57 protein-coding genes, 1 pseudogene and 1 riboswitch (1 of these 59 running past the window's edge) are annotated in these 57671 nt (G+C 63.3%); of the genes and pseudogenes, 23 read left to right on the top strand and 35 right to left on the bottom strand.

Annotated features, from left to right (window positions below; translation table 11 throughout):
* Both ABWI03_RS24325 and ABWI03_RS24320 read right to left on the bottom strand, forming a co-directional pair.
* Nucleotides 1-948: the 5' portion of a deoxyguanosinetriphosphate triphosphohydrolase gene (locus tag ABWI03_RS24325; RefSeq protein WP_298781057.1), read on the bottom strand. 351 nt of this gene lie to the left of the window's left edge; the window shows 948 of its 1299 coding nt (coding positions 1-948); it begins with the start codon at nt 946-948; its stop codon lies beyond the left edge, outside the window.
* 5 nt (nt 949-953) lie between these two features.
* Nucleotides 954-1643: a YdcF family protein gene (locus tag ABWI03_RS24320; RefSeq protein WP_007731109.1), complete on the bottom strand. Its 690-nt coding sequence runs from the start codon at nt 1641-1643 to the stop codon at nt 954-956.
* A gap of 69 nt (nt 1644-1712) precedes the next feature.
* Here ABWI03_RS24320 and ABWI03_RS24315 point away from each other — a divergent pair, with 69 nt between their 5' ends.
* Both ABWI03_RS24315 and ABWI03_RS24310 read left to right on the top strand, forming a co-directional pair.
* Entirely contained in the window at nt 1713-3779 is a 2067-nt protein-coding gene (locus ABWI03_RS24315; RefSeq protein ID WP_298781062.1) for a TPM domain-containing protein, read from the top strand.
* Between the two features lie 99 nt (nt 3780-3878).
* Entirely contained in the window at nt 3879-4616 is a 738-nt protein-coding gene (locus ABWI03_RS24310; protein WP_003944487.1) for a polyprenol monophosphomannose synthase, read from the top strand.
* On the opposite strand, the gene ABWI03_RS24305 is transcribed toward ABWI03_RS24310, so the two are convergent.
* Entirely contained in the window at nt 4591-5397 is an 807-nt protein-coding gene (locus ABWI03_RS24305; protein WP_298781067.1) for a helix-turn-helix domain-containing protein, read from the bottom strand. The two genes, ABWI03_RS24310 and ABWI03_RS24305, sit on opposite strands and share 26 nt — an antisense overlap.
* 138 nt (nt 5398-5535) lie before the next feature.
* Between ABWI03_RS24305 and ABWI03_RS24300 the strand changes: the two genes are divergently transcribed.
* The gene (locus ABWI03_RS24300; RefSeq protein WP_095969781.1) at nt 5536-5901 is read left to right on the top strand and encodes a nuclear transport factor 2 family protein; all 366 of its coding nucleotides are present in this window, start codon (nt 5536-5538) and stop codon (nt 5899-5901) included.
* Between the two features lie 66 nt (nt 5902-5967).
* Nucleotides 5968-6309: pseudogene (locus ABWI03_RS24295) on the top strand (MepB family protein); the annotation flags it as partial.
* A gap of 114 nt (nt 6310-6423) precedes the next feature.
* On the opposite strand, the gene ABWI03_RS24290 reads toward ABWI03_RS24295, so the two are convergent.
* Nucleotides 6424-7017 (bottom strand): dihydrofolate reductase family protein, encoded by a 594-nt coding sequence (locus ABWI03_RS24290; protein ID WP_298781071.1) that lies wholly within the window; start codon nt 7015-7017, stop codon nt 6424-6426.
* A 92-nt stretch (nt 7018-7109) separates the two neighbouring features.
* Nucleotides 7110-8501 carry a glycine--tRNA ligase gene (locus ABWI03_RS24285; protein ID WP_095969985.1) on the bottom strand — a complete coding sequence of 464 codons (1392 nt, stop codon included), beginning with the start codon at nt 8499-8501 and terminating at the stop codon, nt 7110-7112.
* A 198-nt stretch (nt 8502-8699) separates the two neighbouring features.
* On the opposite strand from ABWI03_RS24285, the gene ABWI03_RS24280 reads away from it, so the two are divergent.
* Both ABWI03_RS24280 and ABWI03_RS24275 read left to right on the top strand, forming a co-directional pair.
* Nucleotides 8700-9083 carry an ArsR/SmtB family transcription factor gene (locus ABWI03_RS24280; RefSeq protein ID WP_003944457.1) on the top strand — a complete coding sequence of 128 codons (384 nt, stop codon included), beginning with the start codon at nt 8700-8702 and terminating at the stop codon, nt 9081-9083.
* An 11-nt stretch (nt 9084-9094) separates the two neighbouring features.
* Complete coding sequence (locus ABWI03_RS24275) at nt 9095-9526, top strand: Fur family transcriptional regulator (RefSeq protein WP_095969984.1); 432 nt, start codon at nt 9095-9097, stop codon at nt 9524-9526.
* A 33-nt stretch (nt 9527-9559) separates the two neighbouring features.
* Here the strand turns inward: ABWI03_RS24275 and ABWI03_RS24270 are convergent, their stop codons facing one another.
* The 3 genes from ABWI03_RS24270 to recO are packed head-to-tail and all read right to left on the bottom strand — an operon-like array spanning nt 9560 to nt 11569.
* Nucleotides 9560-9982, bottom strand: a complete 423-nt coding sequence (locus ABWI03_RS24270) for a YbjN domain-containing protein (RefSeq protein ID WP_019749000.1) — start codon at nt 9980-9982, stop codon at nt 9560-9562.
* The gene (locus ABWI03_RS24265; RefSeq protein WP_003944543.1) at nt 9979-10797 is read right to left on the bottom strand and encodes an isoprenyl transferase; all 819 of its coding nucleotides are present in this window, start codon (nt 10795-10797) and stop codon (nt 9979-9981) included. Before ABWI03_RS24265 ends, ABWI03_RS24270 begins: the two co-directional genes overlap by 4 nt.
* Complete coding sequence (gene recO, locus ABWI03_RS24260; protein WP_298781080.1) at nt 10754-11569, bottom strand: DNA repair protein RecO; 816 nt, start codon at nt 11567-11569, stop codon at nt 10754-10756. Before recO ends, ABWI03_RS24265 begins: the two co-directional genes overlap by 44 nt.
* Before the next feature lie 86 nt (nt 11570-11655).
* Here recO and ABWI03_RS24255 point away from each other — a divergent pair, with 86 nt between their 5' ends.
* Entirely contained in the window at nt 11656-12402 is a 747-nt protein-coding gene (locus tag ABWI03_RS24255) for a TetR/AcrR family transcriptional regulator (RefSeq protein ID WP_095969778.1), read from the top strand.
* Here ABWI03_RS24255 and ABWI03_RS24250 read toward each other — a convergent pair.
* Both ABWI03_RS24250 and ABWI03_RS24245 read right to left on the bottom strand, forming a co-directional pair.
* On the bottom strand, nt 12399-13388 hold the full coding sequence (locus ABWI03_RS24250) for an AurF N-oxygenase family protein (RefSeq protein WP_298781084.1): 990 nt from the start codon (nt 13386-13388) through the stop codon (nt 12399-12401). The genes ABWI03_RS24255 and ABWI03_RS24250 overlap by 4 nt on opposite strands.
* A gap of 104 nt (nt 13389-13492) precedes the next feature.
* Nucleotides 13493-13930, bottom strand: a complete 438-nt coding sequence (locus ABWI03_RS24245; RefSeq protein ID WP_298781087.1) for a DoxX family protein — start codon at nt 13928-13930, stop codon at nt 13493-13495.
* 137 nt (nt 13931-14067) lie between these two features.
* Nucleotides 14068-14161: riboswitch (TPP riboswitch) on the top strand.
* 17 nt (nt 14162-14178) lie between these two features.
* Between ABWI03_RS24245 and ABWI03_RS24240 the strand changes: the two genes are divergently transcribed.
* Nucleotides 14179-14943 carry a 3-oxoacyl-ACP reductase gene (locus ABWI03_RS24240; RefSeq protein WP_435054150.1) on the top strand — a complete coding sequence of 255 codons (765 nt, stop codon included), beginning with the start codon at nt 14179-14181 and terminating at the stop codon, nt 14941-14943.
* Nucleotides 14943-16223, top strand: coding sequence for an LLM class flavin-dependent oxidoreductase (locus ABWI03_RS24235; RefSeq protein WP_298781093.1), 1281 nt, complete (start codon nt 14943-14945; stop codon nt 16221-16223). Before ABWI03_RS24240 ends, ABWI03_RS24235 begins: the two co-directional genes overlap by 1 nt.
* On the opposite strand, the gene dinB is transcribed toward ABWI03_RS24235, so the two are convergent.
* Nucleotides 16220-17503 (bottom strand): DNA polymerase IV, encoded by a 1284-nt coding sequence (gene dinB, locus ABWI03_RS24230; RefSeq protein ID WP_298781096.1) that lies wholly within the window; start codon nt 17501-17503, stop codon nt 16220-16222. The genes ABWI03_RS24235 and dinB overlap by 4 nt on opposite strands.
* 122 nt (nt 17504-17625) lie before the next feature.
* On the opposite strand from dinB, the gene ABWI03_RS24225 reads away from it, so the two are divergent.
* Nucleotides 17626-18087 carry a MarR family winged helix-turn-helix transcriptional regulator gene (locus ABWI03_RS24225; RefSeq protein WP_095969774.1) on the top strand — a complete coding sequence of 154 codons (462 nt, stop codon included), beginning with the start codon at nt 17626-17628 and terminating at the stop codon, nt 18085-18087.
* A complete protein-coding gene (locus ABWI03_RS24220) occupies nt 18084-19064 on the top strand; it encodes a zinc-binding alcohol dehydrogenase family protein (RefSeq protein WP_298781101.1) in 981 nt (326 codons plus the stop codon). Before ABWI03_RS24225 ends, ABWI03_RS24220 begins: the two co-directional genes overlap by 4 nt.
* Nucleotides 19065-19087: 23 nt before the next feature.
* Here the strand turns inward: ABWI03_RS24220 and ABWI03_RS24215 are convergent, their stop codons facing one another.
* The 6 genes from ABWI03_RS24215 to kdpF are packed head-to-tail and all read right to left on the bottom strand — an operon-like array spanning nt 19088 to nt 26855.
* Nucleotides 19088-19768 (bottom strand): response regulator, encoded by a 681-nt coding sequence (locus ABWI03_RS24215; protein WP_003944545.1) that lies wholly within the window; start codon nt 19766-19768, stop codon nt 19088-19090.
* The gene (locus tag ABWI03_RS24210; protein ID WP_095969772.1) at nt 19765-22305 is read right to left on the bottom strand and encodes a sensor histidine kinase; all 2541 of its coding nucleotides are present in this window, start codon (nt 22303-22305) and stop codon (nt 19765-19767) included. Before ABWI03_RS24210 ends, ABWI03_RS24215 begins: the two co-directional genes overlap by 4 nt.
* 7 nt (nt 22306-22312) lie before the next feature.
* Nucleotides 22313-22963 (bottom strand): potassium-transporting ATPase subunit C, encoded by a 651-nt coding sequence (locus ABWI03_RS24205; protein WP_298781106.1) that lies wholly within the window; start codon nt 22961-22963, stop codon nt 22313-22315.
* Nucleotides 22964-22969: 6 nt separating this feature from the next.
* Nucleotides 22970-25075: a potassium-transporting ATPase subunit KdpB gene (gene kdpB, locus ABWI03_RS24200; protein ID WP_095969770.1), complete on the bottom strand. Its 2106-nt coding sequence runs from the start codon at nt 25073-25075 to the stop codon at nt 22970-22972.
* The gene (gene kdpA / locus ABWI03_RS24195; protein WP_298781111.1) at nt 25072-26757 is read right to left on the bottom strand and encodes a potassium-transporting ATPase subunit KdpA; all 1686 of its coding nucleotides are present in this window, start codon (nt 26755-26757) and stop codon (nt 25072-25074) included. Before kdpA ends, kdpB begins: the two co-directional genes overlap by 4 nt.
* Nucleotides 26757-26855 (bottom strand): K(+)-transporting ATPase subunit F, encoded by a 99-nt coding sequence (gene kdpF, locus ABWI03_RS24190; RefSeq protein WP_007731078.1) that lies wholly within the window; start codon nt 26853-26855, stop codon nt 26757-26759. Before kdpF ends, kdpA begins: the two co-directional genes overlap by 1 nt.
* Nucleotides 26856-27184: 329 nt before the next feature.
* On the opposite strand from kdpF, the gene ABWI03_RS24185 reads away from it, so the two are divergent.
* The gene (locus tag ABWI03_RS24185; protein WP_235169697.1) at nt 27185-28603 is read left to right on the top strand and encodes an amidase; all 1419 of its coding nucleotides are present in this window, start codon (nt 27185-27187) and stop codon (nt 28601-28603) included.
* Between the two features lie 4 nt (nt 28604-28607).
* Nucleotides 28608-29162, top strand: coding sequence for a TetR/AcrR family transcriptional regulator (locus ABWI03_RS24180; RefSeq protein ID WP_298781118.1), 555 nt, complete (start codon nt 28608-28610; stop codon nt 29160-29162).
* Between the two features lie 49 nt (nt 29163-29211).
* Here ABWI03_RS24180 and era read toward each other — a convergent pair whose 3' ends face one another.
* From era to ABWI03_RS24155, 5 genes are all read right to left on the bottom strand, one after another.
* Entirely contained in the window at nt 29212-30129 is a 918-nt protein-coding gene (era, locus tag ABWI03_RS24175) for a GTPase Era (RefSeq protein ID WP_003944451.1), read from the bottom strand.
* Between the two features lie 24 nt (nt 30130-30153).
* Nucleotides 30154-31458 carry a hemolysin family protein gene (locus ABWI03_RS24170; RefSeq protein ID WP_019749019.1) on the bottom strand — a complete coding sequence of 435 codons (1305 nt, stop codon included), beginning with the start codon at nt 31456-31458 and terminating at the stop codon, nt 30154-30156.
* A gap of 21 nt (nt 31459-31479) precedes the next feature.
* Nucleotides 31480-32022 (bottom strand): rRNA maturation RNase YbeY, encoded by a 543-nt coding sequence (ybeY, locus tag ABWI03_RS24165; protein WP_003944525.1) that lies wholly within the window; start codon nt 32020-32022, stop codon nt 31480-31482.
* A gap of 48 nt (nt 32023-32070) precedes the next feature.
* Nucleotides 32071-33159 carry a PhoH family protein gene (locus tag ABWI03_RS24160; protein ID WP_435054149.1) on the bottom strand — a complete coding sequence of 363 codons (1089 nt, stop codon included), beginning with the start codon at nt 33157-33159 and terminating at the stop codon, nt 32071-32073.
* 112 nt (nt 33160-33271) lie between these two features.
* Nucleotides 33272-33967, bottom strand: a complete 696-nt coding sequence (locus ABWI03_RS24155; RefSeq protein ID WP_019749021.1) for a TetR/AcrR family transcriptional regulator — start codon at nt 33965-33967, stop codon at nt 33272-33274.
* 128 nt (nt 33968-34095) lie between these two features.
* On the opposite strand from ABWI03_RS24155, the gene ABWI03_RS24150 reads away from it, so the two are divergent.
* On the top strand, nt 34096-35700 hold the full coding sequence (locus ABWI03_RS24150; protein ID WP_298781127.1) for an MFS transporter: 1605 nt from the start codon (nt 34096-34098) through the stop codon (nt 35698-35700).
* Here the strand turns inward: ABWI03_RS24150 and ABWI03_RS24145 are convergent.
* The 5 genes from ABWI03_RS24145 to hrcA form a co-directional block, all read right to left on the bottom strand.
* On the bottom strand, nt 35692-36468 hold the full coding sequence (locus tag ABWI03_RS24145) for an alpha/beta hydrolase family protein (RefSeq protein WP_298781130.1): 777 nt from the start codon (nt 36466-36468) through the stop codon (nt 35692-35694). The genes ABWI03_RS24150 and ABWI03_RS24145 overlap by 9 nt on opposite strands.
* A gap of 14 nt (nt 36469-36482) precedes the next feature.
* Entirely contained in the window at nt 36483-37721 is a 1239-nt protein-coding gene (locus ABWI03_RS24140) for a L,D-transpeptidase (RefSeq protein WP_095969765.1), read from the bottom strand.
* Nucleotides 37722-37844: 123 nt separating this feature from the next.
* Nucleotides 37845-38606, bottom strand: coding sequence for a 16S rRNA (uracil(1498)-N(3))-methyltransferase (locus ABWI03_RS24135; protein WP_095969764.1), 762 nt, complete (start codon nt 38604-38606; stop codon nt 37845-37847).
* Nucleotides 38607-38608: 2 nt separating this feature from the next.
* Nucleotides 38609-39760 carry a molecular chaperone DnaJ gene (dnaJ, locus tag ABWI03_RS24130; protein WP_003944460.1) on the bottom strand — a complete coding sequence of 384 codons (1152 nt, stop codon included), beginning with the start codon at nt 39758-39760 and terminating at the stop codon, nt 38609-38611.
* An 80-nt stretch (nt 39761-39840) separates the two neighbouring features.
* Nucleotides 39841-40884 carry a heat-inducible transcriptional repressor HrcA gene (gene hrcA, locus ABWI03_RS24125; protein ID WP_003944583.1) on the bottom strand — a complete coding sequence of 348 codons (1044 nt, stop codon included), beginning with the start codon at nt 40882-40884 and terminating at the stop codon, nt 39841-39843.
* Nucleotides 40885-41041: 157 nt separating this feature from the next.
* Between hrcA and ABWI03_RS24120 the strand changes: the two genes are divergently transcribed.
* Entirely contained in the window at nt 41042-41365 is a 324-nt protein-coding gene (locus tag ABWI03_RS24120; RefSeq protein ID WP_003944521.1) for a type II toxin-antitoxin system VapB family antitoxin, read from the top strand.
* Nucleotides 41366-41391: 26 nt separating this feature from the next.
* Here the strand turns inward: ABWI03_RS24120 and ABWI03_RS24115 are convergent, their stop codons facing one another.
* Both ABWI03_RS24115 and hemW read right to left on the bottom strand, forming a co-directional pair.
* Complete coding sequence (locus ABWI03_RS24115; protein ID WP_298781137.1) at nt 41392-42012, bottom strand: CG0192-related protein; 621 nt, start codon at nt 42010-42012, stop codon at nt 41392-41394.
* Nucleotides 42013-42047: 35 nt separating this feature from the next.
* Complete coding sequence (gene hemW / locus ABWI03_RS24110) at nt 42048-43274, bottom strand: radical SAM family heme chaperone HemW (protein ID WP_298781140.1); 1227 nt, start codon at nt 43272-43274, stop codon at nt 42048-42050.
* 518 nt (nt 43275-43792) lie between these two features.
* On the opposite strand from hemW, the gene ABWI03_RS24105 reads away from it, so the two are divergent.
* From ABWI03_RS24105 to ABWI03_RS24075, 7 genes are all read left to right on the top strand, one after another.
* On the top strand, nt 43793-45523 hold the full coding sequence (locus tag ABWI03_RS24105) for a nitrite/sulfite reductase (RefSeq protein WP_298781143.1): 1731 nt from the start codon (nt 43793-43795) through the stop codon (nt 45521-45523).
* Complete coding sequence (locus tag ABWI03_RS24100; RefSeq protein WP_042924073.1) at nt 45520-46233, top strand: phosphoadenylyl-sulfate reductase; 714 nt, start codon at nt 45520-45522, stop codon at nt 46231-46233. The genes ABWI03_RS24105 and ABWI03_RS24100 overlap by 4 nt, the downstream gene beginning before the upstream one ends.
* Nucleotides 46230-47165 (top strand): sulfate adenylyltransferase subunit CysD, encoded by a 936-nt coding sequence (gene cysD, locus ABWI03_RS24095; protein ID WP_020908199.1) that lies wholly within the window; start codon nt 46230-46232, stop codon nt 47163-47165. The genes ABWI03_RS24100 and cysD overlap by 4 nt, the downstream gene beginning before the upstream one ends.
* Complete coding sequence (locus ABWI03_RS24090; protein ID WP_095969758.1) at nt 47165-48451, top strand: sulfate adenylyltransferase subunit 1; 1287 nt, start codon at nt 47165-47167, stop codon at nt 48449-48451. The genes cysD and ABWI03_RS24090 overlap by 1 nt, the downstream gene beginning before the upstream one ends.
* Before the next feature lie 4 nt (nt 48452-48455).
* On the top strand, nt 48456-49211 hold the full coding sequence (locus ABWI03_RS24085) for a sirohydrochlorin chelatase (RefSeq protein ID WP_095969757.1): 756 nt from the start codon (nt 48456-48458) through the stop codon (nt 49209-49211).
* A gap of 94 nt (nt 49212-49305) precedes the next feature.
* Nucleotides 49306-50082, top strand: a complete 777-nt coding sequence (locus ABWI03_RS24080) for a DUF998 domain-containing protein (protein ID WP_095969756.1) — start codon at nt 49306-49308, stop codon at nt 50080-50082.
* 55 nt (nt 50083-50137) lie between these two features.
* Entirely contained in the window at nt 50138-51034 is an 897-nt protein-coding gene (locus ABWI03_RS24075; protein ID WP_298781152.1) for a universal stress protein, read from the top strand.
* Nucleotides 51035-51159: 125 nt separating this feature from the next.
* Here the strand turns inward: ABWI03_RS24075 and ABWI03_RS24070 are convergent, their stop codons facing one another.
* The 6 genes from ABWI03_RS24070 to ABWI03_RS24045 form a co-directional block, all read right to left on the bottom strand.
* A complete protein-coding gene (locus ABWI03_RS24070; RefSeq protein WP_007731046.1) occupies nt 51160-52209 on the bottom strand; it encodes a sulfate/molybdate ABC transporter ATP-binding protein in 1050 nt (349 codons plus the stop codon).
* Entirely contained in the window at nt 52206-53012 is an 807-nt protein-coding gene (gene cysW / locus ABWI03_RS24065; RefSeq protein ID WP_003944503.1) for a sulfate ABC transporter permease subunit CysW, read from the bottom strand. Before cysW ends, ABWI03_RS24070 begins: the two co-directional genes overlap by 4 nt.
* Entirely contained in the window at nt 53009-53857 is an 849-nt protein-coding gene (gene cysT, locus ABWI03_RS24060; protein ID WP_124569250.1) for a sulfate ABC transporter permease subunit CysT, read from the bottom strand. Before cysT ends, cysW begins: the two co-directional genes overlap by 4 nt.
* Before the next feature lie 7 nt (nt 53858-53864).
* Nucleotides 53865-54896 carry a sulfate ABC transporter substrate-binding protein gene (locus ABWI03_RS24055; RefSeq protein ID WP_003944569.1) on the bottom strand — a complete coding sequence of 344 codons (1032 nt, stop codon included), beginning with the start codon at nt 54894-54896 and terminating at the stop codon, nt 53865-53867.
* Nucleotides 54897-55093: 197 nt separating this feature from the next.
* Complete coding sequence (locus ABWI03_RS24050; protein ID WP_309599318.1) at nt 55094-55183, bottom strand: Ms4533A family Cys-rich leader peptide; 90 nt, start codon at nt 55181-55183, stop codon at nt 55094-55096.
* Nucleotides 55184-55306: 123 nt separating this feature from the next.
* The gene (locus ABWI03_RS24045) at nt 55307-55513 is read right to left on the bottom strand and encodes a hypothetical protein (protein ID WP_095969753.1); all 207 of its coding nucleotides are present in this window, start codon (nt 55511-55513) and stop codon (nt 55307-55309) included.
* A gap of 82 nt (nt 55514-55595) precedes the next feature.
* On the opposite strand from ABWI03_RS24045, the gene ABWI03_RS24040 reads away from it, so the two are divergent.
* Nucleotides 55596-57554: a glycoside hydrolase family 15 protein gene (locus ABWI03_RS24040; RefSeq protein WP_003944557.1), complete on the top strand. Its 1959-nt coding sequence runs from the start codon at nt 55596-55598 to the stop codon at nt 57552-57554.
* Nucleotides 57555-57671 lie beyond the last annotated feature (117 nt).

The following is a 57671-nucleotide window of genomic DNA, read 5'->3' as shown; positions in this document are numbered from 1 at the left end:
CCGGGTGCTGGCGATCGCCGCGGTGGCGAAGCGACCCACCAATTCACTCGTGAGATTCTTCAACGCGACGGAACTTCCGAGTGTTCCGTCGAAACTTCCGACCCCGCGTACGACGGGGAGTTCGGACAACCGTTGAGCGGCGTCGATCAGATCGTCGACTACCAATCCGCGAAACTCGGAGGCCCCCAGTTCTGCCAGTGCGCGCTGCTCGCACGGATCGGCAAGCGAGCGAAGGTCGATGCGGCCTGCGATCACCCCGTCCTCCACGTCGTGCACGGAATAGGCGATGTCATCGGCCCAGTCCATGACCTGAGCTTCCAGGCATTGCCGACGCTCGGGCGCTCCCTCGCGAACCCAGGCGAGCACCTCTGCGTCGTCGTCGTATGCCCCGAACTTCGCGCCGGGCTCAGGGCGGGTCCAGGGATACTTGATGGCTGCGTCGAGTGACGCCCTGGTGAGATTGAGGCCTGCGCTCAGACCGTCGGGGCGCAGGATCTTGGGTTCGAGGCTGGTCAAGATCCGCAGATTCTGCGCATTGCCCTCGAAACCTCCGCAGTCCTTGGCGACTTCGTCGAGGGCCTTCTCGCCGTTGTGACCGTACGGTGGGTGCCCGATGTCGTGCGCGAGACCGGCGAGGTCCACCAGGTCCGGATCGCAACCGAGTCCGTCGGCGATCCCTCGCCCGATCTGTGCGACCTCCATCGAGTGCGTCAACCGCGTGCGAGGTGTGTCACCGTCGCGCGGGCCGACAACCTGGGTCTTGTCGGCCAAGCGCCGCAAAGCCGCGGAGTGTTGGACACGCGCCCGATCTCGCGAGAAGTCCGAACGATGCTGCGCCGCTGCGATCTGCGAACCCGGCAACCCCGCTCGCTTCGGCGCCTCGACGACACGACGTTCGAGGTCGTGTTCGGAGTAGGTGCCGCCTCCGTAGGTGGTGTGAGCTGTCATGGTCTCTATTGCCCTGCCGTGTAGGGGAAGTCTGCCGAGAAGTGCGTGAGCTGATACCAGAGCAGCGCGCCGGTTTCGCGAGCGATTCCGTGCAACTGGGATTCGCGGGTGAAGACAGCCGGGCCCTGACGAGTAGGTGCGGTCCACGCCTGGAGTCCTGTGTCGCGGGCCATCGTCCGCGTTCGCAAGGAGTGCCACGGGTCACTGACCAGGACAGCGGAATTGATTCCCTGCGAGGACATCTCGGCACTGACTGCGTCGATGCTGAGCAGTGTGTCCGAACCGGTCTCCACCGCGGTGATCGCACTCGAAGGAATTCCGCGATCGGTCAGATACATCTTTCCCGACGCCGCTTCGGTGTACTCGTCACCTTCTTGTTTACCGCCGACGGTGATGATCTGCGGAGCCACTCCGCGCTTGTACAGCTTGTACGCCTGCTCGAGTCGGGCCTCGAACACGGACGACGGAGTGCCGGAATACTGAGCCGCGCCCAGAACGACTATCGCGTCGGCCGGCCGCGTGTCGTCGATGCGCGCCACCTGCCACACCCGGAACGCAGTACCCCCGACCAGAACCACGGCCATCAACACGGCACCGGCGATCAGTCGGCGCGTCCAGCGAGCCAATCCTGCCCCGAAGCCGCCCGCCCGTGAGGGTGATGGGTCGTGGGGGCGGTTACCGAAAGCAGGTTTCACTCCCGCAATTCTGCCAGTTCGCGGCGATCACCTCCGATGCCGACGCGCCACAACGGATAGATTTGCGTCATGGCCCTCGCACCACACTTCGCGCAGTTGTCCTCGGTAGAGCAGAGTCGGACAATCACCCGACCCGTTCGCCGTCGGGGAAGCGCCGCCGCCGCCGCTGCGATTTTCGCTCTGCTGGCGCTCGTCTTCAGTCCTGCGCTCGCCTCGGCAGACGCCCCGATGGTGTTGCCGAATCACGTCACCGACACCTCCGGGGTTCTCGACGCCGGGCAACGCAGCGACATACAAGCCGCGATCGATCAACTCGGCGAGGACCACCAGATCGATCTGTGGGTCGCGTTCGTCCCCGATTTCAACAACCTGGGTGGCCAGGCGTGGGCACAGCAGACAGCCACGAAGTCGACGCTGAGTACCAAGTCCGTCCTGCTTGCCGTTGCCACGGCGGAGCGTGCTTACTACCTCGACGTCCCGGCCGAGCTGAGCAACATCACGGATTCCGACATCGAATCGATCAATTCCGACGCGGTGGAACCGGCTCTTGCCGAGGATGATTGGACCGGCGCGGCAATCGCCGCGGCTGGAGCACTCGGCGACGCGAACAACACGAGCGGCGGAATGGGAGTCGGAACACTCCTCATCGCGGGCGGCGCTGTGGTGGTCGGGACGGGCGGCGTGGTCCTGTACTCACGTAAGCGCAAGAACGACAAGAACAAGGCAAGCGTCGAAGCCGCGAAGAACATCGCCCCCGACGACATCGCCAGCCTCAACGCACTCCCGCTGCCGACGCTCGACGAACGCGCGAAGGAGATCCTCGTCGAGACGGACAACGCGATCGCCGGCAGCCAGGAGGAGCTCGATCTGGCCCGCAGCGAGTTCGGAGATTCCGCCGTCGCACCCTTCTCGGCAGCATTCGACAAGGCCAAGGCCACCCTCGCCGAAGCCTTCGCGATCAGGCAGCGACTCGACGACGCCATCCCGGAAACTCCCGATCAACGCCGGCAGATGTTGATCGACATCATTTCCTCGTGCGGTCGAGCCGACCAAGAACTCGAAGCTCGCGTCGAGGAGTTCGACGGGCTTCGTGACCTTCTCATCAACGCCCCCGCACGTCTCGATGCGTTGACGCAGAGTGTTGTTTCTCTCAGCGTGCGCTTGCCCGAATCCGAGGCGATTCTGACCAAATTGAAGGATCAGTTCCCCGCGCCGACGCTGGCATCTGTCGTGAACAACGTCACGATGGCCAGCGAACGCCTGACGCTCGCCGAGAAGTCGATCGAGGAAGGCCGAGACGCGACGGCGCTGCCGGCCGGTAAGCAAGGCGCTGCCGTCACCGCGATTCGCACTGCCGAAGCGGCTCTCGATCAGGCACGCAAACTACTCGACGGGGTCGATCACGCCGCCGACGACATCCGAAACGCCATAGCGACGCTTCCGTCCGCGATGGACGACGTCCAGCAGGGCATCACCACTGCGGATGCTTACCTGGCGCAGGGCGGGCAGAAGTTGGCGGACGCGAAGTCCGCGGCCCAGGCCGCGTTGGCGAATGCCCAGACGTCGAAGGACAGTGATCCGCTGACAGCCTTCAACCAGATCGTCGCGGCCGACGCCCAACTCGACGCGCTGCTTGCCGACGCTCAGGAGCAGAAGCAGCAGCTCGAACGTGCACAGCAGCGCCTCGCCCAGGACATTCTGGCCGCGCAGGCTCAGGTGACCGCTGCAGGTGACTTCCTCGGAACCCGGCGCGGCGCGATCGGGGCCGAGGCCCGCACTCGCTACGCAGAAGCTCAGCGGCACCTGCAGGCCGCCCAGCAATTGCAGGCTTCGGATCCGTCGAAAGCACTGCAACACGCCCAGGCCGCGACCACCCTGGCGACGCATTCGCTTCGCGCAGCGCAGAACGACGTCAACACGTGGGAAGCAAACCAACGACCCCGCGGTGGCGGAGGCGATGCGACAGGAGCGATCCTCGGCGGCATCCTGATCAACAGCATTCTGCGAGGTGGCGGAGGGCCCCGTTCGTACGGCGGACCGAGCAGCAGCGGACGCTCCGGTCGCGGTGGCGGCGGCGGTGGTTTCGGCGGTGGTGGCGGCGGCCGCACCAGTCGAGGCGGCGGCGGCCGGTTCTGACGGATCCCGTCGAGGTAGTAAAATCCCTACTTTGTTCACGACCGCACTCGTCGTACGCTTCATCCGGCAAGTCGGGATCACAGATCATACGAAGGTGTTATGGAAAGCGTCGCCCCGCAGATAACCGTCGTTGTACCTACATACAACGAGCGTGAGAACCTGCCAAAGCTCGTCGATCGCCTCGCCGCGTTGAAGATCCCGAACCTGCACGTCCTCGTGGTGGATGACAACTCCCCCGACGGCACAGGCGAGGTTGCCGACAAGTTGGGTATCGATGGTCCCATCCCGGTCGGAGTGCTTCACCGCACGGTCAAGGACGGACTCGGCCGTGCGTACGTCGCGGGCATGAGCCGTGCTCTGGCGGAGAACGCCGACATCGTCATTCAGATGGACGCGGATCTCTCGCATCCGTCCGAAGCGATCCCCGCCATGATCGAGATCCTCACCACGACCGATGCCGCAGTCGTTCTCGGCTCCCGTTACGTCGAAGGTGGCGCAGTGGCCGGTGACTGGCCGTGGCATCGCAAGGCTTTGTCCGCCTGGGCGAACTTCTACGTCAACGCAATTCTGCGACTGCACGTCAAGGACGCAACTGCCGGCTTCAAGGCGTGGCATGCAAAGACCTTGCGCGACATCGACGTCGAATCGGTGCAGAGCAACGGCTACGCATTCCAGGTCGAGATGAACTACCGAGTTGTTCAGCGTGGCATGAAGATCGCCGAAACTCCCATCCGCTTCGAGGAGCGCACCGAAGGTGTCTCCAAGATGAGTCTCTCGGTTCAGTTGGAGTCGGCGCTGGTGCCGTGGAAGCTCAAGTTCGGCAAGAAGTCTCTGTGACCTGTGCGGCCGATCGGAAGTAGTCGGCCGTCTGCATGTCCGACGGGTAGAACGATTCGATCGCGATCTCTGCGAGCGTGACGTCGCGCGGCGTACCGAACACGGTGGTGGTGCTGAACATCGCCAGTTCGGTGTCGCCGGCGCGGACCCGCAACGGAACCAGCAGGGAATTCGCGCGGTCGTCGTGCCACTCCCCTCCACTCGGATACGTGCGCAACTCGTCGAGCAGCGACGACAATTGTTCGTCGGCACTGACTTCCACTTCCCGAGCCAGCCGTGCGAGCAGGTGGGCACGCCACTGCGCGAGGTTCACGATCCGCGGCGCCATGCCCTCGGGATGCAGGCTCAGTCGCAATACGTTGACCGGTGGTTCCAGGAGGAATGCAGCGACGCCCTCGGTCAGGATCCCCACGGCGCGGTTCCCGGCGACCATCTCCCACTGCTGATCGACCACCACGGCCGGATACGGATCATGAGCTTCGATGATGCGATCGATGGCCTCACTCACCGCTGACATCGGCGCTTCCGCCAACGACTTCTGCGAGTACTCCGGCGCATGACCACTTGCCAGCAGAAGCGTGTTCTGTTGTCGTAGAGGAACATCCAGACATTCGGACAGGTGAAGAATCATGTCCCGGCTGGGTTTGGAGCGGCCGGTTTCGATGAAGCTCAGATGCCTTGTCGACACTCCTGCCGCTGCCGAGAGACTTAGCTGAGTGAGCCTTCGCCGCTCCCGCCATCTTTTGAGTTCGGTGCCCACGTCCATCGTCTCGAAGGTCATTCTCTCGAGTTAGCGACCCGAGGTAGCCGAGGCCATGACCTCCGAGGCAATCGACCCGAAACAGTTTCGGAGGAACAGTGGTCTCAGCCGGCGCGACCGCCGGATCTTCACCACTGGACACTGATCAAGGGAGCGACCATGAGCGACTTCGACGCAATCGCCGACGCCTATATCGACATGTGGAACGAAACCGATACCACCGCCCGTAAAGCACGGATCGAGCAACTGTTCGCACCCGACGGTCGCTACACCGATCCGCTCGCGGACGTCACCGGACACGATCAGATCGACGCGATGATCAACGCTGTGCAGCAACAATTTCCGGGCATGCACTTCACCCTCGTCGGACCGGTGGACGCGCATCACCGACAGGCTCGATTCGGCTGGGCTCTCGGCCCGGCGGGGGCCGGGTCACTGATCGACGGGTTCGACGTACTCGAACGCGACGACGACGGCCGGGTGACGCTCGTCCTCGGGTTTCTCGACAAGGTGCCTACGGTCTGAAGCGGGACTACCACCGACAGCGATCGTCACGAAGGTTGTCGGTGGTCCGTGGCATCATCGGCCCCGATGAACGCCGACGGATTTACCTGGTCCACACCGATTCCCGAGCCCGAGGGTGCGGAATACAGCGCTCACACGCTGACCGTCAACGGCCTCCCCACCGTCTATCGAACCGCCAAGACGACGCCGACCAAGCTCGGTCAGTTCGTCACCCTGTGGCGCCGTTCCGAGGCCGGGCCCATCCGCCCCTTCGACACCAGCGACGGCGTCGCGCTGTTTGTGGTGAAGGTCTACGACGAAGAACATCTGGGTCACTTCGTCTTTCCCACCGAAACCCTCGTCGAACACGACATCGTGTCGACGAACTTCTCGGGCGGCAAGCGCGCTATCCGGATCTATCCGCCCTGGGTCACGCCGACCAGTGTGCAAGCCGTCAGAACCCAGCGCTGGCAGAAGCAGCATTTCGGCGAGTTTCCCGATGTGTTCAGCTCAGCTGCTGTTCAGCTCAACTGCTGTTCCAGCTCAACTGCTGTTCCAGCTCAACTGATACGTCGCGATGATGACGCCTGTTGTCGTAGGGGCACTTTCGGTGAGGGTGAACTGAGCGAGCGAAGCTCCGTCGGGGAACAATCTGCGCCCGGTTCCGAGAACCAGCGGATGAATCAGCAGAGTGTAGGTGTCGACGAGACGCCGTTCGGCCAAAGACGTGATCAAGTCGCCGCTGCCCAGAATCACCAGATCCGGGCCCTCGCTTTCCTTGAGCGTGGCGACCGCGTCGGCGGCATCACCTTTCAACAAGGTCGAGTTCTTCCACGGCAGCGGTTCACCCAAAGTTCTTGACGCTACGTACTTCTGCGTGTTGTCGAGCACCTCGGTGAACGGATTGTCGGTCTGAAACGGCCAGTAGGAGGCGAAGTTCTCGTAGGTTCGACGTCCGAAGAGCAACTCCGATTTCTTCGCCATCCCCTCCCCCATTTTCTGTGCCATGACGGAATCGTTGAAGGGCGCCGCCCATCCACCGTGCTCGAATCCGCCACGACGGTCTTCGTCCGGCCCACCAGGTGCCTGCATGACACCGTCGAGAGTCACGCTGTTGGTCACGCTGAGTTTTCTCATAGCTTCGATCCTGCGCCTGAAGATCCGTCAAGGATAGAGAAAACGGGCGGTCCTTCTCGATTGAGAAGGACCGCCCGTCAGCTTCGAACGAATCAGGAACCGATCAGCCGTGCAGCCAGGTAGCTTTCCACCTGATCGAGGGCGACGCGTTCCTGCGCCATCGAGTCACGCTCACGCACCGTCACAGCCTGATCTTCGAGAGTGTCGAAGTCGACCGTGATGCAGAACGGCGTACCGATCTCGTCCTGGCGACGGTAACGACGACCGATGGCGCCGGCGTCGTCGAACTCGACGTTCCAGTTCTGACGCAGCTGCGCTGCAAGATCTTTTGCCTTCGGCGTCAGGTCCGCGTTACGCGAGAGCGGCAGAACTGCGGCCTTGACGGGTGCGAGGCGACGATCCAGGCGCAGCACCGTGCGCTTGTCGACGCCGCCCTTGGAGTTGGGTGCCTCGTCCTCGGTGTACGCGTCGACCAGGAAGGCCATCAGCGAACGCGTGAGACCGGCCGCCGGTTCGATGACGTACGGCGTGTACCGCTCGCCCGTCGTCTGGTCGTAGTAGTTCAGCTCGGTGCCCGAGTGCTTGGAGTGCGTCGAGAGATCGAAGTCGGTACGGTTCGCGATGCCTTCGAGCTCGCCCCATTCGCTGCCCTGGAAGTGGAAGCGGTACTCGATGTCGGTCGTGCCCTTCGAGTAGTGCGAAAGCTTTTCCGGGGCATGCTCGTAGAGACGCAGGTTGTCCTTGTTGATGCCGAGGCCCGTGTACCAGTCGAGGCGGTAGTCGATCCAGTACTGATGCCACTGCTCGTCCTCACCCGGCTTGACGAAGAATTCCATCTCCATCTGCTCGAACTCGCGGGTGCGGAAGATGAAGTTGCCGGGGGTGATCTCGTTGCGGAAGCTCTTGCCGATCTGGCCGATGCCGAACGGCGGCTTCTTACGCGAGGTGGTCAGCACGTTGGCGAAGTTCACGAAGATGCCCTGGGCGGTCTCGGGGCGAAGGTAGTGCATACCCTCTTCGCTCTCGACGGGGCCGAGGTACGTCTTGAGCATCATGTTGAAGTCGCGCGGCTCGGTCCACTGGCCGATGGTGCCGCAATCGGGGCAACCGATGACATCCATCGAGACGTCGTCCGGGTTGTCGAGCTTCTTCTTCTCCGCGTACGCCTCCTGCAGGTGATCCTGACGGTGACGCTTGTGGCAGTTGAGGCACTCGACGAGCGGGTCGTTGAAGACACCGACGTGACCGGATGCGACCCACACCTCGCGGGGCAGGATCACCGAGGAGTCGAGGCCGACGACATCCTCGCGGCTGGTGACCATGTTGCGCCACCACTGACGCTTGATGTTCTCCTTGAGCTCGACACCCAATGGGCCGTAGTCCCATGCGGACTTGGTACCGCCGTAGATCTCACCGCAGGGGTAGACCAGGCCTCGCCGCTTGGCGAGATTGACAACGGCTTCGATCTTGGACTTGGGTGCCACTCGATTGCTCTCCATCTGGGTAATAGATGCATGATTTTCGTGCGCTTTTCGCACCATCAGCCTATCTGGCGGCTGCCACGCACTTCCGTCCAAGGTTGACATGCATACTTGTGCATATCAAAATGAAAGTGATTTGCAATAATGTGGTGAGATGGCTATGCCCGGACATCATGATCTACCCCTCGAAGGAGCCTCGCTGTGAGCATTGCGGATACCGGCGATCTCCACAAAAGCCATGATCATTCCGACCTCGGACACACGCACGATCCGTTCGAAGCCGCACCTCCCGCGCCCGTGCCGCCCAAGGAAACCCTGGCGGCAGCCGGCGAAATTCTGCGGGCACTGGCTGCACCCGTTCGCATCGCGATCGTGCTCCAGTTGCACGAGTCGGAGCGTTGCGTTCACGAACTCGTCGGCGCCCTCGGTGTCACTCAGCCACTCATCAGCCAGCATCTGCGCGTACTCAAAGCAGCGGGCGTCGTCCGCGGCGAGCGCAACGGACGAGAAGTTCTCTATCGACTCGTCGACGATCACCTCGCACACATCGTCGTCGACGCTGTCGCCCACGCCGAAGAAGGATGAGATTCCACCGCATGAACACTCCGGGCAGTACAACCTCGAAACGTGGACCGGCCACCGTCGGCGTTCGTTCCACGAAACAGCGCAGCGCCATTTCCGCCCTGCTCGACGACATCGACGAATTCAAATCGGCACAGGAACTGCACGACGAACTCCGCAAGCGCGGTGAAGGCATCGGCCTTACCACCGTCTACCGCACGCTGCAGGCACTCTCCGACGCCGGAACCATCGACGTCCTCCGCACCGACACGGGTGAGTCCGTCTACCGACGCTGCTCCTCCGGGCACCACCATCACCTGGTGTGCCGCAACTGCGGATTCACCGTCGAGGTGGAGGGTCCGACGGTCGAGCAGTGGTCACAGACGATCGCCGAGGACAACGGTTTCACCGAAGTGAGTCACACCGTCGAGATCTTCGGCACCTGCCGCGATTGCGCCGGCAACTGAGCGCGTCGAGGAATGGAACCCCACTCGAGCGCGTCAGGGAATCAAACCCTGACGCGCGGTATCGGCGCCGGTGAGCGCGAGTAGCAACATCGTGGTCAGTGCCTCGTCGTCCAGTCCGGCTGCCGGGAACGTGTACCGCAGAATGACGTCCGCCAGACTGCCGTGGCCGAATACCGCGATCGAACCGAATTGGATGGTCCGGTTCCGCTCGGCCACCTTGCGGTGCAATGCCGCGCTGACCGGTCGGTCCCACGCGAGAACACACGTCATGGACAGCACGTCCAGACCCTCGGACAGGTTCATCGCCTGGATCGAGCACAGCGCGCCGGAGTACTGGAAACCCAGCGAGCCGTCCGCAGCCACATCGACCGTCACGAAATGCGCCAGCGAGGCGGCCGCGCGTTCTTGAAGGCGGGCTGCTTCGTCGGTGGTGTCGGTCATGTTCTCCCCTGTCATTTGACGCCACCGAATCTACGGTCGCGTGAGGCGTATTCGACGCAGGCGGCCCACAGGTCGCGGCGGTCGAAATCGGGAAACAGCTTCTCCTGGTACACCATTTCGGCGTAAGCGGATTGCCAGATCAAGAAATTGGACGTTCGCTGCTCCCCCGACGGACGCAGAAAGAGATCGACGTCGGGCATGTCGGGCTCGTCGAGGTACTTCGCCACCGTCGCCTCGGTGATCTTGTCCGGGTTGATCTCACCGGCCGCGACACGCTTCGCGATTTCCTTTACCGCATCGGCAATTTCGGCCCGGCCACCGTAATTCACGCACATGGTCAAGTTCATGACTGTGTTGTTCTTGGTCAGTTCTTCGGCGATCTCGAGTTCCTTGATCACGCTGGCCCACAGGCGCGGCTTACGACCGGCCCAGCGAACCCGCACACCCATTTCGTTCATCTCGTCGCGTCGGCGGCGGATGACGTCACGGTTGAAGCCCATCAGGAATCGAACCTCGTCGGGACTGCGCTTCCAGTTCTCGGTGGAGAAGGCGTAGGCGGATAGCCACTCGACACCCATCTCGATGCACCCGCACACCGTGTCCATCAAGACCGCTTCACCGCGTTCGTGCCCGGCGGTTCGCGGCAGACCGCGCTCCTGCGCCCACCGTCCGTTGCCGTCCATCACCAGCGCGACGTGGCGCGGAATGAGTTCGGTTTGCAGGATCGGCGGGGTCGCTCCGGACGGATGTGGGTCCGGTGGCCGGATCACCCGATCAGCAGCAGAGTCAAGCGGAGTTCGCGGTTCGCGTCGTCGAATCACGTGTTCCATCCTGCCTCACGGGCAAGTCGACCTCGACGGCTGCATGCGGCCTCGAACGCTCGATCAGCGGCAACGTCCGCAATTGACGCTCGAGATGCCACTGCAGATGCGCCGCGACCAGTCCGCTGGCTTGCGTCCGCAGCGTCGCGGGCGCCGAATCGGTGCCCTCCCACTCCCCTCGGAGCAGCGCTTCCATCAAGTCGAGCACTCCGGGCGACGGCGTCGCAGCACCTGCCGGGCGACAGTAGGTACACACGGCTCCGCCGGCGGCGACATGAAATGCACGGTGCGGTCCCGGAGCGCTGCAGCGGGCGCACTCTTCGAGGGCCGGCGCCCAACCCGCATAGCCCATGGCTCGCAACAAGAACGCGTCGAGCACGAACTCGACCGGCCGCGCCTGCTCGGCGATCGCGCGCAGTGCTCCCACCGTCAATCGCTGAAGCTGCGAGGCCGGCGCGCGTTCCTCACCGGCCAACCGCTCGGCAGTTTCGAGTACGGCGCAGGCCGTGGTGTACCGGCTGTAGTCGTCGACTATGTCGGTGGCGAAAGCATCGACCGTCTGCACCTGGGTGATGATGTCGAGATTCTTGCCCGGAAGTAGTTGCACGTCGATGTGAGCAAACGGTTCGAGTCTGGCACCGAACTTGGAGGTGGTTCGGCGGACACCCTTGGCCACGGCACGGACCAACCCGAACTGGCGGGTGAGCAACGTGACGATGTGGTCGGCCTCGCCCAGTTTGTGCAGGCGCAGCACCACCGCCGTGTCTCGATACAACCTCACTGGTCCAGTGTCCCACGTTGTACCGACGTGAACGCTCGATGCCGCGCCCGATCCCGAGCTGGATGGTGTCCGGATAGACTGACCCGATGCCGAGCGACGCAATTGCGCAACCTGCCACTGCAGAGTTGACCGGTCGCGAAGCTCGGTGGGAGCGGCACAACTCCGAGCGCCAGAAACGGATACTCACCTCGGCAGTCGAACTGATCGAAGAGCGGGCGGCAGGCGCCGAAGTATCCGTTCAGCAGATCGCCGACCGTGCCGGCCTCGCCAAGTCGGTGGTGTACCGGCAATTCAGCGGACGAGACGACCTCGATCGACGAGTCCGCGCGTTTGTGCTCGGCCAATTCGCGGCTGCCCTGGATGCGTCGATGAGCATTTCGGTCGGCACTCTCGACGAGATCCTGACTCGCACCATCAGTGCCGTAGCGGAGTGGATCACCGAACATCCTCGGATTCACGAGTTCATGGGTACCGGCCCCACCGACTACGACGACGAGAGCATCGACGCGATCAGCAGCCTGAAGGCCACGATCGCCGACTCGGCCCGCGCCACCATCACCGAAGTCGGTCGATCCGTGGGGATCGATTCCTCGCCCTTCGATTCACTGCCCTTTGCCGTGGTGACGATGGTCGAGGGCACCCTCACCCACTGGGTCCGAAGCGCCGATCCGAAACCGAGCCGCGACGAGATCGTCGCCGATCTCGCGAAGTACACCTGGTACATGTTCGACGGCGTGGCCCGCTCGAGCGGACTCACGATAGATCCTCATGTCGAATTGTCCACGCTCATCGCTGAACTGGTGTCCTCCGACGCACAGTCGCGGCCCGACTAGTTCCGGGACTTGTCGGAGCGCTTGGGCTCGCCACGATAGCGTGCATAGTCGCCGTCGATGCGTAGCTTTCGCCACGCGCGCTTCGACACCGGGTTCATCAATCCGAGTTCGTCTGCCAGGGCTCGCATTTCACCGAAGTAGTTACCCAGGATGCGGCGTGAATGCGGGCTTCCCCAGAAGGCACTTTTCATCACCTCGTCCGGAATGCCGAACTCTTCGGCGAATTCCTTTGGCGGTGACATGATTTCGCCCGCGAGCCAACGCATCGTAGCGGGGAAGGCCACCGACGTAACCGCCCGACTCGTACGACTGAGCCTCGGGACGTGATTGCGCAAGAACTCGTGCGCAAACGAAATATGCCTCGCTTCTTCGGCGATGTGGATCTCCATCGTGCGGAGCATCGCCGGCGGAGTGTCCTTGCCTTCGCGGATCAAGTCCTTCTGGAAATGGTCGATCGGTTCTTCACCAGCCAGAATGCCGATGAAGAAGATGACCGGGAACTTGGCACCCAGCACTCCGATGACGGGCGAGAGTCGCCGGAACATCGGACGCATACCCGGCACGTCGATGTCCATGCGATTGACGAGTTCCTGGAACATCTGGATGTGATTGCACTCTTCGGTCATCTCGTGCAAGCAGTAGCGGAACTCCGGCGACTGGTTAGGCAGCGCCATGATGTACTGCAGCATTCCCCGGATCAAAATGCTCTCGAAGGCCGAACCCACCTTGGTCACGTTCGCCTGACGCCACATTCCCATGGCGATTCGACGCTCCAACGACTGATCCTGGTACCACTGCGTCGCTCCGAGTGGGTCCGAGACGGACGAGAGTACCCACCTCGGATCATGTGGATCGATCGCGAACTCTGCTGAATCCCAGTCGATGTCGAGATAGGGATCGAAACTGCGGGCAACTGAGCCCTCGGACAAAGTCTGCAGTACCTCGTGGTACGGCTTTTCCGCTTCGATCGACGCTGACCGAGCCATCGGTGTCTCCTCACGGCCAGTCCGTCGATTGCAGTCGACGGACTTGAATGAGGTCAAACATAATGGGACACCGCGTCCCACGCAACCCTTTCGGAGGTCTGATTTCAGGCCCGCCGCACCGGGATGATCTCGCGAACCTTCTCATCTCGGAGATACAGTCCCGCCCACATGACGATCCCGGTGTAGACGGCGAACAAGGTTGTGCTCAGCAGAGGCTGTTCAGCTCGAAGGTTGGTCAGCACAGCGCCACCCAGATAACCGGTGAGCAGAATCGCGCCGAGTATCGACGTTCGCGGAATCACGTACAGCGCAAGGCAGATCAGCTGCACAACTCCGGCCGTCAATGCCAGCGAGTTCGGCAGCCCCAATTCGGCCGAGGCGTCCTTGACGGTCTGAAGGTTGAGAATGTGGATGATGCCGTCGAAAAGCATGAAAAGGACGAACAGGCCACTGAGCACGTATCCGACCTTGCGAGCCGTGGCCGAAGGCGTCGTCGTGCCGTTACCGGAAAGGGTGTCGTGGTGGGCAGGCTGGGTGGTCATCGGAATCTCCCGGGGCGAAGGCGAGCGGCCGGTTGCCACTTCGCTTGCAATTACGACTCCCGAGCGATCGAAAACTCATCGCGCCGTCGTTACTACGCACCCGGCGTTCAGGACGATTCACCTCTCGTGGTCTGATGGACGGCGACACGGGGTGCCGAAAAAGTCGGCTGAGATCAGACCCGATGAACCTGACCAGTTAGCACTGGCGGAGGGATGTCGACATGACCGAACAGCAATTTCAGCGCGCATTGAACCTGGACGAGCAGATCGTTCTGATCACCGGTGGCGCCCGCGGGCTCGGCGCCGCACTGAGCCGAGCATTCTCCCGCTCGGGGGCCCGGGTGATCGTGAACTACAACAAGAGCCGTGATGCCGCCCAGGCCCTGGTCACCGAACTGGGCGAGGATCGCGCCTACGCAATCCAGGCGGACGTGACGGACCGCAGTTCCGTCGACCAGTTGTTCACCGCCGCGCGCGAGCGATTCGACGCACCGATCTCGACCGTGGTCGACAATGCACTCGTCGACTTCTCGTTCAACGGCGATGCCCGGCCGAACGCGGACACGATCACCTGGGCCGACTTCGACTCTCAACTACGCGGAGCCGTTGCCGGCGCACTCAACACCACTCAGGCGGCACTCTCCGGCATGCGCGAACTCGGCTTCGGCCGAATCATCACTGTCGGAACCAATCTGGTCCAGAATCCGGTAGTTCCGTACCACGACTACACCGCCGCCAAGGCTGCACTGTTGGCACTGACACGGACACTGTCCGCCGACCTCGGTCCGGACGGGATCACAGTCAACATGGTCTCCGGCGGCTTGCTCCGTACCACCGATGCGAGTGCCGCGACACCGGAAGCCGTCTTCGACATGATCGCGGCGAGCACTCCCCTGCGCCGAGTCACCACACCGGACGAATTTGCCGACGCCGCACTCTTTTTCGCCTCACCATGGTCGCGGGCCGTGACCGGCCAGAACCTGGTTGTCGACGGCGGACTCGTCAAGAACTGATGGGCGCACAACTACGGATAGGTGCGTTCCTGCTCGGTTGCGGACACCACAGTGCGGCGTGGCGACACCGCGACTCACCTGTCGAAAGTCTCGGCGACATCACGTATTACGAGTCGCTTGCCCAGATCGCCGAACGCGGGAAGCTGGACGCCGTTTTCTTCGCGGACGGTCACAGTGTTCGAGAACCCGAGTCTGGTGCGTCGTGGTTTCTCGAACCGATCACCGCATTGACTGCCATGGCACGAGCGACGGCGAACGTCGGCCTGGTCACCACCATCTCCACGACCTTTTACACGCCATTTCACGCAGCACGAATGCTGGCGTCGCTCGACCACATCAGCGGCGGACGGGCCGGTTGGAACGTCGTGACCTCGATGTTCGACCAGGAAGCGCGCAACCACGGCCTCGAGGCGATGCCCGATCATGCGTCCCGATACGAACGAGCCGACGAATTCGTCGACGTGGCCCTCGCATTGTGGGATTCATGGTCGGAAGACGCGCTGATTCTCGACCGGTCGGGGCGTTTTGCCGACGCAAGCAGGATTTCTCGAATCGATCACGACGGCAAACATTTTCGGGTGGACGGGCCGTTGACGGTTCCGCGCTCCCCACAAGGTAGGCCGGTGTTGTTCCAGGCAGGGGCGTCCGAGCAGGGTCGCGATCTGGCGGCGCGACGCGCCGAGGCAGTCTATTCGGTTGCCTACGACCTACCCAGCGCACAGAGCTACTACGCGGACGTGAAATCGAGAATCGAGCGCGCCGGCCGGGATTCGAACTCGGTCGCCGTCATGCCGGGATTGGTCACCTACGTCGGCAGCACCGTCGCCGAGGCACGGGCGAAGAAGGCCGAACTTGATCTCCTGCTGCCCACCGAACAATCGATACGCCAACTCTCGTTGTTCACCGGGCAGGATTGCGAGAACTGGGATCTCGACGGGCCCGTGCCTCCGTTGCCTCCACTCGAAGCATTCACCGGGCCGCAGGGACGCTACGCAACTATTCTGCGGATCGTCGAGAAGGACGCACCGACTGTGAGGGAACTCCTCGGAACGCTGGCTGCAGGTGGTGGTCACGCAACGATGATCGGCACACCGGAGTCGATTGCCGACGAGATGGAATCCTGGTTGCGCGGTCGCGGCGCCGACGGCTTCAACCTGATGCCACCGACCTATCCCCAGGGACTGGAAGATTTTGTCGACCACGTTATTCCGGTATTGCAGGCTCGTGGGTTGTTCCGACGCGAATACGAGGGAGCGACTCTGCGAGCAAACCTCACCTAGTCCGGAAGTAGCGGCACCGACAGATCCGGGTCACGCCCCAGAAGCACTCCCCTCGTGAGGGCCGCGGAGCCGAACTTCTTCCGGACACTGTCCATCGCCGAGTCGAGGGCCGCAGTGTCCGGGCTCGCGAATCCTGGACCGTCGAAGGGCAATTCGAGCTGCTGGGCACCGTCACGATCCAGGTTGGAGACTGCTACCCCGATCAACGTGATGCCTTTGTCCGAGATTGTCGGTATCGCTTCGTCCAGCAGCACCATCGAGGCGTTCAGCAGCTCCGCTGTGTCATCCGTGGATCGGCGCAGCGTGTGCGAACGAGTGGCCCGCGTGAAATCGGCGAAGCGGAGCCGGAGCGTGATCGTGCGCCCCGTCCGCTGCGCCGAACGCATCCGCCGACTGACACGGTCGACAAGGGACATCAACGACGCATCGAGTTCTGCGCGGGGATGGGATCCACGACCCAGCGCATGCTGAGCACCCATCGAACTGCGGCCACGATAGGCGCGGACGGGGCGTGGATCTCGGTTGTGCGAGAGCGCGTAGAGATGGCGACCGGCGCCACCCCCGAGAATCGAGACGATCGAGGATTCGTCGTGACGAGCGATGTCACCTACCGTCACGATGTCGAAGTTTCGCAACTTCTGGGCCGTGATCTTGCCGACACCCCACAGTTTCTCGACAGGTAACGGATGCAGGAATTCGGTCTCACCCTCCGGCGGCACTCGCAGCAATCCGTCGGGTTTCGCGAATGCACTCGCTACCTTGGCCAGGAACTTGGTGCGAGCGATGCCGACCGTGATCGGAAGTCCCACCTGCTCGGCCACGTCGCGTCTGAGGTTGGCTCCGATCTGCAGCGGGTTTCCCACGATCTTGGCGAGGCCACCGACCTCGAGAAAGGCCTCGTCTATGGAGATTCCTTCGACCAGCGGCGACGTGTCGTGAAAGACGTCGAACACGTCTTTGCTCGCCTGCGAGTACGCCGACATTCGCGGAGGAACGACGATCGCCTGGGGACACAGTGATCGAGCCTGACCACCACTCATGGCGGTGCGAACCCCGAATGCCTTGGCCTCGTAGCTTGCCGCCAAGACCACTCCACCACCGACGATGACCGGCCTGCCCGCCAGAGTCGGGTCGTCGCGTTGCTCGACCGATGCGTAAAACGAATCAAGGTCCGCGTGCAGGATCGTTGCGTCACCCGTAGGTCGGAGACCCCCAGAATGCGCACCACCAGGGTGATTACCTGGCGTTTCTCGATCCAGCGATTCATTCGGCACGAACATATGTTCCCATGCGCCACCGACACCGCGGAAGGCCTGCGAATAGATTCCGTGGAATTGATCACGGATCGTGCGTACGCTGAAAGAATGATTCCACGGAATGCATATCAGCTCGGTGTCTGCTCGTGACCAGATCAGCCCTGAGCCGTCACTTCGACAACCTTGTCCGCTTCGAAACCGAATTGTGGACGGCCGTCGACCAGAGACTCCGAATCGAGCACGACCTGCCGCTGAGTCGATTCGAGCCGATGCAGATCATCGACAGACTCGGATCTTGTCGGGTCTTCGACATTGCCGAGGCTCTCGCGATCACCGTCGGCGGCACGAGCAAATTGGTGGATCGGATCGAGTCCTCGGGGCACTGCCGTCGACAATCCAATCCGGCAGACAAACGATCCTCACTCATCGAGTTGACCCCCCAGGGCAATGAGCTGTTGCGGCGGGCGAAGGCCACGTTCGACGACGAACTGGAACGCCGTCTCGGTTCCGTGCTGACGCCCGACGCTCTCGATCGGTTCGGCGCCACACTGGCCACTCTGCGTGAAGCCAACCGAAGCCTGACACCGACTACGAAGGAAAAAGCATGACCGACACAATGCGCGCAATCGTGCTCGACGCCCCCGGCCCGCCAGAAGCATTGACCATCAGGGAGATTCCGATACCTGTGCCGATTGCGAGCTGGGTACTGGTCCGGGTGAAGGCCTTCGGTCTCAATCGATCCGAACTTCACACCCGCCTCGGCCTCGCCGAAGGCGTCACTTTTCCGCGGGTGCTGGGCATCGAAGCCATCGGCGAAGTGGTGAACTGCCCCGGTGGGGAGCTGACCGAAGGCCAGCAGGTCGCTGCCATGATGGGCGGGATGGGTCGAGTCTTCGACGGCGGATATGCCGAGTACACGTGCGTTCCCGTCAGCCAGGTCGTTCCCTTCACCAGCGACCTGGACTGGTCGACATTGGGAGCTGTTCCCGAGATGCTGCAGACGTCGTACGGCTCGCTGACGGTGGGACTGGATGCGAAATCCGGTCAATCCCTACTGATTCGAGGCGGAACCTCCTCGGTCGGCATGGCAACGGCAGTCCTGGCGAAGCGGTGGGGACTCACAGTTCTCGCAACCACCCGAGACGAGCGCAAGGCGGCGTCACTGACCGCGATCGGAGTTGACCACGTTGTTGTCGACGACGGTGCTGTGGCCGGACAGGTTCGAGACATTCTCCCGGGCGGTGTTGATCTGGCCCTCGAATTGGTCGGAACACCAACACTTCCCGACACGTTGCGCGCCACTCGCGTTCACGGCACCGTGTGTTTCACGGGCATGCTGTCCAACGAGTGGACAGTCAAGGACTTCTATCCGATCGACTACATTCCACGCGGAGTGCGATTGACCTCGTACGGCGGGGATGCGTCCGACCTGCCTGCCGACGTCCTGCAAGATTTCCTCTCCGCTGTGGCGTCCGGCGAGGCGGTGGTACCGATCGACGAGGTGTTCGCGTTCGAGGACATCGCGCGAGCACATGCCAAGATGGAAGCCGGTACGGCTCGTGGCAAATTGGTAGTGATGCTCTGACCTGGCTTCTCACACCTGGTTTCTCACACCACGAATCGATAGCCCATTCCCGCCTCGGTGATCAGATGCTTGGGGTTGGCCGGGTCGTCCTCGAGTTTGCGACGAAGCTGAGCAAGGTAGACACGCAGATAGTGGGTCTCGGTGTCATACGCCGGCCCCCACACCTCCCGAAGCAATTCCTTCTGCCCGACCAGCTTTCCGCGGTTGCGCACAAGCATTTCGAGCATGCCCCACTCGGTCGGCGTCAAGTGCACCTGTTCACCGCGCCGACTCACCGTTTTGGCAGCCAAGTCGACCGTGAACGACGCGGTCTCGACCGACGGTTCCGAGGTATCGGCCGCGGAGGTTCCCCGCCTCGCCGCAGCTCGCACGCGGGCCAGAAACTCGTCCATCCCGAAAGGTTTGGTGACGTAATCGTCGGCGCCCGCATCGAGCGCCTCGACCTTGTCCGCGGAGTCCGTGCGCGCCGACAGAACGATGACCGGCGCCGTGCACCAGCCACGCAGGCCCGCAAGTACTTCGGTGCCATCCATGTCCGGCAGTCCGAGATCGAGCACCACGACGTCCGGTGGACGCTCGGCAGCAGCCCGCAACGCGCCGGCGCCCGTCGACGCCGTCACCACCTCGTACCCGCGCACCGAAAGATTGATACGCAGAGCCCGCAGAATCTGCGGTTCGTCGTCCACTACCAGGATTCGACTCATGATCCATTCCCATTCGTACCGGCCGCAGCCAATTCCACGATCATCGTCAATCCCCCACCGGGTGTGTCTGTGGCGCTGACCGTTCCGCCCATGGCATCGACAAATCCGCGCACCACGGAAAGCCCGAGGCCCACTCCACCGGTGTTGTCACGATCGCCCATCCGTTGGAACGGTTGGAACATCGTTTCGGCCTCACCTCGCGGAACACCCGGGCCGGTGTCGGCGACACTGATCACCACACGATCACCGAGTTGCGCCGCCCCGACTCGCACCGGGGTTTCTCCCCCGTAGCGCAGAGCGTTGTCGACGATGTTCGCGATCACCCGCTCGAGCAGTCCTTGATCTGCTTGCACTGCAACGGTACCCACGTCGACGACTACGCTGCGAGCCCGCGAATCCGAGCGTCCACCGATGCCGAGGCCCAGCAATGCACGGTGAACCACCTCGTCCAGATACACCGGCCGCAGCGTGGGTTTCACCACGCCGGCGGCAAGGCGGGACGAGTCGAGCAAGTTCCCCACCAGTGCCGTCAACTGATCCGCCGACTCCTCGATGGTTGCCAACAATTCAGCGGTGTCTTCGGGCGAGAACTCGATGTCGTCGCTGCGCAGACTCGACACCGCAGCCTTCACTCCGGCGAGAGGAGTTCGCAGGTCATGGCTTACCGCTGACAGCAGGGCTCGACGCAGTTGATCTGCCTCGGTGAGCGCGGCAGCCTTGCTCGCCTCGACGGTCAGTTTCTCCTGGCGGATCATTCCGACGGCTTGGTGAGCCACCACCGTCAGCACTCGTCGATCCCGCGCACTCAGGTCGGGTCCAGCCAACAACAGCGCGTATTCCCCGTCGTTGACCTCACAGACCGTATCCGCTTCGTCGTCCGTGGTCGGCGGCTGCGTTCCCACGGCGGCAATGACGCCGTCGTCGTGATGGATGACGGAAACCCCTCGCTGGCGATAGATTTCGAGTGCCTTCGCCAAAAGTGTCGACAGGTCTGCTCCGCGGAGAACTGATCCGGCGAACAAGGTGAGCAGTTCGGCTTCCTCGGAGGCGCGCTTCGCCTCTCGGGCGCGCTTTGCTGCGGCGTCGACCAGAACGGCAACTGCCACAGCCACGATCAACAGCACGACAGTGGTGATGAAGTTGTCAGGTTCGGCGATGGTGAAGCTGTACCGCGGATCGGTGAAGAAGTAGTTGAGCAGCAGTCCCGAAATCAGTGCTGACAGTATCGCCGGGCCGACGCCGCCGAGGAGGGCAACCAGAACGACCACGACGAAGAACAATGCGTTCTCCCCGTTGACCCCGGAAATTCGGTCGACCAGACCCATGATCGCCGCCGCGAGCGAAGGTACGACGATCGCCGCAATCCACGACAGGACTCGGCGCTCCGAGCGCCCCAGCACCGAAATGCGTCGTCGCGTCGTTGCTTCCTCATGCGTGACCATGTGAACGTCGATACCACCGGACTGCTGAACCACCGCGGCGCCGATCCCCTCGTCGAGGATTCGGGCCAGGCGAGAACGCCGCGACGTTCCCAACACCAACTGTGTGGCGTTCTCCTCCCGGGCGAACTCGAGAAGCGTCGACGGTACGTCGTCGCCGACAACGGTGTGCAGCGTCGCGCCGACCCCGACGGCCAACGCACGCACCTTGCCCATCTCGGGGGCCGAGACCCCGGTGAGTCCGTCACCGCGCACGACGTGGACCACCATCAGCTCGGCGCTCGACTTCGACGCGATTCGAGATGCGCGTCGTACCAGGGTTTCCGACTCCGGTCCCCCGGTCACGGCAACGACGACGCGCTCGCGCGCCTCCCAGGTGTCGGTGATCTTGTTCTCGGCGCGGTATTTCGCCAGTGCGGCGTCCACCTGATCGGCCACCCACAGCAGAGCCAGTTCGCGTAGCGCCGTGAGGTTTCCGCGCCTGAAGTAGTTACCCAATGCCGCATCGACGCGTTCCGGTGAATACACGTTGCCGTGAGAAAGTCTGCGGCGCAGCGCTTCCGGGGTGATGTCGACCAGCTCGACCTGCGCCGCACTACGCACTATCGCGTCCGGAACGGTCTCCTGCTGAACCACGCCGGTGATGTGCGCGACAACGTCGTTGAGGCTTTCGAGGTGTTGCACGTTGACCGTGGACAGGACGTCGATTCCGGCGTCGAGCAGTTCCTGTACGTCCTGCCAGCGCTTGTGATTCTTGCTCCCCGGAGTGTTGGTGTGTGCCAACTCGTCCACCAGGACAAGGGCCGGCCGCCGAGCCAACACGGCCTCGACGTCCAGTTCCGGCATCCGCGTTCCGCGATAGTCCACCAGCTTCGGCGCAATGATCTCGAGGTCGCCGATCTGCGCCGCCGTGCGGGCGCGGCCGTGTGTCTCCACGACGGCCGCGACCACGTCACAGCCACGATCTCGACGCCGATGAGCCTCACCGAGCATCGCGAAGGTCTTTCCGACGCCGGGGGCAGCGCCGAGGTAGATACGCAATTCACCGCGTTTGCGTGCCCTACCGAAAGATTGACCGACCTTCTCCGAAGAACTCACGTGACAATCATCCACCAGTCGTCGGCGCAGCACACGTAGGTGCCGTCAATCCGAGTGCCAGGTTCAACTCCAGGACGTTGACTCGCTCGGCTCCGAGAAATCCGAGTTGCCTACCGTCGGTGTGCTCGGCCACCAACTCTCGCACCTGATCCTCCGAGATGCCGTTGTTCGCCGCCACCCTCGCGACCTGCAGTTCGGCGTACGCCGGACTGATGTGGGGATCGATACCCGAGCCCGAGCCGGTGACTGCGTCGACGGGAACCGATGCCGGGTCGACGCCCTCACGTGCCGCGATGGCCGCCCGACGCTCGATGATGAATCCGGCCAGAATTTCGCTGCTCGGCCCCTGGTTGGACGGCAGTGCCGCGGCGGGATCACCGGTGGCGAACGGATCCTCGTCCGAAACCGATCCGACGACACGATTGTGGAAGAACGGGTCCTGCTGCCCTTCGGCAACCTGCGGATCGACGCCCACCCAGGCACTGCCGACCACACAACCGGAGGCATCGGTGACCGGTGAGCCTTCGGCCGATCCCGAACTGATTCGGCTGACACCCCACACGGCGGCAGGATAGACCACACCGAGAACGACGGTGAGCGCGAGCAATACGAGCAGACCCGCCCACACCTGTTTGGCAAAACCGATAGTGAAACGCATGTCAGGTCACCCAATTCCAGGAATCAAACGTACGACGAGATCGATCAACCAGATACCGACGAACGGCGTGATCACACCGCCGAGACCGTAGACGAGCAGGTTACGTCCGAGCAACTGCGATGCCGTCGACGGTCGGTATCGAACACCCTTGAGTGCCAACGGAATCAAACCGATGATCACCAAGGCGTTGAAGATCACGGCCGAGACGATCGCCGATTCGGGGGTGGCGAGCCGCATGATGTTCAACGCGTCCAGCTGCGGGTAGATGCCGCTGAACAATGCCGGCAGGATTGCGAAATACTTCGCCAGGTCGTTCGCCAACGAGAATGTGGTCAACGCGCCGCGGGTGATCAGCAATTGCTTGCCGATTTCCACCACCTCGATCAGCTTGGTGGGATCGGAATCGAGATCGACCATGTTCCCGGCCTCTTTGGCTGCCGAGGTTCCCGTGTTCATCGCGACCCCGACATCCGCCTGGGCAAGGGCGGGAGCATCATTGGTCCCGTCACCGGTCATCGCGACGAGACGTCCTCCTTCCTGCTCCTTCCGGATCAGGGCCAGTTTGTCTTCCGGGGTGGCTTCCGCCATGAAGTCGTCGACGCCCGCCTCGTCGGCAATCGCCTTCGCGGTCAACGGATTGTCGCCGGTGATCATGATCGTGCGAATACCCATCGCCCGGAGTTCGGCGAATCTGTCAGCCATTCCCGGCTTGACGACGTCGGACAACGCGATCACGCCGAGTATCGAAGTGCTCTCACCGTTCTTGACGGCAACTACCAGTGGTGTTCCGCCGGCTTGCGCGATGTCGTTCACGGTGTCGGTCACCGCGGTCTCTGCGTGTCCACCGCCACTGACGACCCAGTTCATCACCGCATCTGCTGCACCCTTTCGGATGTGGCGTCCGGAGTGGTCGAGTCCGCTCATCCGCGTTTGTGCCGTGAAGGGAACGAACTCGGCGCGTTCCTCGTCCAGCGTCGGCTCGGCAGCGAGACCGAACTCCGCTGCGCACAACTCGACGATGCTCCGTCCCTCGGGAGTTCCGTCGGCCAGGCTCGACAAGCGTGCTGCCGCAGCGAGGTCGTCGGCGGTTACACCTGGCGCCGGATGGAGCGCGGTCGCCCGACGGTTACCGAAGGTGATGGTTCCGGTCTTGTCCATCAGCAGGGTGTCGATGTCGCCCGCAGCTTCCACGGCACGCCCCGACATCGCGAGAACGTTGCGCTGGACGAGCCGGTCCATCCCCGCGATACCGATCGCCGAGAGCAGCGCTCCGATGGTCGTCGGGATCAGGCAGACGAGGAGTGCGATCAGCTTGATCGGATCCTGTTCGTGCCCTGCGTACAAGCCCATCGGGCCGATGGCAACGACGGCGAGGAGGAAGATGACGGTCAACGACGCGAGCAGGATGTTGAGCGCAATCTCGTTGGGTGTCTTCTGACGCGAAGCACCCTCGACGAGCGCGATCATCCGGTCCACGAACGAACTGCCCGGTGCCGCGGTGATCTCCACGACGATGCGGTCGGAGAGAACCGTCGTACCACCGGTGACGGCGCAGCGGTCGCCACCGGATTCACGGACCACCGGTGCCGATTCACCGGTGATCGCCGATTCGTCCACGGAGGCAATACCTTCGACCACGTCGCCGTCGCCGGGGATGACCTCGCCCGCAACCACGATCACCCGGTCCCCGACCACCAGTTCGGTGCCGGACACCGATTCGATCGCACCACTCATGGTGATCCGATGTGCGGTGGTGTCCTGCTTGACCTTTCGCAAGCTGGCCGCCTGGGCCTTGCCTCGCCCTTCGGCCACGGATTCGGCGAGGTTCGCGAAGATCACCGTGAACCAGAGCCACAGGGTGATCACCCAGGAGAACACCGAGGGATCGGCGATCGCCATGACGGTGGTGATGACGGAACCGACGAACACCACGAACATGACCGGGTTACGCGCCAAGTGGCGTGGGTCGAGTTTGCGTACGGCCCCCGGCAACGCGGTGATCATCTGCCGCGGGTTGAATACGCCTGCGTGTACTTGACGGGACTGCCCTGGATCAACCTTGTCGGCAGCGTCTTGCGCTACCACGGGTTTCTCACTGATACGCACGGTCATTGAAGAGCCTCCGCTAGCGGGCCCAGCGCGAGGGCCGGGAAGAATGTAAGTGCAGCAACAAGAACGACGGTGCCGGTCAACAAGCCGGTGAACATCGGACCGGATGTGGGGAGGGTGCCCGCCGTCGGCGCCACCTTCTTCTGCGAGGCCAGGGCACCGGCCAGAGCGAGAACGAAGATGATGGGCAGGAATCGGCCCAGAAGCATGCAGATTCCGAGGGACGACTGGAACCAGTCGCTGGTGACAGTCAGACCGCCGAACGCGCTGCCGTTGTTGTTCGAGGCGGAAGCGAAGGCGTAGAGCACCTCACTGAACCCGTGGATCGATCCCGGCGTGCCCGGATCTCCCCCGTTGCCTTGATAACCGGTGGTCGATCCGAGGATCACGGTGATGGCGGTACCGATCAGGACAAGTGCGGGCATGACCAGAATCGACAGTGCTGCAAGGGTGATCTCGCGTCGACCCAACTTCTTGCCGAGGTATTCGGGGGTGCGACCGACCAACAGTCCGCCGACGAACACCGCGATCAGTGCGAGCACAAGAATCCCGTAGAGGCCGGTTCCGACTCCACCCGGCGCGATTTCGCCGAGCAACATGTTGAGCAGGACCGCGCCTCCGCCGAGGGGCGACATGCTGTCGTGGGCAGAGTTCACCGCACCCGTCGACGTTCCCGTGGTTGCCACCGCGAACAATGCCGATCCGGGGATTCCGAAGCGAACTTCCTTGCCCTCCATCATCGAACCAGCTGCTGTGGCGGCAACACCGCGTGCGCCGGATTCGGCAGCGAGCGTCACCGCGAGCAGTCCGCTCCACAGGATTCCCATCACTGCCAGCAGGGTGAGGCCTTGCCTACGATCCCCGACGAGAGTTCCGAATGTCCGAGTGAGGCAGACCGGAATCAACAGGATCGCCAGGATCTCGACGATATTGCTCAGCGGGGTCGGGTTCTCGAACGGGTGCGCCGAGTTGGCAGCCAAGATCCCGCCACCGTTGGTGCCGAGTTCCTTGATCGCTTCCTGGGACGCGACGGGAGCTAGTGCATTGGTCACCGCATTGCCGTCGAGGCCGGTGGAGGCGAAACCGCTGTGGAAGGACTGGATCACTCCCTGGCTCAACAGGATCAGGGCGATCACGAAGGAGAACGGGAGGAGGATGCGCAGAGAACCACGCGTCAGATCGACCCAGAAGTTGCCGATCTCGCCGCCCCGGGCAACCCGAATGAAGCCACGAACCAATGCGATGGCCACCGCCATCCCGACTGCGGCCGAGACGAAGTTCTGCACCGCCAGGCCGACGGGCTGAACGAAGTTGCTCATCGTCGTTTCCGGTGTGTACGACTGCCAGTTCGTGTTCGCCACAAAGGAAATCGCGGTGTTGAAGGCAACGGCAGGGCTGACGCCGGACAGTCCGTCATTCAGCGGCAGTACTCCCTGAATCCGTTGGAGAAAGTACAAGAACAATGCGCTCGCCAACGAGAATCCGAGAACGCTTGCGGCGTAGCCGTACCACGTCTGCTCGGCCCGCGAGTCGATCCGGCCGACGCGGTAGATCACACTCTCGACCCGCAGATCTCGCGTCGACGTGTAAACGCGTGCCATGTAGTCGCCCACCGGAACGTAGGCAATTGCCAGAACGGCGAGGACAAAAGCGATCTGCAGGCCGGCTGCAAGAGCGGGCGACATCAGAACCTCTCAGGATCTACGAGTGCAACGAGCAGATAAATGACCAATGCCGCGGCGACGGCGATCAGAACCACGCTGACCACACCGGCAACCGTCATTTGGGAGCGCTCGCCTGTAGGGCGCGCAGCACCAGCGCGCACACGAGAAAACCACCGAGAATCAGAGCAACGTAGGCCAGATCGGCCATGAGCTTCCCTCTTCGAAATCTTTTGCCGTGCTGCTGTGCATCGCAGCCATGACGCTCGGTCGCCCTCGACCGGATGCGCTCTCTCAGCTTCGACCTCCAGAGAGGCCGATTCCGTGTCTCTGACGATCCACTTACGCACTGACCTGGCGTCTTGACGCGATCTTGACGCGGAACCCAAGTTCGCCAATACTGAAACAAGTTACTGTTCGTTCGAACGAACAGTTTTGCGAAGGGAACCTGATGACTTCTCGAACCGACCACGATCTCGCCCCCGGTCTCGTCGACCAGGTTGCGAGTCTGGCCTCGGGTGCTACCTCGTCCGTCGCGGCCACCGAGGCAACGCTGAGCCGCATCGAGGCCACTCAGCCTCACCTCAACGCGTTCAAGATCGTGCGGCGCGAGAAGGCGCTGAAGGAAGCTGCCGAGGCCGACAGACGTCTCGCACTCGGCGAGCGCCTACCGCTTCTCGGCGTGCCGATCGCAGTGAAGGACGACGTCGACATCACCGGCGAACCCACCGCCTTCGGTTGCCCGGGCGATTTCCCGGCCAAGACCGAGGACTCGGAGATGATTCGACGCCTCCGCGACGCCGGCGCAGTGATCGTGGGCAAAACCAACAGCCCGGAACTGGGCCAGTGGCCGCTCACGAGCGGTTCGGCCTTCGGCTACACGCGCAATCCGTGGTCGCGTCACCACACTCCCGGCGGATCGTCGGGCGGCACCGCCGCGGCCGTCGCTGCCGGATTGGTCAGCGCCGGAATCGGTTCCGACGGAGCCGGTTCCATCCGGATTCCCGCGGCCTGGACCAACCTCGTCGGAATCAAACCGCAGCGCGGGCGTATCTCCACCTGGCCCGACGCCGAAGCGTTCTACGGCCTGACGGTCAACGGCCCGCTCGCTCGCACCGTCGCCGATGCGGCACTGTTGCTCGACGTCGCTGCCGGCAACCACGACGGCGATCTCCACAAACCGGCACCGGTCACCGTCAGCGACGCAGTGGGACGCGACCCCGGAAAGCTGAAAATCGCTCTTTCCCTTCGTAATCCGTTCACCGCCACTCCCGTGAAGCTGGACCCGGAAGTGCGCCTGGCTGTTCATTCGATCGCCGACACGCTGCGCGGACTCGGACACCATGTCGTCGTCGACGATCCCGCCTACGGCCTGATCTTCGGCCTGAACTTTCTGCCCCGCTCACTCGTCGGGGTCCACGACTGGCTCGGACGCGTTCCCGATCCGACACTGGTCGACGCCCGAACACGCGGAAATGCACACAGCGGCAAGCTACTTCGCGGCGCGCCACTGCGCGCGGCCCGCGCCGCCGAACCGCGGATGCGAAAGCGGATCGGAGCGATCTTCGACACGTACGACGTCGTCCTGGCACCCACGACGGCAACTCCACCGATCATGGCGACCGCGATCGACGGCATCGGTGGTTGGGACACCGACAAGGTCATGACCGGAGCCTGCCCGTACGCGTGGCCGTGGAACGTCCTCGGCTGGCCCTCGGTCAACGTACCCGCCGGATTCAGCAAGGCCGGCCTGCCCATCGGTGCGCAGTTGATGGGCAACGAAAACACCGAACCGCTGTTGGTCTCGCTCGCGTCACAATTGGAATCGGTCCTGCGTTGGGATCAGGTTCGCCCCGAGCCGTGGTGGTGATTCGATGAGTAACCGGGACGTTCGCGAGCGAATACTCGACGCCGTTCTGCACGTCGTCGGTACCGACGGCATCCCTGGTGTGAGCAACCGGCGCATCGCCGCGCAGGCCGGCGTCTCACTCGGATCGATCACGTATCACTTCGCCAGCCAGTCGGACATGCTTCGGGCTGCGCTGTCTCGTTTCGTGACCGACGAGACGACGCGCCTGCGTGCCTTGGCCGAGGAGTACCGCGACAAAGGTCTGAGCGTCGAGGACGCTGCGGCGATCGCCGAGAAGGTGACGCGAGACCTGTCGTTCTCCGCCGAGCGGATCGCACCGTTCGAGATGTACATCGCAGCCGGCCGGGACCACGAACTTCATGAGGTGGCGGTGGAATGCTTTGCCGCCTACGACGATCTGACCGTCACGATCCTGACGGCACTCGGCATACCGGATCCGGAGTCGATTGCATCGACGCTCGTCGCCGTCATCACCGGACTCCAACTCCGACGCCTCGCTACGGGCGTCGACGAGCAGGACATCGGCGCGGCGATTCTCAGGGTCCTCCGGCCCCTGTGAGTGGTTAGGCAGTCCCTGGACTCCTTAACCGCTCACGGGGCCGGAGGCCCTAGAAGCCCAGGCGGCCGAGTTGCTTCGGGTCGCGCTGCCAATCCTTGGCGACCTTGACGTGCAACTCCAGGAAGATCCGCACCCCGAGCAGCTTCTCGATCTGCAGCCGAGCGCTGGTGCCGACTTCCCGCAGACGCGCTCCGCCCTTACCGATGACGATGCCCTTCTGACTGGGCCGCTCGACGTAGAGCAACGCATGGACGTCGAGCATCTCGCCCTGCTTCTCGGTGCGTCCCTCGCGGGGGATGACCTCCTCGATCACCACGGCCAAGGAGTGCGGCAACTCTTCGCCGAGACCCTCGAGCGCAGCCTCACGGATGAGCTCGGCCATGAGCACCTCTTCGGGCTCGTCCGTCAGTTCGCCGTCCGGGTAGAAGGCGGGGCCCTCGTCCATCAGGCCGGCGAGGACGTCGACCAGTATCTCCACCTGTTCACCCGACTTCGCGGAGACCGGGACGACCTCGGATTCGGGGCCGAGCAGGGTGGACAGCGCGAGCAACTGCTTGCCGACGGCGTCGCGGCTGACCTTGTCGATCTTGGTGACGATGCCGACCAGCTTGGTCTTGGGCGCCATCTGACGGACCTGCTGCACGATCCAGCGGTCGCCGGGCCCGATGGCCTCGTCGGCGGGGATGCACAGGCAGATGACGTCGACCTCGGAGTAGGTGTCACGCACCAAGTCGTTGAGGCGCTGCCCGAGCAGTGTGCGCGGCTTGTGCAGTCCTGGGGTGTCCACCAGGATCAGCTGCGCATGCTCGCGGTGAACGATGCCGCGAATCGTGTGGCGCGTCGTCTGCGGGCGCGAGGACGTGATCGCGATCTTGCTGCCGACCAACGCGTTGGTCAGCGTGGACTTACCCGTATTGGGTCGACCCACGAAACACACGAAGCCTGACCGGAATTCGTTCTTGCTCATAACTGCTCCTCGCTGAACACTCGCTCAGTCATCGGTGTCTTCTGTCTCTTCGTCTTCGGACCGCGGGATGCGCTGCACGAACACCGTGCTGATGCGTACTCGTCCTCGGCCCGTATTGGTTCCCTCGCCGCGCAGGATCAAACCGTCGTACTCCACTTCGGAACCGGGAAGTGGAACTCGGCCGAGTACGTATCCGATCAGCCCGCCGACGGTTTCGACCTCGTCGAGTTCGAGTTCGAGATCGAACAATTCACCGAGGTCTTCGATGGGAAGCCGAGCGGATACGCGGAACATTCCGTCCCCGAGGTCCTCGATGGGCGGCGTCTCGTCCTCGTCGTACTCGTCGGCGATCTCACCGACGATCTCCTCGATGACGTCCTCGATCGTGACCAGCCCGGCGATTCCGCCGTACTCGTCGACGAGGATCGCCATGTGGTTGCGGTCGCGCTGCATCTCGGCCAGCAAGCTGTCGAGCGGCTTCGAGTCGGGAACGAACACCGCGGGCCGCATGACGTCGCAGACGTTGACGTTCCGGCCGCCGTCGGGCAGGTGGTAGGTCTGCTTGACCAGATCCTTGAGGTAGACGACTCCGAGCACGTCGTCGACGTTCTCCCCGATGACCGGCAAGCGTGAGTGACCACTGCGCACTGCCAACGACGTTGCCTGCCCGGCATTCTTGTCGTTCTCGATCCACACCATGTCGGTGCGGGGCACCATCACCTCGCGTGCCGACGTGTCTCCGAGTTCGAAGACCGACTGGATCATTCGGCGTTCTTCGTCGGCGACCACACCGCGTTCCTGCGCCATGTCCACGAGTTCACGCAACTCGATTTCCGAAGCGAACGGACCGTTACGGAAGCCCTTACCCGGGGTCAATGCGTTACCCACGAGGATCAGGACGCGACTGATCGGCCCAAGCAGAACACCGATCCAGAGCAGAGGCAACGACGCGGCCATCGCGATGGAGTACGCATGTTGGCGCCCAAGTGTTCTCGGTCCGACACCGATGACCACGTACGAGACGAGAACCATGATCACCGCGGTGACGGTCAGCGCCCAGCCCAGCGAGAGGATGTCGATCAGGCCGCCCACCAGTACGACGGTGGCCGTGATTTCGCACAGAATGCGAAGCAGGACCATCAGATTCACGTATCGCGGACGATCGGTCAGGATGCGTTGCACTCGCGCGGCACCGGCTCGCTCTTCCTTTGCCATCTCGTCGATGCGCGCCGACGAGATGGTGTTGAGCGCCGAGTCGACGGCCGCGAAGACACCACCGACCGGGACAAGAGCAATCGCCAGAACAAAGAGCGCTATGGCGCTACTCACTACAGAACCCCCGGATGACTGTTATCGGTCCACTCCGTCGACGAAACCGGTTTTGCCGAGCAGCTTCTGATCGCGTTCGGCCAGTGCTGCTTCGCGGTCGATACGGCGAAGGTCTTCGTACCACTCTTCGAGGAGGCTGTTCTGCAAGCCGAACATCTCCTTCTCCTCTTCCGGCTCCGCGTGGTCGTAGCCGAGGAGGTGCAACACACCGTGAACGGTCAGCAGTGCCAGTTCGTGAGCCAGTGAATGCCCGGCCTTGTCGGCCTGATCGGCAGCAAAAGACGGACACAACACGATGTCGCCGAGCATCGACGGTCCAGGCTCGGGGGAATCAGGACGTCCACCAGGCTCGAGTTCGTCCATCGGGAACGACATCACGTCGGTCGGGCCCGGCAGGTCCATCCAGCGAACATGCAGATCCGCCATCGTCGCGGAGTCGACGAGAACCATCGACAGCTCGGCCGCCGGATGGACATCCATCCGAGCGATCACGAAACGGGCAACGCTGATCAACTCCGGTTCGGAGATGTCCATGCCCGATTCGTTCGAGACCTCGATGCTCATGTGCGACGCTCTTTCCTGGGAAAAGTAGGGGTTGATGCGTCGATCAGCCTACCGTCGCGGTGAATGAGCATGTGCAGCGCGGCGCTGCGCCCGGTTTCCGACCGCCAACTCGCCGGACCGATCCGATTCGTGACGCTCGTAAGCGTCGACGATGTGGGAGACCAGCCGATGACGTACGACGTCGCTGCTGTCGAGAGTGGCGAAATGAATATCGTCGATCCCGGTGAGGATTTCGGACGCCGCACGCAGACCCGAACGGGCCCCGCCCGGCAGATCGACCTGGGTCACGTCCCCGGTGACCACGATCTTGGAACCGAACCCGAGGCGGGTCAGGAACATTTTCATCTGCTCGGCCGTGGTGTTCTGCGCTTCGTCCAAGATGATGAAGGCGTCGTTGAGCGTCCGTCCACGCATGTAGGCGAGCGGAGCGACCTCGATGACTCCGGCCTGCATCAACTTCGGGATCGCTTCGGGATCCATCATGTCGTGCAATGCGTCGTGCAGCGGGCGCAGGTACGGATCGATCTTCTCGTGCAGCGTGCCGGGCAGAAAGCCCAGTCGCTCGCCGGCCTCGACGGCCGGTCTGGTCAGGATGATCCGAGAGACCTGCTTGGCCTGCAACGCCTGAACGGCCTTGGCCATGGCGAGGTAGGTCTTGCCGGTACCGGCCGGGCCGACTCCGAACACGATTGTGTTCTCGTCGATGGCTTCGACATAGCGTTTCTGGTTGAGGGTCTTGGGCCGAATCGTCTTGCCCCGACGCGAAAGAATGTCGAGGGAGAGCACCTCGGCCGGAGACTCGCCGACCTCGTTGGTGAGCATGCCGATCGTTCGTCGAACAGCGTCCGGTGCGATGGGCTGCCCCCGACCGGCCAGCGACGCCAATTCACTGAACACACGTTCTGCCAGCGCAACGTCTGCAGCCGTCCCCGACAAGGAGATGGTTCCGCCACGTACATGAATGTCGGCACGAAGCTCACGTTCGATCGCGGTGAGATTCTCGTCCGTCGCCCCCAGGATTTGACGCACGGTCTCCGGCGCCAGATCCATACTCGAACGGACGGTGCGCTCTGCGGGCAGAGCGCGCTCGGTGATGGTGGTTACACGGTTCCCGTCGAGTTCACTGTGTTCACTCACGTGGTGAATATGGCCTGCTTTCTGGTCCGATCAGCCCACTCGACTCGTGAGCCTCGATACTTCGAAGTCTAGCGCCAGAGTCGGACACGGCCCACTCGTTAATCGTCGCGGCTCAATCCTCGCGGCGACCGGACGGCAGCGATTCTCGGATCCATTCCGACGCCTCGGCGACGATCTCGGCACTTCTGTCCGGACTGATACCCGCGATGACCAGGCACACGGCGGCAAAGGATTCGCCGGAGTCCGTGATGAGCCCACTGTTGGCCTGATCGAACAAAGTGATCGTGATCGCCTCGGTCATCGCTACCAGAGTCTCGGCCGGCAGGTATGTCGAGAAGGTTCCGTCACGCTGACCGCGCTCGACGACGCTGATACTCACGGCGCGCGCGGGCTCCATCAAATCGAGAATCCGCTGCTCCCCCAACTCTTTGCGAGCAAAGCTGAGCAGCATCCGGAATCGATCGCCGACCGGCCATGACAGCAATGCCAGTACGGCGGTCGCCAGATCCGGGCGCTCGGGCGGCTCACCGGCTTGGCTCAGCGCAGCAACGAGATCGGTCGACGCCTCGTCCACGATGCCGTTGATCAGCGCCTCACGGCTGTCGAAATGCGCGTACACGGTTCGCCTGACCACACCAGCGGCCTTCGCGACGTCGTCCATGCTCGCATCCGGGTCAGCAGCGAACGCCGTGATCGCCGCCTCGATGATGCGATTGCGATTCGCCGCGGCCTGACTACGACGCTGCCGTCCGCCCGATTCGGCAGTTCCCGAAACGACTGTGCCCGAGTGCGTCAACGCGCGTTCCACCTCTTTCGACTGCCCAACTGTGATCTAGGTCAATCATAGTTGCACATCGGTGTGCAAGTTATTAACTTACACATCAGTGTGCAAATAGATCGAGGAGTCTCTTCGATCATCAGGAACGGAGTCGCGTCATGACGACACTCATGAGCAAACCTGTCTCGGAGATGGACCAGCCGTACTCACGACGATGGGCCGCGCTCGGGGTGTTGTGCCTGAGTCTGCTGATCGTCGTGATGGCGAATACCGCGCTGATCGTCGCGGCACCGGACATGACCAGAGACCTCGGCCTCACCAGCACGCAGCTTCAATGGGTCATCGACGGCTACACCGTTCCCTACGCCGCACTGATGCTGCTGTTCGGCGTGATCGGTGACAAGTACAGCCGCCGCGGAGCACTTCTCGCCGGACTCGCAGTGTTCGCCGGCGGCGCCGTCTTCGGCAGTATCGCGGACACCACCAACGCCGTCATCGCGGCACGAATGATCATGGGCGTCGGCGCCGCGATCATCATGCCCGCGACACTTTCGCTTCTGGTCGCCACCTTTCCTAAAGCAGAGCGATCACGCGCCATCGCGGCGTGGGCGGCGACGTCGGGCTTGGCGATCGCACTCGGCCCGCTGTTGGCCGGATGGATTCTCGACAGCCATTCCTGGAGCATCACTTTCCTGATCAACGTCCCGATCGCCGCAGTCGCTGCCGTCGCCGCCGTAATCCTGGTACCGCCGAGCAAGGCGGAGCACCTGGGCCGGATCGACTGGATCGGCGGCGCACTCTCGGTGGTCACCATCGGCTCGCTCGTGTACTCGATCATCAACGGATTCCACTTCGGGTGGACCGGCGGGCCCATCGGCGCCGCCGCACTCGCTGCGATCGGTCTCGTCTCGTTCGTCGTCTGGGAACTGCGTCACCCGCAACCACTGCTCGACGTCCGTAAGCTCGGCCAGCGCATGGTCGGCGGCGCGACGCTCGCCGTACTTCTGCTGTTCCTGGCCGCGTTCGGTGCCATCTACTTCATCTCACAGCAGTTCCAGTTCATCCTCGGCTACGGCGCACTCGAAACCGGTGTTCGTCTGCTGCCCTTGGCAATTGCCGTTTCGATCGGCGCCGTGGTCAGTGGCCGGATCACTCCGCTGATCGGCGTCCGGGCATCCATCGTCGGCGGCATGGTCGTCGCCGCGGTCGGTGTTCTGATTCTCACGCAGGTAGACGGCGATTCGGGCTACTGGATGTTCGCCGTCCCACTGATCCTGCTCGGCCTGGGCATCGGCTTGAGTGAACCGCCGGCCACCGACGCCATCATGGACAACTTCTCCGAGGACGATCTCGGCGCCGCCGGTGGCCTCAACGACACCGCCATCGAACTGGGCGGCTCGCTGGGAATCGCGATCCTGGGCTCCATCCTCGCTGCGAGCTACAAGGATTCGATCGCAGGCTTCATAGGCGGCATGCAGGTTCCGCAGTTGACGGGTGAGCTGGCGCAACAGGCCGCGTACGCGATGGAGGTGTCGGAAGAATCCGTCGGCGGCGCTTCGTTGGTCGCCGAAGAGATGGCAGCCAATCCCTTGGCGGCAGCTCAGGCAGGACCGTTGCTCGATGCGGCAGGCAGTGCGTACGCCGACGCGATTTCGGCGGCCAGTTGGGCGGGCGGTCTTGCACTGTTCGTGGGGGCAGTTGTCGTGGCGTTCATCCTGCCGGGCAAGAAGGCCCCGGTGCAGCAAGGCCCTGTGTCAGTCTGACGTGCCCGGCGCGAGCGGGTCTTCGGCGAGAACCAACTCGCGGGAGACCCGCCATGACTCGGTCGAGGGTGAGAGAAATGCGTCGTGGCCTTCGCCCTCGATCACACGCAGTGCCACGGGATCACCAGCGGCTTCCGCAGCTTTCGCGTATCGGGAGCTCACCTTGGCCGGCACCTGCAGATCCAACGCACCCGTGACGCATACAACGGGGACGCCGATCGGCAGTCGATGCTGTGGCGAAGCACCGCGATACAGATCCGGATCCGCGTCGAACGGAACGCCGAACAGATCCTCGATGAAACTGATCCGTCGTCCACGCTCGCCTGCCGACGCCAGATCGAGTGCGGCAGCCTGGGCGATGACCCGTTCGGGCCGGGTGAACGTGTCCCTCTCCCCCGCCAGCCACACTGCAAGATGTCCGCCGGCCGAATGCCCGAGCAGGCGAATCTGATTCAGATCCAATTCGGCCGAGGACTTCGCGGCCACCAGTCCGGGGATCTCGTCGTACGCCGCTTTCACGTCGGCGGACATCTCCGGCCAACCACCGCCCGCTCCGAGGCGGCGGTATTCGATATTCCACACCGCGACACCGTGCCGCGCGAGTTCGACGGCAAATGCGGTGCCCAGAGTCAATCCGTACTGCCCGCTCCAGAAACCGCCGTGGATCTGCATGACGATCGGGATCGGGCCGTCATCGACTCCGTCGGGAACGTAGAGATGCCCGAACTGCTGCTCGTGTCGGCCGTACGGAATCTTGAATCGAGGCACCGAGGAAATCTATCTCAGGCGAGGGCGCTGCCTGCGGCCCAGTCTGCCCACGAGAGGGTCCAGTCGCCGTTCTGCCACACCTCCAGCGGAGCGCCGCCGGTGTTCTTGATCTCGACGACATCTCCCGGCTGCGAGAAATCGAAGAACCATTTGGCGTTGGCCGCACTGAGATTGAGGCAACCGTGCGAGGTGTCGGTGTTTCCCTGCGCCCAGACGGTGCTCTCCAACTCGTGAAGATAGATGCCGTCCGTGCTGATGCGGGTGGCCCAGTTGATGGATTCCTTGTAGCCCAGGCGCGAGTTGATCGGCAGACCGTAGGTCGACGAATCCATGATGACGGGATTGGCCTTGTCCATCACGGTGTACGTGCCGGGCTGGGTCCAGAACGAGAGCGTCGTGCCGCCGATCGTTTCGGTGCCGCCCATTCCCATCGAGGTCGGCATTTCCTTGATCACCTGACCGTTTTCGTAGACGGTCACCATCTTGGTGTTGTCGTCGGCGACAGAGACGTGGGAATCGCCGATCTTGAAGGACACGGTGTCGTCCTGCTGGCCGTACAGTCCGTTGCCGAGCTGCTTGCCGTAGATGTTCGCGTTCACCGAGACTGTCGTGCCTGGTGCGTAGTAGTTCTGTGGTCGCCAGTGAACGTTCTGACCGTCGACCCAGTACCACGATCCCTGTACGGGCGGATTGGTGGTGACCAGCAGAGACTTCTCGGCCGCGGCTTTGTCACCGATCAACTCGTCGAAATGAACGGCGACGACGGTGCCGACACCGTACGTGCCACCGTCCGAAATCGAGGCGCCACCGGTGGTGTTGATGTACGCGCGGGTCTGATTACTCGGCGCGACGGTGGTCAGCGTCGTGTTCTTGGTCGTGGCAACACCATTCGCGTCGACGGCGTCGACGACCAACTTGTAGGTCTTGCCGTACCCGAGTGGCTCGCTCGGCTTCCAGGACGTCTTGTCCGGCGTCGTGATACCGGCGACTTCCTTACCTTCGGGATTGGTCAGCGCGACGGTCGTCAGTGTCCCCTTCGCGACCTGGACCTCGATGGGGTCGAGTGGACTCACCGGGGTTCCGCCGTCCGCCGGCGTGACGGTGACGAGAGCCTCGCTGGTCGGTGTAGTGGTGACGGCACTGCTGGAGGAACCCGGATTGTCTCCCGTGGAGACTGTGCACCCCGCGACGAGCATCATCGCCGCCACGGCACACACCGCTCCAACGATTCGCATATGCGCACGTGACAACATCTGGCCTCCTGAAATCCCCGAACCAACTCACGCCGAAGGCGACCCCCGACGTCCTTACGATAGTGCGCAAATCTGACACTTCGCTGAGCGCCGGATCCGATTCAGCCCGGGATCACAGCACGATCAGTGCAGTGGCCGTGGTCCCCAGCGATCGGTCAGCACTCCGATCGCGCCCAGAGCAACAGCCCCGGCGGTCGACGTGCGCAGGACCGTCGGGCCGAGAAGCACCGGAGTGGCCCCGGCCTCCGACAACGCACTGATCTCCGAATCGTCCAGCCCACCTTCGGGACCGACAACCAGAAATACCTCGTCCGCGCTCGCCAGCGGCAAGCCGGCCAACGGCGTCGTCGCCGATTCGTGAAGCACCGCAACCACAGCGCCGCGGGTAACGGCGTCGCGAACCAACGCGATCACCGCCGGCGTCTTGTGCAGTTCCGCAATCTCCGGAACGAACGCGCGTCTGGACTGCTTTGCCGCAGACACCGCCGCACTTCGCCAGCGAGCGACGCCCTTGGCGAGCTTCGGGCCCTCCCATTTGGCGACACAACGCAGGGACTGCCACGGAATCACGGCGTCGATCCCCGCCTCGGTGGCAAGTTCGACAGCCAACTCGGAGCGCTCGGCCTTGGGAAGTGCCTGAACCAGGGTCACCAACGGCTTGGGCTGCTCGAGAACCTGAACGTCACTGACCAAAAGCTCCAGGCGATCCTTGCCGACACTCGTCACCTCGGCGTCGGCTACCCGGCCACGACCGTCGGCCAACACCAGTCGCTCGCCGACACCGATCCGGCGGACAGTGGCCGCGTGGCGACCCTCCTGCCCGTCCAGAACTGCGATTTCACCGACGCCGGGAACCGGGTCGAGAAAGAAGACCGTTGCGGCCACCGTCAGCGGCCGCTGAATGCTTCGCGAAGACGCGAGAACAGTCCACCGCTGTTCTGCGAGGCCGTCGAGACAACCTCGGCCTCGTCACGATCGCGGAGCAGCTTGAATTCCTTGAGCAGCTTGGACTGCTTGTGATCGAGACGGCTCGGGATGACCACCTCGAGGTGAGCGTGCACGTCGCCGCGCACTCCCGACCGCAGTTTCGGCATGCCATGACCGCGAAGAACAGCAACGTGTCCGGGCTGGGTGCCTGGCTCGATGGTGATTTCCTTGGGGCCGTCGATGATGGTGTCGACGGTGACAGTGGTACCGAGTGCAGCGTCGACCATGGGAACGCGGATGGTGCAGTGCAGGTCTTCACCGTCTCGAACGAAGACGTCGTGCTGCTGCTCGACGATCTCGACGTAGAGGTCGCCGGGGTGTCCGCCGCCGGGGCCGACTTCACCCTGCGCGGTCAAACGGATGCGCATGCCACCGGCGACGCCCGCCGGGACCTTCACCGTGATGTCGCGCTTGGCCCGAACTCGGCCGTCGCCGCCACACTTGTGGCAGGGATCCGGGATGGTCTCACCGGCACCACGGCACGTCGGGCAGGGACGCGAAGTCATGACCTGGCCGAGGAACGAGCGCTGGATGGACTGAACTTCGCCGGCACCGTTGCAGGTCTCACAGCGGACAGGCTTTGAGTCGCCGTTGGTTCCGGCGCCGGTGCAGCTGTCGCACAGAATGGCCGTCTCGACTGTCACGTGCTTGCTGACTCCCGTCGCACATTCTGCGAGGGTCAGCTTGGTGCGAAGCAACGAGTCGGCTCCGGGCTGAACACGACCGCGCGGGCCACGACCTGCACCGCCACCGCCGCCGAAGAATGCTTCGAAGACGTCGCCGAGGCCACCGCCACCGAATCCGCCGCCGAAGCCACCACCGCCGCCGCCACCGGACTCGAGTGGGTCTCCGCCGAGATCGACGATGCGACGCTTCTCCGGGTCGGTCAGGACCTCGTAGGCCGTCGAGATCTCCTTGAACTTGGCCTGCGCCGCCTCGTCAGGGTTGACGTCCGGGTGCAGTTCGCGTGCCAGCTTGCGGTAAGCGCGCTTGAGCTCCTGGTCTGTCGCGTTCTTGTCGACGCCGAGCAATCCGTAGTAATCCCGTGCCACGTTGAGTCTCTCGTCCTTCTCTTACTTCTAGGTTTTCCTCAGTCCTCGCGAGGAGGCGTGCCGACGAATGTCGACGTCCGTCATCGCTCGGAGAGAACTTCGCCGATGTATCTGGCAACGGCGGCAACCGATGCAATTGTTCCCGGATAGTCCATCCGAGTGGGTCCGAGCACACCGACACCACCGAAAACGGTACCGGCCGCGCCGTAGCCAGTCGAAATCACGGAGGTTCCGCGCATCTGTTCGACCTGCGTCTCTTCACCGATCTGAACGGTGACCGTGCCGGAATTCTGCGTCGCAGCGAGCAGTTTGAGGACCACTACCTGCTCTTCCAGTGCTTCGAGCACTGCGCGCAGTGAACCGGGGAAGCCGGCCAGACCGGAGAAATCGGCGGCGTTGCGCGTGAGGTTGGAGGTCCCGCCCAGGACGAGGCGATCTTCCGGATGTTCGACCAGGGTCTCGACGAGAACCGTTGCCGACCGGATCACGGCGTCGCGTAGGTCGGCCGGTGACTCGTCGGCCAGTTCCGCGACGGCAATCGACGCGGCGGCCAGGCGCTTGCCTTCCAGGGCACCGCCGAGAAGCGTGCGCAACCGGGAAAGGTCTTCGTCTTCGAGGACGTCACCGAGCTCGACGATTCGCTGATCGACGCGGCCGGAATCGGTGATGAGAACGAGGAGCAGACGCGCGGGCGTCAGCGCGACCACCTCGAGGTGCCGAACCGACGACGCGGACAACGACGGGTACTGGACGACGGCGACCTGACGGGTCAGTTGCGCCAGCAGTCGCACACCGCGACGCAGAACGTCGTCGAGGTCGACCCCCGACTCCAAGAACTCCAGGATCGCTCGACGCTCCGGCCCGGACATGGGCTTGACGTCGGCGATGCGATCGACGAATTCGCGGTATCCCTTGTCGGTGGGGACGCGCCCGGAACTGGTGTGGGGTTGGGCGATGTAGCCCTCGGCCTCGAGGAATGCCATGTCGTTGCGCACCGTGGCGCTCGACACTCCGAGGTTGTGACGCTCGACCAGGGCCTTGGATCCCACCGGGTCCTGGGTGGAGACGTAATCGGCCACGATTGCACGTAAGACCTCGAAACGCCTGTCGTCGGTACTCGACATCGTTGCCACCTCCGTTTCCTGAACAGAACGAACACCGACATTTACACATCGGTTCCCACTGGCAGTCTAATCGCCCGAGCGCCAGAGACGGCTGTTGCCCATACTGTGGAGTGAGATCGGCGAAAGGTCGATCGCACAACCATGGACAAGGCGGCACATGATCTTCAAAGGCGTGATGGACGGCAAACCGTATCCCGATCACGGACTGTCTCTACGCGACTGGTCGAAGTTCCCTCCACGTCAGGTTCGACTCGACGAGATCGTGACCACCACGAAGGTCCTCGAACTCGATCGCCTGCTGTCGGAGGACTCGACCTTCTACGGCGATCTGTTCCCTCACGCAGTGCAGTGGCGCGGCACTCTCTACCTCGAAGACGGCCTGCACCGAGCGGTACGTTCGGCCCTGCGAAACCGCGTCGTGCTGCACGCGCGTGTCTTCGACTTCGACGCGATGCCCGGTGTCATCGAGGGCGTCCGCTGACGCTCACGCGGCTCAGGCGCCGAGACTCAACCGACGAACGCGAGCAATGCGGGATTCGTCTGCCCCGGCCAGGTTCCGGTGAGCGCCGACGAGCCTGACACTCGGTCTGCGTCGATCACTCTCACCACGGTCAATTCCAGATCTCCCGCGCTGACGATCGTGTCGGTGCCGACTGTCGAGCAGGTCACGGATTCGACTGCCGGTACCGATGCGCCGGCCGTACCGCTGCCTACTACGTGAGCCGTCACCGGGATGTGATCGGCGGTGTCGGCGAAAACCAGATCGACTCCGGCCCCACCGGTCAGAATCGCGGTTGCCACCGCGCTCACGTAGACCGGATCGCAGCACGCGTCGTACACCCACCGCTCGCCGAGTACCGAATGATCCATGGTCGCGATCAACGCATTCTCCGCCCCGTCCAGCGGAGCGCCACGATACGTGAGCGGGACCTGAAGAAATCGTCCGTCGGCCGAGCGCATCAGGTGCGTCTCGATTCCGACCTCACCGTCCGGGTCGTCGAAACGATAGGCGTCGACGCGTTCGAGCGACGAACAGTCGACCGACCCGATCCATGGCTGCTTGGGCACCCACGCTCGGAGCAGGTCGTTCTTGGACGGATTCAACTGCGCACGATGAATGATGGCCACCGCGGTAACGCTACGCGGCGAAGGATGGTGGCGCGTCAGGTCAGGATCGTGCGGATCACCGCATCGGCAAGTAGACGACCACGGTCGGTGAGAACCACGTGATCGTTCTCGATCACGGCCAACCCGTCGACTACCACCTGTTCGGCCGAAAGTCGTTCGGATGCAGACAGTTCCGACAACGGAAGTCCCGTACGCAACCGTGCGGTCAACATGACGCGCTCCATGTGTTCGTCCTCGGGGGTCAGTTCTTCACTGCCGCCGACGGGAAGTTCACCGAGGGCCAACTGTTCCGCGTACCGCGCCGGGTGCTTGACGTTCCACCACCGCACTCCGCCGACGTGACTGTGCGCGCCCGGACCGGCGCCCCACCAGTCACCGCCGTCCCAGTAGCCGAGGTTGTGACGGCAGCGGGTGTCACCGGAGTCCGAGGTTTCCGCCTTTGCCCAGTTGGAGACCTCGTACCACTGCAAGCCTGCCTCGGACAGGCGTGAATCGATTCGTTCGTATCGCGAGGCCAGCACGTCGTCGTCCGGGGCGGGCAATTCGCCGCGCCGAACTTTTCGAGCCATGGCGGTGCCGTCCTCGACGATCAGCGCATAGGCCGAGACGTGGTCGACGTCGGCCGAGAGAACCGCATCGAGCGAGGCGTCCAGATCTTGGTCGCGCTCCCCCGGCGTTCCGTAGATCAAATCCAAGTTCACGTGCGAAAAACCAGCTGCACGAGCCTCTTTCGCGGCCGCAACGGCGCGGCCGGGAGTGTGCGTGCGGTCGAGGATCTTCAGAACGTGCTGGGCGGCAGACTGCATACCGAGGGAAATCCGAGTGAATCCGGCACTGCGGAGAGCACCGAAGAATTCCGGCGACGTCGATTCGGGGTTCGATTCCGTCGTCACTTCGGCGCCGGACGCCAGGCCGAAGCTGCTCCGCACCGCCGACAGCACGTCCGACAACCCGTCGCCGCCGAGCAGCGACGGCGTTCCACCGCCCACGAACACTGTCTCCGCTGCCGGGGCGCCCGTCATCTCGGCCGCGAGATCGAGTTCGCGTCGCAAGCCCTCCAACCACGACTGCGGCGAGGCCGAGCTTCCGAGCTCACCGGCTGTGTAGGTGTTGAAATCGCAGTACCCACACCTGGTGGCACAGAACGGGACGTGGATGTAGATCCCGAACGGCCGTTTCCCGACACCCTCGAGCGATCGCGCGGGCAAGGCGAAGGGCGTCGCCTCGCTCTGTCGAGTGGGAGTCGTGCTGGTGGCATTCACGCCTCCAGTGTCCCAGCATCCGGAACGCACACCTATTCAGCCTGCGATGCAGGTCGGCGCGTGGCCTGAACTCGATATTTCCCCCGTTTTTCGTGGAAATATGCGCCCGAGTCGGAATTATCGAGTTGACGTGGCACAATGGTCCGCATGACCGGACTCGGAGTGCGACTTGTGGCGCGTCGCCATGTCGACTTCAAGCGTGTGTGCAGCTCGTCGTGTCTGCACCTGTGTAGCTGTTGATCTTTCACTGATCTTCCAGCCTTTCCCGCTCATCTCCATCTGCTTCGCCAAAACACTCTCTGCAGAGACATGCCTTTTCAGGGACATGCCTTTTCAGGGACGCAGCTTCTCCAGCTGTTCGTTTTCGTGAGCACACCTGCCGGCCGCGAGCTTTCCGAGACCGAGGACAGCCCCCTCGATTTCCGACACGGACCGGTGCGTCCCGATCAGACACCGCCACAGTTCGTCGAAAGTGCGTGCCGCGTGCCGATCAACCGCCCAGATCCAGGAGTTCATCGATGACGTCGACCACCGACGCCGCCACACCCGCCGATTCGGCAGCACCCGCCGAAGCCCGGCCTGCACGCGCTGCGCGTCCCGCCAAGCGTCGCGCCGAAGGTCAGTGGGCCCTCGGCTACCGCGAGCCGCTCAACGCCAACGAGCAGGCCAAGAAGGACGACAACCCGCTCAACGTTCGGGCCCGCATCGAGAACATCTACTCCAAGCAGGGCTTCGACAGCATCGACAAGGGCGACCTTCGCGGCCGCTTCCGCTGGTGGGGTCTCTACACCCAGCGCGAAGAAGGCTACGACGGCACCTTCACCGGCGACGAGAACATCGACCTGCTCGAGGCCAAATACTTCATGATGCGCGTGCGTTGCGACGCCGGCGCTCTCAACGTCGAGCAGCTGCGCACCATCGCCGGCATCTCGAAGGAATTCGGCCGGAACACCGCCGACCTGTCCGACCGCGAAAACGTCCAGTTCCACTGGATCGAGGTCGAGAACGTCCCGGAGATCTGGAAGCGCCTCGAAGCCGTCGGACTCAAGACCACCGAAGCATGCGGTGACTGCCCCCGCGTCGTCCTCGGTTCTCCCCTGGCCGGCGAATCGCTCGACGAGGTCCTCGATCCCACCCCGGCGATCGACGAGATCGTGCGCCGCTACATCGGCGACCCCAAGTACTCCAACCTGCCGCGCAAGTTCAAGACCGCCATCTCCGGTCAGCAGGACGTCGTTCACGAGATCAACGACATTGCCTTCATCGGCGTGAACCACCCCGAGCACGGCCCGGGCCTCGACCTCTGGGTCGGCGGCGGACTGTCCACCAACCCGATGCTGGCGCAGCGCGTCGGCGCCTGGATTCCGCTCGACGAGGTCCCCGATGTCTGGGAAGGTGTCGTCTCGATCTTCCGTGACTACGGCTACCGTCGTCTGCGCGCGAAGGCAAGGCTCAAGTTTCTCATCAAGGACTGGGGCATCGAGAAGTTCCGCGAGGTTCTCGAGACCGAGTACATGAAGCGCCCGCTCATCGACGGCCCGGCGCCGGAGAAGCCCAAGCGTCCGATCGATCACGTCGGCATCCAGAAGACCCGCAACGGCCACAACGCAGTCGGTTTCGCTCCGATCGCCGGCCGCGTCTCGGGAGACATCCTGGCTCAGGTCGCCGACGCCGCCGAGAAGGCCGGCAGCGACCGGATCCGCTTCACGCCGTACCAGAAGCTGATCATCCTCGACGTCGCAGACGAGACGCTCGAGCCGCTCATCGCCGATCTCGACGCGCTGGGCCTTCCCGCCCGTCCGTCGCACTGGCGCAAGAACCTGATGGCCTGCTCCGGCATCGAGTTCTGCAAGCTCTCGTTCGCCGAGACCCGCAAGCGTTCGCAGGTGCTCGTGCCCGAACTCGAGCAGCGTCTCGCCGACATCAACAGCCAGCTCGACGTGCCGATCACCATCAACATCAACGGTTGCCCCAACTCCTGCGCTCGCTCGCAGATCGCCGACATCGGCTTCAAGGGCCAGCTCGTCGACGACGGTGAGGGGAATCAAGTCGAGGGTTTCCAGGTTCATCTGGGAGGCAGCCTCGGATTCGACAGCGCCTTCGGACGCAAGCTGCGCCAGCACAAGGTCACCAGCGTCGAGATGGGTGACTACATCGACCGCGTCGTACGTCAGTTCGTGAAGAACCGCAACGAAGGTGAACGGTTCGCCGAATGGGCAGTGCGCGCAGACGAAGGAGATTTGCGATGACAGTGGACATTTCGCGAGCAACTGCCGACGAGCTTCGGTCCATCGCCGAGCGCGGTGCCGTGGAACTCGACGGCGCCAGCGCACAGGAACTGTTGCAGTGGACCGAGGACACGTTCGGTGACTCTTACATTGTTGCGTCGAACATGCAGGATGGGGTGCTGGTTCACCTTGCCGCACAAGTTCATCCGGGCGTCGACGTACTCTTCCTCGACACCGGCTACCACTTCCCCGAGACCATCGGCACGCGTGACGCGGTCGAGCAGGTCTACGGCGTCAACGTCATCAATGCACGCGCGCTGGCGAGCGTTGCCGAGCAGGATGTCGCCGAGGGCAAGGATCTGTTCGCCCGTGATCCCAACCGCTGCTGCGCATTGCGCAAGGTCGCGCCCCTCAAGCAGACACTGTCCGGCTACAGCGCGTGGGTGACCGGCATCCGCCGCGTCGAAGCGCCCACCCGCGCCAACGCTCCCCTGATCTCCTTCGACGAGGCCTTCGGCCTCGTGAAGATCAACCCGATCGCTCCGTGGTCGGACGAGGAGATGCAGAACTACATCGACACCAATTCCATCCTCGTCAATCCTCTTGTCGACGAGGGCTATCCGTCCATCGGCTGCGCACCCTGCACCAGCAAGCCAGCCCCCGGCAGCGATCCGCGTAGCGGTCGTTGGGCCGGTGCCTCCAAGACAGAATGCGGGTTGCACGCATCATGACAGTTGACTTGACACTTTCGCGTCCTCAGCTCGACGGCACACAGTTCGATACTCTCGACGCCCTCGAGTCCGAAGCGATCCACATCTTCCGAGAGGTGGCCGGCGAGTTCGAACGCCCGGTCATTCTCTTCTCGGGCGGTAAGGACTCCACCGTGCTGCTGCATCTGGCGATCAAGGCCTTCTGGCCTGCGCCGCTGCCGTTCACCCTGCTGCACGTCGATACCGGCCACAACCTGCAGGAAGTTCTCGACTTCCGCGACCACGTCGTGGCGAAGTACAACCTGCGCCTGCACGTGGCGAGCGTCGAGGAGTACATCGCGGACGGTCGCCTCACCGAGCGCCCCGACGGTATTCGCAACCCGCTGCAGACCGTTCCGTTGCTGGACGCGATTTCCGAGAACCGCTTCGACGCCGTCTTCGGTGGCGCTCGCCGCGACGAGGAGCGCGCCCGCGCCAAGGAGCGAATCTTCTCGCTGCGCAACGCTTTCGGCCAGTGGGATCCCAAGAAGCAGCGCCCGGAACTGTGGAACCTCTACAACGGTCGCCACTCCCCCGGCGAGCAGGTGCGCGTCTTCCCGCTCAGCAACTTCACGGAGCTGGACATCTGGCGTTACATCGCTCGCGACAACGTCGAACTCGCCAGCATCTACTACGCCCACCAGCGTCCGGTGTACCAGCGCGACGGCATGTGGATGACCCCCGGAGTCTGGGGTGGTCCGGCTGACGGCGAAGAGCTGCAGACCCTTTCGGTGCGTTACCGCACCGTCGGCGACGGTTCGACCACCGGCGCTGTTCTCTCCGATGCGGCTGACAACGAAGCGATTCTCGCCGAGGTTGCGGCATCACGTTTGACCGAGCGCGGCGCGACCCGTGGCGACGACCGAGTTTCCGAAGCGGCCATGGAAGACCGCAAGCGAGAGGGCTACTTCTGATGAGCGATCTGCTCAGACTGGCAACTGCCGGCAGTGTCGACGACGGGAAGTCCACACTCGTGGGCCGCCTGTTGTACGACACGAAATCCGTTCTCGCCGACCAGATCGACGCCGTGACCCGTGCGTCGGTGGACCGCGGTCTCGACACCCCTGACCTCTCCCTGCTGGTGGACGGTCTGCGCGCCGAGCGTGAGCAGGGCATCACCATCGACGTGGCGTACCGCTACTTCGCGACCCCCAAGCGCACCTTCGTGCTGGCCGATACACCCGGCCACGTGCAGTACACCCGCAACACGGTGTCCGGTGCCTCGACGGCTCAGCTCGTGATCCTGCTGGTCGATGCCCGCAAGGGTGTCATCGCGCAGACTCGTAGGCACGCAGCGGTTCTGGCGTTGCTCGGTGTCCCGAAGCTCGTCCTCGCCGTGAACAAGATCGACCTCGTCGAGAACCCGGAAGAGGTCTTCACCTCGATCTCCGCCGAGTTCAACGAACTCACCAGCTCACTGGGCTGGGCAAGCGAAGACGTCGTCGAGATCCCGGTGTCGGCACTGCACGGTGACAACGTCGCCATCCGCTCCGACAAGACCCCGTACTACACCGGCCCCACGCTGATCGAGCACCTCGAGTCGATTCCGGTCGACGCCGAGCCGCATCGCGTCGGCCTGCGCTTCCCGGTGCAGTACGTGATCCGCCCCCGCACCGCCGAGTTCCTCGACTACCGGGGATACGCCGGTCAGGTCGCTGCCGGTTCCGTCGTACCCGGCGACGAAGTGGTGATCCTGCCCTCGGGTACGCGCACCACCGTTACTCGTATCGACACGGCCGACGGTGAACTGGACGTCGCCCACGCGGGACGCAGTGTCACACTGATCCTGGCCGACGACGTCGACGTATCCCGCGGCGACACCATCGCCTCGCCGTCTGACGCACCCGAGCCGATCGGCGAATTCGACGCCACTGTCTGCTGGCTGGCCGAGAAGCCGCTGCGCCCCGGTGCACGCTTGCTGCTCAAGCACGGCACGCGCACGACGCAGGCCATCGTCGGCAGCTTGGTGGAGCGATTCAACGAGCAGGATCTCACCACGGATCAGGGCCCGGAAACGCTCGAGCTCAACGAGATCGGCAAGATCTCGATCCGGGTGGCCGAGCCGATCGTGGCCGACGACTACGCCGTCAATCGCCACACCGGCAGCTTCCTGCTGATCGATCCCGCCGGTGGAAACACTCTCGCCGCAGGCCTCGTCGGCGACGTCATTTCCGCTGTCGAATTGGGCGAGCGCGTCTAAGACGATGGTTCCGCTCATTGCTGTTGCTCACGGCAGCCGTGATCCCCGTTCCGCTCGGGTGATCACGGCTGCCGTAGCGGCTCTTCGTGAAGCCCGGCCAGACCTCGATGTCCGGCTGGCGTTTCTCGATCTCAATGCACCGTCCATCGATCAGGTCCTGGACGGAGTTGCACACGACGGCCATACTCACGCCGTTGTTGTTCCGATGCTGCTGGGCAACGCCTTCCATGCTCGGGTAGATCTGCCGGGGCTCTTGGCCGCTGCCGCGGTACGCCACCCCCAACTGACCGTGTTCCAAGCAGACGTACTGGGTCGCGATGCTCGGCTGATCGAAGCGGTGCGCGAGCGAATTCTCGAAGCAGGTGCACGGCCGGATGATCCGTCGGTCGGTGTCGCTCTCGCGGCAGTCGGCTCGTCCGACGCGCGCGCCAATGCCGCGACCTCAGAATTGGCCTCCACGCTTCTGACCGGAACCAACTGGTCGGGTGTTCGAATCTGTTTCGCCACGTCTGCGGAACCGACAGTAGCCCAGGCGATCTCCGCTCTCGAGCAGGACGGCGCAGAACGCGTTGTCGTCGCACCGTGGTTCTTGGCTCCCGGCCTGCTGACCGATCGACTCAGCGCTGCCGCAGCAACGGCGTGTCCGCGCGCGCGTTTCGCCGACACGATCGGTGGGCACTCTCTACTGATCGAAACGATGATCGACCGTTACCGACAAGTCGCTGACGCACTACCCGACCGTCTGGTCCGCTCCGCCTGATCCGGTTTCACAGGCCGTTATCAGATTGTTACCGTAGTGTTGGATCTGTCCAGCCCGCGAAGGTACCTCCTTCGCCTGCGAAACAGATCTTTGGGTGCAATCCCCTCAGAGCGCCGCGAGAGGGAACACCATCACTCACAATCTTCGCCTCGGCACAGCCGGCATCGCATGGGTCCTGTCGGTGCTTTACCTGCTTGTCGAAATCTTCACGGCCGGAGCCTGGAAGACGCCGTACAGCTTCGCGCGTGACTCCATCAGTTCACTGGGTGTGACGACATGCAGCGTGGATTCGTGTTCGCCGATGCACGACGTCATGAACGCGGCTTTCATGATCCTCGGTGCGCTCACCATCCTCGGTGCGGCCTTGCTACACAAGTACATTCCGGACGGTCGTGCGAAGAAGTGGATTCTCGGTCTTGCCGTCGTCGTTGCACTGAGCACCGCGGCTACCGGACTCTTCCCGGCCAACGACGGGACCTTCGTTCACTGGACCGCAGTACTTCCGGGCTTCGTCGCCCGTCATGCCGTACTCGTACTCATGGCAATTCAGTTCTGGAAGCACAGCAAGTGGATCGCGGTGTGGTCGGGACTGTGCGCAGCAACCGGAATCGTCGGCGCCGTACTGCTTCTCGGACGAACCCTCACCTTCGGCTTGGGTGAACGCCTGACGCTGTACCCACTACCGATGTGGATGGCTGTCACCGGCGTCGCAGCTCTGCTCGCGTTGATGCGCCGAACCGTGTTGAAGAACGTGGAACTGACACTGCCCGGTAACGGATTCATCACCGCTCTGTTGTCGTTGCGCCCGCGTCGATCTCGCGCAGCGGTACCTACCGACGTTCTCGCCCCACGGGAGCTGACCAGTTTGTAGCGAAGCTGGGGTGAGCAGGGACACACTGGTAGGGAGGCGACGCGAGGAGACTTCCATGACCAGTGCATCTGTTCGACACGGAATCGTGGCCGGTATCGACGGCTCGGCAAGCGCGGTCAACGCCGCGAGGTGGGCAGCCTCGGCTGCAAAGAGATTCGACGAACCACTGCGGCTGACCCACGTGCTGCCAGGACAACCCGAGTCCGGTGGCGGTACCAACGTCACCGACGAAGAGATGTTCGACCACCACCTTCGCGTCGAGGGTGCCAAACTTCTCGACGAGGCCGAGGACGCCATCCGCGACGACCACACCGACGTCACCATCGAACGCGGCCTCGTGACCGGCACTCCCGCAACCACACTCGTCGAGCTGTCGAAATCCGCCCGCATCGTTGCGCTGGGTCAGGCGGGTACGAGCGAGATGCAATCGGTGTTTCTCGGGTCCGACACCATTCGGGTGGTCAACCGGGCACACTGTCCCGTGGCTGTCTTCCGCGGTAACGGTGATCACGCGACAGCCGACAGCAGGCCCATCGTCGTCGGCGTCGACGGAAGCAAGCTCAGTGAACTAGCCGTGGCGCACGCCTTCGAGTTTGCCGCGTTCCTCGGCGCACCGTTGGTTGCGGTCCACACGTGGAACGAGCACGCCTCGCTGGGCGGTTATTCCGAAGCCAGGCGCTTCGTGGACTGGGGGCCGTACGAGCAGCACGAGCACGCTCTGTTGTCCGAGTGCCTCGCCGGGTGGACGGAGAAGTACCCCGACGTCGACGTCACCCGCAGTGTCCAACGCAGCGGACCGATGAAAGCGCTGCTCGAGCATTCGGCGGAGGCGCAACTCGTAGTCGTCGGCAGCCATGGCCGCAGCCCGTTCATGGCGTCGATCGTCGGATCGACCAGTCAGAGCCTGATCCACCACGCCCAGTGCCCGGTCCTCGTCTGCCGCGAGGGCTGAACTCGTTTCGCTGTTTCCCGACCCGCGGTTCTGAGCGAACGGCACGTTCGGCGCCATCAGGAGACCGAAAGTGCCGTTCGCTCAGCTATGGGTGGGGGTAGAACTGGGCAATCAGGGCGAGCGGGTCATACCTGGCCGACGACACTCACCGTGACCGGCTCCTGCACCGGCGTCGACACCGGAGTCTCCGGCAGATCCGGCACCCGGGTTGCCCGGGCGTACACCGTCTCCCCCGCCTCGAGGTGCAGCGCTGCACTGTCACCGCGCGTGACCTGAGCCGAGAAGAGCTCACCGGTTGCCTCGTTGCGCAGGTCCACGCGAACCTCGAAGCCGAGGTACACGACGCGCTCGACGGTGGCGCGTGTGACGCCCAGGGACTCGGCCGTTCCGGACTCCTGAGCGAGAGCCATGCTCGGATCGCGGCCGAGGCGGATGTCGTGCGGACGAACCAGCTGCCCGTTGAGCTTCGCGACGGATCCGAGGAAGGACATCACGAAGTCGTTCGACGGGCGGTCGTACAGGTCGGCTGGTTCGCCGATCTGCTCGATCCGACCCTTGTTCAGCACCGCGATACGGTCTGCCACGTCGAGAGCCTCCTCCTGGTCGTGGGTGACCAGAACGGTGGTGACGTGCACCTCGTCGTGCAGACGACGCAACCAGGTGCGCAGGTCGGCACGAACCTTCGCGTCGAGCGCGCCGAAGGGCTCGTCGAGCAGAAGCACCTGCGGGTCGACAGCCAGAGCGCGCGCCAACGCCATGCGCTGACGCTGACCACCGGACAGCTGCGCCGGGTACCGATGCTGAAAGCCGTCGAGGCCGACGATCCCCAGTAGTTCGTTGACCTTCTTCTCGATCTCCGGCTTCGGGCGCTTGCGGATCTTGAGCCCGAACGCCACGTTGTCCCGCACCGTCATGTGCTTGAACGCCGCGTAGTGCTGGAACACGAAACCGATGTCTCGCTTCTGCGGCGAGACGCCGGTGACGTCCTTGCCTGCGATGGTGATGGTTCCCGAATCGAGTTCTTCGAGCCCTGCGATCGAACGCAGCAACGTCGACTTTCCCGAGCCACTGGGCCCGAGCAATGCCGTCAACGAACCCGAGGGAATGTTGACCGTCACGTCGTCGAGCGCCGCGAAATCACCGTAGTTCTTGCGGGCCCCGGTCACTGTGATCATGTGGTGCTCCTCTTACGGTCCAGCAGCGTCATCAGCAACAGGACAATGATGGCGATGCCCATCAGCAGCGTTGCCGCCGAATACGCACCAAAGGTGTTGTGGTCGTCGATGTATCGCGAATGCACCAGCAATGTCAGTGTCTGGGATACCCCGGGGAAGCCGGAAGAGACCATGATGACTGCGCCGAATTCACCGAGCGAACGCGCCACCGTCAACACGATTCCGTATGTCAGGCCCCAGCGGATCGCGGGCAAGGTGATCCGCCAGAACGTCTGCCAGCCCGAGGCACCGAGCGTCGCGGCAGCTTGTTCCTGCTCGTCGCCGATCTCGTGAAGTACGGGTTCGACTTCCCGGACGACGAAGGGCAGCGTCACGAAAATCGTCGCGATCACCATGCCGGGCAAACCGAAGATGACCTTGAACCCCAACGATTCGATGCCGCCGAACCACCCGTTGGCACCCCACAGAAGGATCAACGACACACCGACGACGACGGGCGAGACTGCGAAGGGCAGGTCGACCACCGACTGCAGTACGCCCCGCCCCGGGAAACGCCCACGCACGAGCGCCAGAGCCGTGACCACACCGAACACGACATTGATCGGGACCACGATCGCCACGATGATCAGCGAAAGATTCAGCGCGGAGATCGCTGCCGGCGTCGTGATCGATTCGAGGAACGGGCCGATTCCGTTTTCGAACGTTCGCGTCAGGATCACGCCGATCGGCACGACCAACAACACGAACAGGTAGACGAGAGCGATGGTCCGCAGACCGATTTTCGATCCTCTGGACACGTTCATCGGGAACTCTCCTCACGTCGCTGTCCCCGCGAAGCGAAGATTCGCAGGACGAACAGCGTCACGAATGCGATGGCCAGCAACGCTACTGAGACAGCAGCGGCGTTGGTAGGCCGATCGATCTCGATCTGCTGCTGAATGAACTGCGACGTCATCTGCGTCACGCGCGGAATGTTGCCGCCGATCAGGACGACCGAACCGTATTCACCGATCGCGCGGGCGAACGCGAGTCCCGCGCCGGAGATGACGGCAGGCGCCAGCGTCGGAAGGACGACCGAGCGGAAGATCGTCCAGTTGGAAGCGCCCAAGGACGCAGCTGCCTCCTCGACTTCGCGGTCGACCTCCATCAGCACCGGCTGCACCGAACGGACGACGAACGGCAAGGTCACGAAAGCCAGAGCCACGATCAGTCCGGGCTGGGTTGCGTTGAGGTGGATATCGATCGGCGACTGCGGTCCGTAGAGGGACAGCAACACGATCGACGCCACGATCGTCGGCAGAGCGAACGGCAGGTCGATCATCGAGTTGACGATGCGCTTGCCCGGGAACTCGTCCCGGACCAGGACCCACGCGATGATCGTGCCCATCACGACGTTGATCAGTGCCACGATGATCGAGACGAACAACGTCACGCGCAGCGACGCCAAAGCAACGGGTGCGGTGACGGCGTCCCAGAATCCGGAGATCCCCTCGTCGAACGCCGTGGCGGTCAACGCGGCGAGCGGCAGCAGAACGATCACGGAGAGCCACAGGGTGGCGACTCCGATTCCGAGCGGCCCCACACTCCCCGTGACCCGCGCGAGTTTTCGCCGACGAGCCACGGGGGTGGGGTCGATAGTGTCAGTCACGTCAGTCTTACTTGGTCGCGTTGTCGTAGATCACTGCGATCGAACCGGTGTCCTTGGTGAACAGGGCACTGTCCACGGCCTTCCAGCCACCGAGGTCTGCGATCGTCCACAGCTTGGTCGGCTCGGGGAACTTGTCGGTGAACTTGGCAGCGACTGCGGGATCGACGGGACGGAATCCTGCCTCGGCCCAGAGCGTCTGGCCCTCGGTCGTGTACAGGTAGTCCTTGAACGCGGTCGCCTTGTCGAGGACCTTGCTGTTCGAGATCACGGCAACGGGGTTCTCGATCTTGAAGGTCGTGGGCGGGGTGACGTGCTCGACCGGGTCGCCGTTGCCTTCGATGAACAGTGCCTCGTTCTCGTAGCTGATCAGAACGTCACCGCTGCCCTGCAGGAAGGCTTCCGAAGCCTCGCGTCCCGACTTGGGCTGGATCTTGACGTGATCGTTGACCAACGCGGTGACGTAGTCGAGGCCCGCTTGCGGGTTCTTGCCACCGTCACTCTTGGCGGCGTAGGGCGCCAAGAGGTTCCACTTGGCCGAGCCGGAACTGAAGGGGTTCGGCGTGACTACCTCGAGGCCGGGCTGGAGCAGGTCGTCCCAGTCCTTGATGCCCTTCGGGTTGCCCGGACGGGTCACGATGGTGACAACCGATCCGAACGGAATCCCGTTGTAGGCGTCCTGGTTCCAGTTCTGATCGACCAGACCGGCATCGACCAGACGGGTGATGTCGGGCTCGACGGAGAAGTTGACGAAGTCGGCCTCGGCGCCGTCCTTCACCTTGCGCGACTGGTCACCCGAGGCGCCGTACGAAGGATTGAAGTTGACGTTCTTGCCCTCGTCGGTGGCCTGGAAGGCTGCGGTGAGCTTGTCGAAGCCGGGCTTCGGCACGGCGTAGGCGAACAGGTTGATCGTGCCGGCGCTACCGTCGCTGGCGGCGCTGTCACCACCCACGGTGTCGCTCGAGCCACCACTGCACGCTGTGAGTACCACGGCCCCCATGGTCGCGATAGCAGTGAGAAGTGTGCGGGAACGGCGTTTCATTGCAGATACCTTCCTGAAAGGACTGACAAACGAGGGTTGAGCAAACGACAAGTCCGAGACCTCTGGGGCTGATTCCATCGGGACGTTCAGACATGGAGAGCCGACGGGCAAAGAGCCCTGAATCGGGGGGCGCGAGTTACACGCGGAGAAGTTCGAGTGGGGTGCGCAGCACCACCGAAGAGGTCGAACTCAGGAAATCAACAACAGGCGACGTCAGCGACGTCGAGCATGCCGACAGCAATCAACGCCAACTGGTGGCGGATTACGGGAGCTGTTGCTTCGGACACGCGGTGGACTTTAGCAGAGCACCGGCGACCGCTCTAATCGGGAGAACTAACGGGTGAGAAGCCACGCGACGATCACGAGGAGAATCAGGGCGATCAGGGCGAGAGTGACCCGTGAGCGGGGCATCAGCTTTCCTCTACTTCTCGAGAATTCCTACGCAACCAGCCGAAGAGCGGCAGAGCGAGCACGGCGGCCAACGCGCGATCCAGACCGATGGCCACCAGGCGGCACAGCGGAACGACGACGATCAGGACCAACGCGACCTGCGGGATGAACGGGAGCCCCGCCATCCACAGCTCGAAGCTGTCCCACCAATCCGCTATCCGTTCCACGCCAACACCCTATCCTTCGGGCGACGAGGCCCCGACAGCGTGTGGATTGGACGTGTGTCGATTCTGGCCGGATGATGGCCGAATGAGTGCTGACGACGAAGTGGTGCAGACGATTCCTCCCGCCTCCACGGGTCACCATCGAAGCAACTTTCCCCCGATCGACGACTACGCGTTTCTTTCCGATTGCGAAACCTCGTGCCTGATTGCCCGTAACGGATCTGTCGAGTGGATGTGCGTTCCCCGCCCGGACTCCCCCAGCGTGTTCGGTGCCATCCTCGACCGCAGCGCAGGCCATTTCCGTATCGGCCCTTACGGCCAGAACGTGCCCGCGGCAAGACGCTATCTCCCGGGTGGACTGATCCTCGAGACCACCTGGCAGACCGAGACCGGCTGGCTCGTCGTCCGTGACGCCCTGGTTCTCGGCCCGTGGCACAACGTCGACAAGCGATCGAACACCCACAAGCGCACACCGACGGACTGGGATGCCGAACACACCCTTCTCCGTACGGTCAAATGTGTCAGCGGCACCGTCGAACTCGAGATGAGCTGCGAGCCCGCGTTCGACTATCACCGCGGCACGGCGAATTGGGAGTACACCGGAAAGGTCTACGAAGAGGCGACGGCAACGTGTCGCTCCGCAAAGCCTGGAGACCATCCCACTCTGCGCTTGACCACCGACCTACGACTGGGTCTGGAAGGTCGTGAGGCACGGGCCCGAACACGGCTGGTCGAAGGCGACAACGTCTACGTCGCGCTCTCGTGGTCGGATCTTCCCGCGCCGCAGACGTTCGACGAGGCCGCCGACAAGATGTGGCAGACATCCAAGTCGTGGCGCGAGTGGGTCACGATCGGCAAGTTCCCCGATCACCCGTGGCGCGGATACCTGCAGCGCAGTGCGCTCACACTCAAGGGCCTCACCTACGCACCGACCGGAGCCCTCCTCGCAGCTTCGACGACCTCGCTACCGGAAACACCAGGTGGAGAACGTAACTGGGACTACCGCTACGCGTGGGTTCGCGACTCCACTTTTGCACTGTGGGGCCTCTACACGCTCGGGTTGGACCGTGAGGCCAACGACTTCTTCAACTTCATCTACGACGTGTCGAGTTCGGACAACGGTCAGCCGCACCCCTTGCAGGTGATGTACGGGATCGGCGGCGAGCGCACGCTCGAGGAATCCGAACTCAACCATCTGTCCGGCTACGACGGCGCCCGTCCGGTGCGTATCGGCAACGGGGCGTTCGATCAACAGCAGCACGACATCTGGGGCACCATGCTCGACTCGGTGTACCTCCACATCCGTACCCGCGAGCGTGTCCCCGAAGCACTGTGGCCTCTGCTCAAGAAGCAGGTCGAGGAAGCGATCAAGCACTGGCGCCAACCCGACCGCGGGATCTGGGAGGTGCGCGGTGAACCGCAGCACTTCACGTCGTCGAAGATCATGTGTTGGGTTGCACTCGATCGCGGTGCCAAGCTCGCAGAGATGCAGGGCGAGAAGAGCTTTGCGCAGCAATGGACGGCCATCGCGGACGAGATCAAGGCCGATATCCTTGCGCACGGAGTCGACTCGCGTGGAGTTCTGACGCAGCGCTACGGGCATGATTCACTCGACGCGTCGCTCCTGTTGGCACCGCTGCTGCGCTTCCTGCCGGCCGACGACCCGCGTATCCGGGCGACAGTGCTGGCGATCGCCGACGAGCTCACCGAGGAGGGGCTGGTCCTGCGCTATCGCGTCGACACCACCGACGACGGATTGAGCGGCGAGGAGGGCACGTTCACCATCTGTTCCTTCTGGCTCGTCTCCGCCCTCGTCGAGATCGGCGAGCTGGATCGGGCAAAGCATCTCTGCGAGCGCCTGCTCGGGTTCGCGAGCCCGCTCAAGCTGTACGCGGAGGAGATCGACGCCCACACCGGTCGTCATCTGGGTAACTTCCCGCAAGCGTTCACACACCTGGCGCTGATCAACGCCGTGGTCCACGTGATCCGTGCCGAGGAAGCTGCCGAGGCCGGAGCTTTCCAGCCCGCGCACAACGCAACCTAGACCCCTGCTGTGGGGGGGGTTTTAAAAACCCCCCGGTGATTAAGTGGGCAAAGGGCCGTTAGGCGCCCCCCCGGGAGGTGGGGGGGGGGTCGGTATATGGATTTAATATAACACAAC

Origin of the sequence: Rhodococcus baikonurensis (genome assembly GCF_040489275.1) — a bacterium.
GTDB classification, from domain to species: domain Bacteria; phylum Actinomycetota; class Actinomycetes; order Mycobacteriales; family Mycobacteriaceae; genus Rhodococcus_F; species Rhodococcus_F baikonurensis.
This window is presented reverse-complemented; position numbering and strand designations above follow the sequence as displayed.

Coding starts and splice junctions, on each gene's coding strand:
- ABWI03_RS24315 (WP_298781062.1), top strand. CDS start 1,713: ATGGCCCTCGCACCACACTTCGCGCAGTTGTCCTCGGTAGAGCAGAGT.
- ABWI03_RS24310 (WP_003944487.1), top strand. CDS start 3,879: ATGGAAAGCGTCGCCCCGCAGATAACCGTCGTTGTACCTACATACAAC.
- ABWI03_RS24305 (WP_298781067.1), bottom strand. CDS start 5,397: ATGACCTTCGAGACGATGGACGTGGGCACCGAACTCAAAAGATGGCGG.
- ABWI03_RS24300 (WP_095969781.1), top strand. CDS start 5,536: ATGAGCGACTTCGACGCAATCGCCGACGCCTATATCGACATGTGGAAC.
- ABWI03_RS24290 (WP_298781071.1), bottom strand. CDS start 7,017: ATGAGAAAACTCAGCGTGACCAACAGCGTGACTCTCGACGGTGTCATG.
- ABWI03_RS24275 (WP_095969984.1), top strand. CDS start 9,095: ATGAACACTCCGGGCAGTACAACCTCGAAACGTGGACCGGCCACCGTC.
- ABWI03_RS24270 (WP_019749000.1), bottom strand. CDS start 9,982: ATGACAGGGGAGAACATGACCGACACCACCGACGAAGCAGCCCGCCTT.
- ABWI03_RS24265 (WP_003944543.1), bottom strand. CDS start 10,797: ATGGAACACGTGATTCGACGACGCGAACCGCGAACTCCGCTTGACTCT.
- ABWI03_RS24255 (WP_095969778.1), top strand. CDS start 11,656: ATGCCGAGCGACGCAATTGCGCAACCTGCCACTGCAGAGTTGACCGGT.
- ABWI03_RS24250 (WP_298781084.1), bottom strand. CDS start 13,388: ATGGCTCGGTCAGCGTCGATCGAAGCGGAAAAGCCGTACCACGAGGTA.
- ABWI03_RS24245 (WP_298781087.1), bottom strand. CDS start 13,930: ATGACCACCCAGCCTGCCCACCACGACACCCTTTCCGGTAACGGCACG.
- ABWI03_RS24235 (WP_298781093.1), top strand. CDS start 14,943: ATGGGCGCACAACTACGGATAGGTGCGTTCCTGCTCGGTTGCGGACAC.
- dinB (WP_298781096.1), bottom strand. CDS start 17,503: ATGTTCGTGCCGAATGAATCGCTGGATCGAGAAACGCCAGGTAATCAC.
- ABWI03_RS24220 (WP_298781101.1), top strand. CDS start 18,084: ATGACCGACACAATGCGCGCAATCGTGCTCGACGCCCCCGGCCCGCCA.
- ABWI03_RS24215 (WP_003944545.1), bottom strand. CDS start 19,768: ATGAGTCGAATCCTGGTAGTGGACGACGAACCGCAGATTCTGCGGGCT.
- ABWI03_RS24205 (WP_298781106.1), bottom strand. CDS start 22,963: ATGCGTTTCACTATCGGTTTTGCCAAACAGGTGTGGGCGGGTCTGCTC.
- kdpB (WP_095969770.1), bottom strand. CDS start 25,075: ATGACCGTGCGTATCAGTGAGAAACCCGTGGTAGCGCAAGACGCTGCC.
- kdpA (WP_298781111.1), bottom strand. CDS start 26,757: ATGTCGCCCGCTCTTGCAGCCGGCCTGCAGATCGCTTTTGTCCTCGCC.
- kdpF (WP_007731078.1), bottom strand. CDS start 26,855: ATGACGGTTGCCGGTGTGGTCAGCGTGGTTCTGATCGCCGTCGCCGCG.
- ABWI03_RS24185 (WP_235169697.1), top strand. CDS start 27,185: ATGACTTCTCGAACCGACCACGATCTCGCCCCCGGTCTCGTCGACCAG.
- ABWI03_RS24180 (WP_298781118.1), top strand. CDS start 28,608: ATGAGTAACCGGGACGTTCGCGAGCGAATACTCGACGCCGTTCTGCAC.
- era (WP_003944451.1), bottom strand. CDS start 30,129: ATGAGCAAGAACGAATTCCGGTCAGGCTTCGTGTGTTTCGTGGGTCGA.
- ybeY (WP_003944525.1), bottom strand. CDS start 32,022: ATGAGCATCGAGGTCTCGAACGAATCGGGCATGGACATCTCCGAACCG.
- ABWI03_RS24150 (WP_298781127.1), top strand. CDS start 34,096: ATGACGACACTCATGAGCAAACCTGTCTCGGAGATGGACCAGCCGTAC.
- ABWI03_RS24140 (WP_095969765.1), bottom strand. CDS start 37,721: ATGTTGTCACGTGCGCATATGCGAATCGTTGGAGCGGTGTGTGCCGTG.
- hrcA (WP_003944583.1), bottom strand. CDS start 40,884: ATGTCGAGTACCGACGACAGGCGTTTCGAGGTCTTACGTGCAATCGTG.
- ABWI03_RS24120 (WP_003944521.1), top strand. CDS start 41,042: ATGATCTTCAAAGGCGTGATGGACGGCAAACCGTATCCCGATCACGGA.
- ABWI03_RS24105 (WP_298781143.1), top strand. CDS start 43,793: ATGACGTCGACCACCGACGCCGCCACACCCGCCGATTCGGCAGCACCC.
- ABWI03_RS24100 (WP_042924073.1), top strand. CDS start 45,520: ATGACAGTGGACATTTCGCGAGCAACTGCCGACGAGCTTCGGTCCATC.
- cysD (WP_020908199.1), top strand. CDS start 46,230: ATGACAGTTGACTTGACACTTTCGCGTCCTCAGCTCGACGGCACACAG.
- ABWI03_RS24090 (WP_095969758.1), top strand. CDS start 47,165: ATGAGCGATCTGCTCAGACTGGCAACTGCCGGCAGTGTCGACGACGGG.
- ABWI03_RS24085 (WP_095969757.1), top strand. CDS start 48,456: ATGGTTCCGCTCATTGCTGTTGCTCACGGCAGCCGTGATCCCCGTTCC.
- ABWI03_RS24075 (WP_298781152.1), top strand. CDS start 50,138: ATGACCAGTGCATCTGTTCGACACGGAATCGTGGCCGGTATCGACGGC.
- ABWI03_RS24070 (WP_007731046.1), bottom strand. CDS start 52,209: ATGATCACAGTGACCGGGGCCCGCAAGAACTACGGTGATTTCGCGGCG.
- cysW (WP_003944503.1), bottom strand. CDS start 53,012: ATGAACGTGTCCAGAGGATCGAAAATCGGTCTGCGGACCATCGCTCTC.
- ABWI03_RS24055 (WP_003944569.1), bottom strand. CDS start 54,896: ATGAAACGCCGTTCCCGCACACTTCTCACTGCTATCGCGACCATGGGG.
- ABWI03_RS24040 (WP_003944557.1), top strand. CDS start 55,596: ATGAGTGCTGACGACGAAGTGGTGCAGACGATTCCTCCCGCCTCCACG.